We start from the raw sequence: 55829 nt of genomic DNA on the forward strand, positions 1-55829 counted from the left end.
CGCTGTCGACCACCTGCGCGACCGACCGACGCGCCATCACGCGCACAGCGCCTTCGGGCAGGACGCCGTCCACAACGGTCTGGGCCTCTGGCGCGACGGCAGGGGCGCGCGCGTCGGCCTCAGGAGGCAGATCTGCGGTTCCGGCTTCACCGGCTAGCGCCGCAGGGGCCACGTCGCGGGCGAACCCGATCAGCCGGTCCCGCTCCAGCACGACGGCATAAAGCACCGCGGCCACGAGGCAGGCAGTCAGGATCGACATGATGCGCATTTTCTTGTCCCCCCGGCGTCAGGACAAAAGGTCCTGCGCCCGTCAAATTCTTTCTTCGCGGCGAAATCCAGCCACATTAACCTCTGGTCGCTTGAAAGACCCGACCTGAACCGTTCGGTTTAGGTTTAGGGTGCCGCATGGTCTGCTTCAAGCACACCCCCGGCATTTGCAGGGTAAAACGGCGGTTTTTCGTCAATTGAATGTGGTTTTCGCGAAGTTTTTTGGTCTACGCGAACATTCGCCTGTGCAGACTCGGCACGCAGGGACCGTTGTGCAGGGGTGCCATCGCGCCTTGGCACTGCGCGACGGGCCATGTAAGAGAGGGAAAACCGACCGGAGGGGGCCCGCTTGAGCGACGCTGACAGTTTCATCGACGAAGTGACAGAAGAGGTCAAACGCGACCGCCTGTTTGCCACACTGCGCAAATGGGGCTGGGTTGGCGTGGTGATCGTGCTCTTGATCGTCGGCGGCACCGCTTACCGCGAATGGCGCATCGCCTCGCAGGAGGCGCGGGCGCAGACCTTTGGCGACGGCATCCTGACCGCGCTGGAGGGCGAGGATGCCGCTGCGCGGATCGCGGCGCTGGCCGAGATCGACGCCCCGACAACTGGCGGACAGGCCGTTCTGGCGCTGCTAACAGCCGCCGAAGAGGCCGGTGACGATAACAACGCCGAGGCTGTGGCCCGCCTGCAGGCCGTGGCCGCCAACACCGAGATTCCGGCGATCTATCGCCAGATCGCCAGCTACAAGGCGCTGACCCGTGGCGCGGATGTTCTATCCTTGGACGACCGCCGCGCCGGTCTGGAGGCGTTGGCCGTTCCCGGTCGGCCGCTGCGGCTGTTGGCCGAGGAGCAACTGGCGCTGATCGACATTGAGACGGGCGAACGTGAGGCCGCTTTGACGCGCCTGCAAGCGCTGGCCGAGGACAGCGAAGCGACGCAGGGCTTGCGCCGCCGCGCCTCGCAATTGATTGTGGCACTGGGCGGGGACGCCCCCGCCAACTGAGCCCGCCGTCGGGCGGGGCTCTGGACGGGGAACGGACCCCGGCAGGTGACGAAAGGGGCATTTTGATGCTGCGCAAGACCTCTCTGCTGTTTCCGCTGGCCGCGCTGGCGCTGGCCAGTTGCGCCGAGCGTGAACCGATCCTGCCGGGAGACCGGCTTAACGTGCGTGATGTGCTCAGCGGCGACTACGCCGATGATGCGGTCGAGACCGCAGGCCCGCAGGCGCGCGGGTTTTCGTCCCCCGCCACCGTGAGCAATGCCGACTGGGCGCAAAGCCCGGTTTCGCCGCATGTGCGGGTCAGCAATCCAGCGCTGGGACAATCGCTGTCGCCGCTGTTTTCAGTGCCCATTGGCGCGGGGGACAGCCGCAAGACCCGGCTCAACGCCGACCCCATCGTGGCGGGCGGGCGTATCTTTACCATGGATGCGAACCATCAGGTGCGCGCGACCTCGACCGCAGGTCAGGCGCTGTGGAGCAAGGTGCTGATCCCGAAGCGCGACAAGGCCCCCGAAGGGCAGGGCGGCGGGCTGGCCTATGGCGACGGCAAGCTGTTTGTCTCGTCCGGCTTTGGCAAGCTGACCGCGCTGGACCCGGCCAGCGGCCAGATGCTCTGGGAGCAGGACCTGAACAACACCGCCACCGGCGCGCCCAGCTATCGTGACGGGCTGGTCTACGTGATTTCGGGCGACCGCACCGCCTGGGCAATCGAGGCAGGTGACGGTCGGGTGCGCTGGCAGTTCGACAGTGGCGAGAACTTCAACAACATTGCCGGTGCCCCGGCCCCTGCGATCAACGACAAATACGTGGTCTTTGCCTTTGGCTCTGGTGCCGTGTCGGGTGCATTCCGGCAGGGAGGCCTGCGGATCTGGAACGCCGAACTGCTGGGCCGTCGGAACGGGTTTACCATTGCGGGCATCAACGATGTGACCGGCGATCCGGTAATCTCCGGCGACCGGGTCTATGCTGGCAACCACGCGGGTCGCTCTGTCGCGTTGTCGATCTACAACGGTGAGCGGCTGTGGACCGCCAAATACGGCGCGCTTGGTCCGATGTGGCCAGCTGGCGATTCGGTGTTCTTTGTCACTGACCTGAATGAACTGGTCCGGCTGGACAGCGACACCGGGCAGGAAATCTGGAAGCGCGAACTGCCGGGCTATGAGCCCAAGCGCAACCCGAACCGTCGCCGCGACGGGTCCTTTGCCAACCACGGGCCGGTGCTGGCGGGCGGGCGGCTGATCGTGGCCAGCACAGACGGCAAGATCCGCGCCTTCAACCCGGCGGACGGTGCCTTGCTACAGGAAATCGCCATCCCCGGCGGCGCCACGACGCGCCCTGTTGTGGCGGGCGGCGTGCTGTATGTCGTCTCGCGCAAGGGTGTGCTGCACGCCTTTCGGTGATCCACCCGTGATCCACCTTTAATCCAAAGGTGCGCGCCTTCGGCGCGCGCTTTTTGTCTCGACCGGCGGCCTTGCGGCCTTGGTCTCAGGCTGGGGGCCCTGCCCCCGTCGCCAACGGCGCCTCCCCCGGGGTATTTGGCCAGAGAAGAAGCCTGATAAGCACTGATCGGCGGAAATAGGACCTCTTTCACTGGGGTGGAAAATGCGTTATGGCGCGCTCTTGATCTTCGGAGCCGCTCCATGTCCTTCTCTCTTGCCATCGTCGGCCGCCCCAATGTGGGCAAGTCGACCCTGTTCAACCGTCTTGTGGGGCGGCGTCTTGCGCTGGTCGATGACCAGCCCGGTGTGACCCGAGACCTGCGCGAGGGCGAGGCACGGCTGGTGGATCTGCGGTTCACCGTGATCGACACTGCCGGACTGGAGAATGAGACCGACGATTCTCTGCCCGCGCGGATGCGGCGTTTGACAGAGCGCGCGGTGGAGGCGGCGGATGTCTGTCTGTTCATGATCGACGCGCGGGCGGGTATCCTGCCCGATGATCAGGTGTTTGCCGAGATCCTGCGCAAGCGGGCGAAACACGTGATCCTTGCCGCGAACAAGGCCGAGGGCGCGGCGGCGGATGCGGGTGTGATCGAGGCCTATGCGTTGGGTCTGGGGGAGCCGGTCCGGCTGTCGGCCGAACATGGCGAGGGGATGCACGACCTGTACTCCATGCTGGTGCCACTGGCGGACGCCTATGAGGAACGCGCCCAAGAGGAAGCGCCCGAGGTCGAGGTCACGCTGAGCGAGGAAGAGGCCGAGGCTGGCGAGACCGAGCTGCGCAAGCCGACCGCAGACAAGCCGTTGCAAATTGCCGTCGTGGGTCGGCCCAATGCGGGCAAGTCGACGCTGGTGAACGCGCTGCTCGGCGAGGACCGGCTGCTGACCGGGCCGGAGGCGGGGATCACCCGCGACGCGATTTCCGTCCAGATGGAGTGGAGCGGCGTGCCGGTGCGGATCTTTGACACCGCCGGGATGCGGCGTCGGGCGAAGGTGCAGGAAAAGCTGGAAAAGCTGTCGGTCTCCGACGGCATCCGCGCGGTGAAGTTCGCCGAAGTGGTGGTGGTCCTGTTGGACGCGGCGATTCCGTTTGAAACCCAGGACCTCAAGATCGCCGATCTGGCCGAGCGTGAGGGGCGCGCTGTGGTGGTGGCGGTCAACAAGTGGGACATCGAGGACGAGAAGCAGGACAAGCTGCGCTGGCTGCGCGAGCAGTTCGAGCATGTGCTGCCGCAGTTGCGGGGCGCGCCCTTGGTGACGGTCTCGGCGCGGACGGGCAAGGGGCTGGACAAATTGCAGGCGGCGGTGATGAAGGCCTATGAGGTCTGGAACCGCCGCGTGCCCACGGCGCAGCTGAATCGCTGGCTTGAGGGGATGGTGCAGAGGCATCCGCCCCCCGCGCCACAGGGCCGCCGGATCAAGCTGCGCTACATGACGCAGGTCAAGACGCGGCCGCCGGGGTTTGTGGTGATGTGTTCGCATCCTGACAAGCTGCCCGAGAGTTATTCGCGCTACCTTGTGAATGCCTTGCGTGAGGACTTTGACATGCCGGGCACGCCGATCCGGCTGACCATGCGCGGGCAGGGGGACAAGAACCCCTACAAGGGCCGGAAAAAGCGGAATGCGGGCGCTTTGAAAAAGCACCTGGGCAAGCTGCAGGCCAAGAAGGATTGAGGGGGGCGGTTGTGGCTGTCCACGTGTGGACAGCCTGACGGCTATTAGAAATCAATGGCTTACAGAGGCGTTTTGACACTCTGTTAACGATTGAGGGTCTGCGTGGGGTAGGCCTGTGGGTGCACCGTCGCGCATCTTGGCATACGATTCAGTGGGTTTTCTGACCCCTGTCAGAGGGGCGCGGGTCGCGTAATGTTGCCCTGAACGTCATGAATTTTTGATCCGGACCTTTATCGCGGCAATTGGCAAGGTCCGCTGTGTGGACAAAGCTGCTGTTCTGTCTCCGCCCCCCCGTGTCTGCTTTGTGCAAGGGCAGATCGTTCCGGCCCGCAATAAAGCCACAAACCTGCGAGGACCGCGGCTGCATAACGGCCCCCTGTGCATTGAAAACCGCGAAGATGTTCACTAATTTCACCATTCCGAACGGCGACATCTCATTGAGTAGGAGCAGGATAGTGAAAAAGTGGATTTTGATGTCCACGACTCTCTTTGTTTTTGGGATTGCAGGCGCCGTTGGCTACGCCATCTACAAGATCAAATATAGCCATCCCGGGCGCTTCTCGTCAGAAGTGAGTATGGAGGGGTTGAAGCGTACTGTCGAAGGCAACACGCTTACCTCTTATGAGCATCCATCAGCGCGCATCACTTTTCCACCAGAGTATGAATATTTGGGCGCCCAAAGATTTATTCTCTATGGCACGGTCGAAGCCGAACAATACCTATTTGCGTCGTCGCATCCGGACGGCTCAACGCGATCCCTAATCAACGTTCAATTCGAAGCGATACTGCCCGATATTGAAGGAAGTTACGATTACTCGGCAGCGCCGCGGGCAATACGCATAGGGCCTTTGGAATTTCATGTAGATGCCAATCCAGCCCGTCGGCATTGGCTGGTTCCCAACGGCTTACCGGGGACGGATTCAGAACGCTACTACAGCTTTGCGAGTGAACAAGGCTTTCCCGTACCCAAAGACTATATTTGGTCGCGATTTGCCTATGTGCCAAAGGACGCGCCCCGCCAAGAGATGTTAATACTGCACGTTGAAGATTTGACATCAATGGGACTGACAGCTCCGGCGTTGCGCCAAGGCGGCGCGGATGCTGAAGACTGGGAGGGGCTTCGGAACGCCCAATTGCTAAAGCTCGAACAGGGCATCACGATTGAGGCGCTGAAGTAGATCAGGTGACTCAGTGCGCAGACCTGATCGCAAACTGTAACTGCGGCTTGAGATACTGACCACTGGGGCGTTTATTTCGGTTCAAATACGGACATTCACTCAGGCTACAGCATAGGTGATTATTGTCTCTCACCCGGCCTTCGTTGCGAATTGACCGAAGGTCTGCTTTGCCGATGGTTCTGATTTCTGGCCAGTTTGCGAGGTGGGGGTCTACGTCTCCTGACGGTCAACTCAGCGGGGGGACACACTGGGCAAAACCGTCTCTCGTCAAAGCGGGACAGGGCCTCTTCGGTCCACAGAGAGCGGGACAGTGGCATCCACACCCTCAGCGCAGCGGGTCCAACCGTTCCAGCGCGTGGCCATCGGACCATGTGCCGTGCAGCGTGCCGTCGGGCATCACGACGTAGACCACCGGGGTGTCGTCCCCTTGCCAGTTGATGGTCAGAACGCGGCCCTCCAGCCTGCCTTGGCCGGTGTAGGTCTGGCCGGAAATCGTCCAGACGATCCGGTACAGGCCGCCGTCCTGTGTCATCTCCAGCGTGCCGTCATAGGCGGAACGATCAGGGTTGATGCCTTGGACGGTGTACCTGCCCGCGAGTCCGGCACTGGCTTTGTGGTGCAGGTTTTCCTGAGCGACCAACGGTGTGGCAAGCGGCGTGGCAAGCAGGCAGGCGGACAGCAGAAGGGCGCGCATGGCAAAGCCTTTCGTCAGGACGATACTCCCAGCCTAGGACCGCGCCCCTGCGCCTGTCCAGCGTGTTACCCTGTCCCGCGTTATTCGGTATCGGTGGCGCGCACGCCCAGAATGGCGATCATCGCCACCAGCGCCAGCAGCGTCACGGCGGCATTGAACGGCTGCCAGTTGGCGACCACCACGGCCACCAAGGCCCAGATCACCGTCATGCCGTATTCCGGCGCGCGGTGCAGGCGGTACTGGATCGTCACCGACAGTGCCAGACACAGCGCCAGCGACAGCAGCGCCGCCGGGGTGGGGGGCATCCAGCCATAGCCGCCGATCACCACGCCAAGCGACACACAGGAGGCAGCCGTCAGCCATCCGGCGTAGACGGCCACCGGCCCCTCTTGCAGCCAGCGGTCGGTATCGCCGACGCGGCTGAGTGCGACCAGCGCGCTGGCCAGCATGATCCAGATCAGCACCGTGGCCGCGATGGGTGACATTTGCGCCACCGGCAGCCAGATCGTGCCGACGGCAAGGCTGACAAACAGCGGCGCGCGCATCGGCTGCCAATCCGCATCATCGCCCCGCCGCAGCAGGCCGAAGCCCGCGCTGACGATCAGCCAGACATAGATCAGACCCCAGATCGCAAAGGCGTAGCCCGCAGGTTGCACCGGAGGATCCTCCAGCACCACGGGGAATTGCGTCGGCTCATACCCGTTGAAGCCGGGGGCGAGCCAGGGGGAGGCCGCAAAACTGACCGCCGCAAGCAGGCAGAGGAGGGCCCAGAGGCGGCTCATGCCAGCGTGCCCTCGGCGGTCAGGCGGGTGCGGCCGCGCAGGTAGGGGTGCAGCACCTCCGGCAGGTCGACAGAGCCATCCGCCTGCTGGCCGTTTTCCAGCACCGCGATCAGGCAGCGCCCGACGGCAAGGCCCGATCCGTTGAGCGTGTGGACAAATTCGGGCTTGCCGCCCTCGGTGGGTTTGAACCGCGCGTTCATGCGCCGGGCCTGAAAGTCACCACAGACCGAGACAGAGCTGATTTCGCGGTAGGTGTTCTGACCGGGTAGCCACACCTCGATGTCATGGGTGCGCTGCGCGCCGAATCCCATGTCGCCGGTGCACAGCACCACGGTCCGGTAGGGCAGGCCCAGCCGTTCAAGGATACCCTGCGCGCAGCCGGTCATGCGGTCATGTTCCGCAAGGCTGTTTTCGGGTTTGGTGATCGAGACCATCTCGACCTTTTCGAACTGGTGCTGGCGCAGCATCCCGGCGGTGTCGCGGCCTGCGCTGCCCGCCTCGGAGCGGAAGCATTGCGAATGGGCGACGTAGCGGCGGGGCAGATAGCCCTCATCGACGACCAATCCGTTGACGATATTGGTCAGCGTCACTTCGGAGGTGGGGATCAGCCACCAGCCGTTGGTGGTCTCATAGCTGTCCTCGCCGAATTTCGGCAGTTGACCGGTGCCATACATCATTTCCGGGCGCACAAGGACCGGGGTCCATGTCTCTGTCAGGCCGTTTTCCTCGATATGGGTGTCGAGCATGAACTGCGCCAGTGCGCGGTGGATGCGGGCCACGGCGCCGGAGAGCACGACAAAGCGCGCGCCAGAGAGTTTGGCGGCAACCTCGAAATCCATGCCCGGTTTCACGCCGTCGAGGTCGTAGTGCTCTTTGGGCGCGAACTCGAAGGTGCGGGGCGTGCCCCAGCGGTGGATCTCGACATTGTCATCTTCGTCTGCGCCGTCGGGCACATCCGGGTGCGGCAGGTTGGGCACGCCCATGAGCAGGTCGGTCAGTTCGCTGTCCAGCGTCTTGGCCTTGTCCTGCATCTGGGACACTTCGGCCTTTTTCTGGCCGACAAGGGCGCGCAGACGTTCAAATTCCGCCTCGTCGCCGCTGGCCTTGGCCTTTCCGACCTCTTTGGAGGCGCGGTTCTGGTCGGCCTGCGCCTCTTCGGCGGCGGTGATCGCGGCGCGGCGGGCGGTGTCGAGGTCCAGCACGGATGACGACATTGCCTCCACTCCACGGCGGGCCAGCGCCGCATCCCAGGCGGCGGGGTTTTCGCGGATGGCGCGGATGTCGTGCATGACAATCTCCAGTGGTCAGATGAGTCGGGGCGGTTATGCCCGATCTTGCCGCAGGACGGTAGAGGGGCGGGGGGCCTTTGGGCGCGCGCTCAACGGGTTGGCGCGAATTGTTGCCGCAGCCAGTCGTCTATTGGCACCACCAGCGCCTCTTCGTCGCGGGTGACGGCGACGATCACGGCGATGACGCGGCGGGCCGCGCCCGTCCCGGAAAGCACCGGGCCGCCGGATTGGCCCGGTTCGACCCGGCAACCGATGCGCCAGAGGCCGGAGGTTTCCGTGCCATAACACAGCGGCGTGACGGTCAGCCGGTGCGGGCGCGAGCGGCGATATCCCATCAGCGTCAGCGGGCCGGGCAGGGCGGCGGTGCCGATGGTCAGCGGCGCGGGGGCAAGCGCCTCTGTCAGGTCGATGACAGCGATGTCATGGCGCAGGTCGAAGGTGCCTTCGGAATAGGCAAGCGGGTGCACATGCACCGCCTTGATCCGGGACGCGCCGCTGTGGTCCGTACCGTCCCAGCCCGCGACAAAGACCATATCGGTGATGCGTTTGAGATAGCCGTCCTCTGGCCGGGTGACGCAATGGGCCGCGGTCAGCGCGCGGTCCGGGGCGATCAGGGTGGCGGTACACATCTCGGCGGTGCGGTAGCTGGCGGTGTTGAGCCGCCCGATGGCGGGCTCATCCTCGGCCATCGCGGTTCGGGGCAGGCCGCAACACAACAGCAGCGCAAGGCCGGTCAGGCCGATGTTCCACACCGCTGACAAGCTGTCCCGCAGGGCCGAGAAGACTGGCCGCATGTGTCCCTCCGATCCGGTTGACCGGGGCGTCAGACCCGGCCTTTGCCCCTTGTGATACCCAAGCGGGGTGGACCTGTATATTTCCCGCAGGCGACCGCGACAAAGTCACCTTTACGTCAGAGCGGCGCAGCGTACCGGCCTACCTTGCATCTGACCTGCGCCGCGCATAGGTTCCGGCCAACTTTCGCGGGGGGTGCCCCGTCGCAAATCAACAGGAGCATCCCAAATGGACGCAAGCGCAATCGGCCAGTTTCTTCCGCTCATCCTGATCTTCGCGATCATGTATTTTCTGCTGATCCGTCCGCAGCAAAAGAAGATGAAACAGCACCAGAACATGGTCAATGCCGTGCGCCGGGGCGATCAGGTCGTCACTCAGGGCGGATTGATCGGCAAGGTCGCCAAGGTCAAGGACGACAAGGAAATCGAGGTTGAGATCGCCGAAGGCGTCAAGGTCCGCGTGGTCAAGCAGACCATCGCTCAGGTCCTGTCGAAGACCGAACCGGCAGAAAGCTGATACCAGATGCTGCAGGTCGATCTCTGGAAACGCGTGCTGATCTGGATGACCGTTGCGGTTGGCCTGATCCTTGCCACGCCAAACGTCTTTTACAACCGGGTCGAGGTCCGCAACGACGCTGTAAAGGCGATTGATGCGGGGTTCGACACGACCGAAAACCGGGATGCGGCGGCCACATGGCCGTCGTTCCTGCCTTCTGGGCTGGTGAATCTGGGGCTGGACCTGCGCGGCGGCGCGCATCTGCTGGCCGAGGTTCAGGTCGAGGAAGTCTACGAGGCCCGCATGGAGGCGCTTTGGCCCGAGGTGCGTGATGTGTTGCGCGATGCGCGCGACACCGTGGGCACCATTCGCCTGCAGCCGTCGCCCACCAAAGGCGAATTGCGGGTCAAGATCTCGGAACCGGGCGGCATGGACCGGGCGATGGAACTGGTGCGCGGCCTTGCGCAGCCGGTGGTGTCGTTGACCGGCGCCGGATCGACCGACATTGTTGTGCGCGGGGAGGACGACGTGGTTGTCGTTTCGCTGTCCGAGGCTGAACAGCAGGCCATGGACAACCGCACCATGCAGCAAAGCCTTGAGATCATCCGCCGCCGCATCGACGAGGTCGGCACGCGGGAACCGACGATCCAGCGGCAGGGCTTTGACCGTATCCTGATTCAGGTGCCGGGCATCGGCTCGGCGGCGGAACTCAAGGCGATCATTGGCACCACCGCGCAGTTGACCTTTCAGCCGGTCATCAGCCGCACCACCGATGCAAGCGAGCGCCCCGGTGCGGGCAATGAACTGGTCCCCGCGCTGGACGACGAAGGCGTGTTCTACATCCTCGAACAGGCCCCCGTTGTCACAGGTGAGGAACTGACCAACGCGCAACCCGCCTTTGACCAGAACGGCCGCCCGGCGGTGAACTTCAGCTTCAACCCGTCAGGTGCGCGCAAGTTCGGTGACTATACCGCCAGCAATATCGGCTCTCCCTTTGCCATCGTGCTGGACAACGAGGTGATCAGCGCCCCCGTCATCCAGAGCCATATTCCGGGCGGATCGGGCATCATCACCGGCAATTTCACGGTCGAGGAATCGACTCATCTGGCGGTTTTGCTGCGCGCCGGTGCGCTGCCTGCCAAGATGGTGTTCCTTGAAGAGCGCACAATCGGCCCGGAACTGGGACAGGACAGCATCGACGCGGGCAAGATCGCGACGGCGGTGGCCTTTGTCGCGGTGCTGGTGTTCATGGCGCTGAGCTATGGCTTGTTCGGGGTCTTTGCCAATATCGCGCTGATCCTCAACATCGCGCTGATCTTTGGCCTGTTGTCGCTGATCGGGGCCACGCTGACATTGCCGGGCATCGCGGGGATCGTGTTGACCGTGGGTATGGCGGTGGATGCCAACGTGCTGGTGTTCGAGCGTATCCGCGAGGAACTGCGCACCGCCAAGGGGCCGGCGCGGGCGATCGAACTGGGCTATGAAAAGGCGCTGTCTGCGATCATCGACGCCAACATCACCACCTTTATCACGGCGGTGATCCTTTATGTCATGGGCTCCGGTCCGGTGCGCGGCTTTGCCATCACGCTGGGCTTTGGCATCCTGACCTCTGTCTTTACGGCGATCTTTGTCACGCGGCTCTTGATCATCATCTGGTTCGAACGCCGCCGTCCGAAAACCATCGAAGTATAAAGGGGGCTCGTCCTGACATGCGCCTGAAACTGGTTCCCGAACAGACAAAGTTCGATTTCTTCTCTCGCCCGGTCCTGTGGCTGGGCATTTCGGCGGTCTTGATCGCCCTTGCGCTGGCAAGCTTTGGCCTGCGCGGTCTGAACTACGGCATCGATTTTCGCGGCGGCACCACGATCCGGACAGAAACCTCTGTTCAGGTGGATGTCGGCCAGTATCGCGATGCGCTGGCGGCGCTGGAACTGGGTGACGTCGTGATCTCGGAGGTTTTTGACCCCAATTTCCGCGACGACCAGAACGTCGCCATGATCCGCATCGGCGCGCAGGACGGAGAAGAGGCGGTCAGCACCGAAGTGATCGAACAGGCGCGGTTGGCGCTGGCCGAGGTGGCCCCGGACATCAAGTTCGTCTCGGTCGAATCGGTTGGTCCCAAGGTGTCGGGTGAGTTGATCCGCACGGCGGCCATTGCGGTGATGCTGGCCATCGGGGCAGTGCTGATCTACGTCTGGCTGCGGTTCGAGTGGCAGTTTGCCGTGGGGGCCGTGGCGGCGCTGGTGCATGACGTGGTGCTGACCATCGGTATCTTCTCCGAGCTGCAGATCCGGTTCGATCTGGCAATCATCGCGGCTTTGCTGACCATCGTGGGCTATTCGCTGAACGATACGGTGGTGGTCTTTGACCGGGTGCGTGAGAACCTGATCAAGTTCAAGTCGCTGACATTGAAAGACGTGCTGAACCTGTCGATCAACGAAACGCTGAGCCGGACCTTCATGACCTCTGTCACGACCCTGTTGGCGCTGATTGCGCTGTTTGTGCTGGGCGGCGACGTGATCCGCGGCTTTGTCTTTGCGATGATCTGGGGTGTGATCGTCGGCACCTATTCGTCGATCTTCGTGGCCTCGACGATCCTGATGCGTCTGGGTGTGAAGCGCGACTGGTCCAAGCCGGTGGACACCACCGGCAACCAGTTCGGCGATATTGATGCCTGACCTGTTCGGCCTGGCCCCGGTGGGGCTGGGCTGGCTGATCGCCGCAGGGTTTCTGGGCGGTCTGGTGCGCGGCTTTTCCGGCTTTGGCACGGCGATGGTGTTTCTGCCGGTCGCTGCGCCCATCCTTGGCCCGTTCGGGGCAATTCTTGCCCTGACCGTCATGGATATCTTTGGACCGCTGCCGAACCTGCGGCGGGCCTGGACACAAGTGGACAAACCCGATCTATGGCGTCTGTTGGCGGGTTGTGCGTTGGCGCTGCCGGTGGGCCTGTGGGTGTTGACGCGGGTGGAACCAGAGGTCTTTCGGTATGCCGTCAGCCTTGTGTCGCTGGGGATGCTGGCGGTGCTGTTGCTGGGGATGCGGTATCGCGGTGCAGTGTCGCGCGCCATGGTGGCAGTCATCGGCGCGGCGGCGGGGCTGTTGGGCGGTCTGGCGGGGCTGCCCGGTCCGGTGGTGATCCTGTTCTACATGTCGCGGGTGCTGCCGGTGGCGGTGATCCGGGCGACGATCCTGTTGTTCCTGTTCTTCTTCGACCTGCTCATTGTCGGTTTCATGACCGGGATGGGCCGGGTCACTTTGGCGGGCGCGGCTTTGGGGGTGTTCTTGGCTGTGCCCAATGTGGTGGGCAACTGGCTGGGCGGGCATCTGTTCCGGCCTGACCGCGAGCGGCTGTACCGCGCGGCGGCTTATCTCCTGATCGCGCTGGCGGCCTTGTCTGGCCTGCCGGTTTGGGGGTAGGAGAGGATCATGCGACTGAATGAGATCACCTATACCGATGCCGTGCCGGTGGATGGCTATGGACCGGGATTTTTCCGCGTGGGCGGGACGGTCCATCAGGGTCCGCTGCTGATCTGGGACCGGGGCCGCGCCGATTGGGGCGGGCTGGACGATGTCGAGACGCTGCTGAGCATGGTGGGTTTGGTGGACGTGCTGTTCATCGGCACCGGGGCCGAGACGGCGCATGTGCCGGCAGGTCTGCGCGCGCAGCTTGAGGAGGCGGGGTTGGGCGTCGAGGCGATGAATTCGCCCTCCGCCTGCCGCACTTACAACGTCTTGCTCAGCGAAGGGCGGCGGGTTGCGGTAGCGGCACTGCCGGTCTGAACCGTTCGGGCAGAGGCGATTTTTCGTCGAAAAATCGTTTTGCCGGGGGCGTGGCGTCGCGGAGGCCGCTATCGGGACTTCGTCGTTTGGGTCGGTCAGAGCTTCGGGATCATCCCCGGCTTTTGGTCGCAAACACAGTGGCATAGGGCCAGCGCATCCTGATCTTTCCACCCTCTCGAAGCGCTTCGGCACCGCTCTTCAAGTCATTGAGGATGGCCTCTTTCGCATCCGGTTCCTGCGCGTCCAACAGCATCGGCGCGCGCACGATCCCCTTGTAAAGCAGATCAATCAGGTCGGTGCCGGTGTCGCCGATCCAGATCGACATGTTCTTTTGAAAGACCACGGTCCCAAAGCCTGCTGCCCGCAGCGCCTGACGTGCTTCAGGTTCTTGCGCAAAGCGGAAAGGCGGTGGCGCGGGGGGCAGATCGACATCGACGGTGCCATGCGCGTTGACCGCCGTCATGAGCATCCCCATCAGATCCCAGCCTTCGGCAGGAGGACGCCAAGCGGTGTAGGCATAAAGGCCTCCGGGCCGCAGGACACGCGCCGCCTCTGCCAGCGCCCGGTCCGGATCGCCAAGATGCCACAACCCAAAGGCACATGTGGCCAGATCGAACCTGGCATCTTCGAAGCTCAGCGCCTCGGCATCGGCCACGGCAAAGTGTGCGGACGGCACGCGCGTCTTGGCGATGTCGACCATCGGCTTGGCAAAGTCGACGCCGGTCACATCCGCCCCGTTCTGCGCGGCGGCCATTGCCAGATCTCCGGTGCCACAGCAGATATCCAGCAAGCTCTGACCGGTCATCTCACCCAGTCCTGCCAGCACGGGGCCAATGGCCTGCCGGGTCACAGAGGCGAAATGGTCGTCGTAAAACCGGGCCTTCTCGGTCCAGCCGCGAAGTTCCATGTCCTTGAAGCTGTCCATAGTCTTGCCTCGCAGAGCGTTGCCTCTGCGCAAGCATAAGGAAGAAACCGACCACATCCACAGCTTTTACCGTCAGGCGACAGTGACAGGCCGGAACTTTGCGGTGTGGCCTGCGCAGGAGGGCATCGCGTCGCGGCACCTGCTTGGGTCTTTTGCGGCGCGCGGGGCTGGGTTAAGCCGGGTGTCATGGAACTGACGGTTGCAGATCTGACGGTGGCGCGCGGCAGTGTGCCTGTTCTGGACGGGGTGAGCTTTGCTCTGCCCCCCGGTCGGGCGCTGGTGCTGCGTGGGCCGAACGGTGCGGGCAAGACCACGCTGTTGCGCACCGTCGCCGGGTTGCAGCCCGCGATGGCGGGAGAGGTTACCGGCGCGGGCGAACGGATTGCCTACGCGGGTCATGCCGACGGGTTGAAGACCATGCTGAGCGTGGCGGAGAACCTGCATTTCTGGGCGCGGGTCTTTGGCACATCGGGCATCGACGGGGCGCTGGCGGCCTTCAACCTTGTGGCGCTACAGGACCGGCTGGCCGGGACACTGTCGGCGGGGCAAAAGCGGCGGCTGGGTCTGGCGCGGTTGATGGTCACCGGGCGGCCGGTCTGGGTGCTGGATGAGCCGACCGTCTCGCTGGACACCGAGTCCGTGGCGCTGTTCGCCGGGGCCGTCCGCACGCATCTGGGGCAGGGGGGATCGGCGCTGATGGCGACGCATATCGACCTGTCCATCCCCGAGGCGGATGTGTTCGATGTGACGCCCTATCGCGCCACGCCGCGCGCCGCCGTTCAGGACGAGGCGTTCCTGTGATCGCGCTGCTGACACGCGATCTGCGGCTGGCGGTGCGGGCCGGGGGTGGCTTTGGCCTTGGGCTGGCGTTTTTCCTGATCGTTACCGTGCTGGTGCCGTTTGCCGTTGGTCCGCAAACCGGCCTGCTGACGCAGATTGCGCCCGGTGTGCTATGGATCGGCGCGCTGCTGGCCTGCCTGCTGTCGCTGGACCGTATCTTTGCGCTGGACTGGGAGGATGGATCGCTGGATCTGCTGGCCACAGCGCCGCTGCCGATGGAGGGGATTGTCAGCGTCAAGGCGCTGGCCCACTGGATCACCACGGGCCTGCCTCTGGTGCTGGCCGCGCCGCTGTTGGGGGTGTTGCTGAACCTTGCCGGGCCGGGCTATTTGTGGCTGTTTGTCAGTCTTGCCCTTGGCACGCCCGCGCTGTCGGTGATCGGCACCTTTGGCGCGGCGCTGACCGTGGGGCTGAAACGCGGCGGGTTGCTGATGTCGCTGCTGGTCCTGCCGCTGTATGTGCCGACGCTGATATTCGGTGCCGAGGTGGCGCGGCGCGGGGCTGAGGGGCTGGCGGTGGAAACGCCGCTCTTGATGCTGGCGGGGATCAGTTTCGGGGTCACCGCGTTGTTGCCGTTTGCCAGTGCGGCTGTCCTACGGATCAACCTGCGGTGAGCGCGCGGTGGTGACGTATTGCACCCAAGCGATATTTGCGCTGTAACCCCGGAAAAGGGAGGCCAGAGGCCATGTCGATCTGGGAATACGCCAATCCGGTCAAGTTCATCCGCACGGCGGATGTGCTGTTGCCTTGGGTCACATGGGCGGCGGCCATTTGTCTGGTCGTCGGTCTGGTCTGGGGATTCTTCTTTACGCCCGAGGATTACCGGCAAGGGTCCACGGTCAAGATCATCTATCTGCACGTCCCGGCGGCCATGATGGCGATCAATGCGTGGATGATGATGCTGATCGCCTCGCTGATCTGGATCGTGCGCCGCCATCATGTCAGCGCATTGGCCGCCCGCGCCGCAGCCCCCATCGGGGCGGTGATGACGGTGATCGGCCTTGTGACCGGGGCGATCTGGGGCCAGCCCATGTGGGGCACGTGGTGGGCCTGGGACCCGCGCCTGACCGTCTTTCTGATCCTGTTCCTGTTCTACCTTGGGTACATGGCCCTGTGGGAGGCGATCGAGGACGATGACACCGCCGCTGACCTGACCTCTATCCTGTGCCTTGTGGGATCGGTCTTTGCGGTGCTCAGCCGCTATGCGGTGCAGTTCTGGAACCAGGGCCTGCATCAGGGATCGTCGGTGCTGCGGGCGGGGGCGGTGACCGGTGCAGATACCGGCGAAAAGGTCAGCAACGTCTATTTCATGCCGCTGATGATATCCGGCATCGGGTTTGTTCTGCTGTTTGTGGCGCTGGTGCTGCTGCGCACCCAGACCGAAATCCGCGCCCGCCGGGCGCGCGCGCTACTGGCACGGGAGCGGATGGCATGATGCCCGAACTGGGAAAATACGCGGTCACGGTGCTGGCGTCTTATGGCGTGTCATTGCTGCTGCTGCTGCTTTTGGTGGTGGCCAGCGTCCGCCGGTCGCGCAAGGTCCGGGCGGATCTGCAACGCATCGAGGAGCGACAGAAGAATGGCTAGGCTTTCCCCGCTGATGATTGCCCCTCCGCTGATTTTTGCCGGAATCGGGCTGATGTTCTATCTGGGGCTGGGACGTGAGGGCAAGGATGACCTCGAGTCCATGTTCGAGGGCAAACCGGCCCCGGCGATGACCGATGTGGCCCTGACCGGCTATGACGCCATCACGCCAGAAATGCTGGCCTCTGGTGAGGTGACACTGGTCAACTTTTGGGCCAGCTGGTGCCCGCCGTGCCGCGTCGAACACCCCGTATTGTTGCAGATGCAAAAGGACGGGCTGCGCATCGTCGGCGTCAACTTCAAGGACCAAGAGGGCAACGCGACCAAATACCTGACCGAGGACGGCAACCCCTTTATGGCGGTGGCCTTTGATCCGGCGGGGCGCACAGCCATCGACTGGGGTGTGACCGCCCCGCCAGAGACCTTTATCCTTGATGGCGACGGCACGGTGGTTTTCAAGTTCGTGGGGCCGCTGGTGGGGTCAGACTATGAACAGCGTTTCGTGCCCAAGCTGAACGCGGCGCTGGGGCGCTAAAAAGATTTCCCTGAGAGACTTCTTTGGGACGCGGTAAACTCGGCCTTGCGTGCGAGTCGAAGCGTTTTCGTCAGAAGATTTTTCAGGGAGGGGTATATGATCCCACGATTTACCGGACTGATCGTTGCACTGGCCGTTTCCGGGACTGTGGCCCAAGCCGAGCCGAGCCTTGACCGCGGTCGTTACCTTGTCGAGGGGCCTGCGGGCTGCGGCAACTGCCATACGCCGTTTGGGCCGCAGGGCCCGATGATGGAGAAGGCGCTGGCCGGGCGGTTGGTCGACAAGAACCCCGCCTTTACCGCCATTTCCGCCAACATCACACCCGCGGGGGCGGTGAGCGGCTGGAGCGATGCGGAACTGGCAAAGGCGATCCGCGAAGGGCTGCGCCCGGACGGATCCATCATCGGACCGCCGATGCCGTTTGCCATGTATCGCGGATTGTCGGATGACGACGTGATGAGCATGGTGATGTATCTGCGCACCGTGCCCGCGGTCGAAAACGATCCGGGTAAGAGCACCTACAACATCCCGCTGCCGCCCGCCTATGGCCCGCCCATCGACAGCGTGCCGCACCCGGAGGAGGGCGTGAGCGTCGCCTATGGTGCTTATCTTGCCGGGCCGGTGGCCCATTGCATGGAATGCCATACCCCGATGGGCGAAATGGGACCGATGCTGGACACCCGGCTGGGCGCGGGCGGGTTCGAGTTTCACGGGCCGTGGGGCACCTCTGTCGCGGCGAACCTGACTTCGCACGAGGATGGGATAAAGGACTATTCGGATGCCGAACTGCGCGACATGATCACCAAGGGGATGCGTCCGGAGGCAGAGCCTATGATGCCGCCCATGCCCTATGGCTATCTGGCGCAGATGACCGCGGATAATCTGTCAGCGGTGATCCTGTACCTGCGCAGCCTGCCGCCGTTGCCTGACGAGGGCTGACAGGAGGCTGACACAGCGCCAAGAGGTCTGCGATCACTTCTCGCAGGCCGCGACCGTTGCGGTGGGGGCTGCGCAATTGTGGTTGCCCGTGTCCTGCCCGGCATACGCGCCGATCACGGCCAGCATCAACAGCACGGCGGCCTGTATCAGTGTAATGGTTTTCATGGTTCTGCCTCATCCGTCTTTATGCCCAAGAGATGGGATCATAAGATTGATTTACAGGGGGAAATCGGTGCCGCGCAGGTCAGGAATACCCGCAATGAGAAGGATTTGCGCGGAATCCGGCAGTGTTGCCCGCGAAATTGGCGGATCACTGCCAGCCGCCGTGCATCCCGATCACTTCTCCGCTAAGAAAACCGGCTTTTTCCGTCACGAGAAAGGCGGCCAGATGGGCGACGTCCTGCGGCGTGCCGAACCGTGGGGGCGTCTGTTACATCGGCGTTGAAGATCTGCGCGCCGGTGTCGGCGGCGAGGCGTTCGGCCCCCTGCCGGTCCTTGCGGTAGGTCGGCGCTGCGCGGCCAATTCGCGGGCACTGGCGGCACCGATGCCGTTGGAGCAGCCGGTGATCAGGGGCAGGGACATTAATCAGCAGACCCCGCCCGGGCGGGGTCTGCAAGGCGGCCTCACTGGGGCCGGGTTGCGCGCGCTTGTCTGCTGACGGCGCGCGTTACGCGGTCAGGTCCAGATCGACCTCCGGCATGATGTTCAGGCGGTCCCGGATCGTCTGGGGCAGATGCCGGGCGCTGGAAATACGCGGGCGGGCCATTTCCGGGATGATCCGCTCTGCCCCGTAGAGATCGACATAGTCCTGATGATTGTCGAATGCGCGGCGGTCGCGGTAGTCGATGAAGGTCTCCGACGGCGCGCCGTTGGCGAGGATGATCTCATGGCCTTCGGTTTCCACGTGGTAGACCGTGACGCGATCCTCAAGCTCTGCCAGCGGCACAAAGCTGATGGTGGTGCCGTTGACCAGCGCGGAGGCATTGATCACGACCCCGTCGAGGATCATGCCGTGGTCGGCGGTCACGGTCAGGTCGCTGTGGGGCAGGCCGTTGCCCAAGGCACCGGCGCGGATGCGCACAGGCTGCGCCTTGCTGCTTGAGAAAGTCCTGTGAATGATCTGCCGGCCGGTCCATCTGACCGGCACCACCCGGCCATCAGCGGTCAGGATCGGCTGACCGATCTGGAGGTCCTCGACGGCACATGAACCGTCCGGAGTGGTGATGGCGGTTCCGGCCAGAAAACAGGCAGGTTCAAAGACCAGAGGTTGAGACGTGTTGAACTGGTTCCAGTTTTCGATGTCGTTCAACAGGACCCCATCTGCGCCGAAGAAGTCATAGTTGTCGTCGAAGAGGATCAGGAACTCGGACTCGGCCGGGAAGATTGGATCAGCCCCGAAAATGAACCCGGTCTGGTTGCCGGTGGACGCAAAAAACTGGTTTGTTCCGTAGTAATAGGCGCTGGCAGTGTAGACGTCGAACCCCGAGCCGCCGGGGTCCGGGCCCTGGTTCACCGGGGTCAGACCCGCGGAGATCCATTCCGGCGGGGGAATCGTGTCGAGTTGCATCAGTGTGATCTCGTCCCCGGGCTGGATCGAACCGTCGTCGATCAGGGCAGTTATCTCGACGTCGAGATTGGTGGGGTCGGCAGTGGCTGGAGAGTTCTTGGGGCCGATGCCGACTTGCGACTCAAAATGGAACGTTGTCGGCATGTTTTCCTGTCCCTCAATAAATAGCTTTATGCCGACCCACACTCCCAAAGGTTAACGATAAGTCAAGCATCTTGCCGAAATGCAGGATTGGCACAGCGCAACCGATCAACCAAAAAAAGGCGCCGAAACGCCCTTTCTACGCGAGTTCAACCGGCTCATTCCGGCGCGATCGACTCTTTCGCCAGAGGGCCAAGAACGTGAAGTTGCACGTCACCGCATTCGGTGCAGTCCACCGCATTCGCGGTCTTGATCCGGTCAGGCAAGGCGTGCCAAGTCGGGGGCAACGGAGGCATCGACAGGCTCCAAACAGTCCCGGATCTGCTGCGGCAGCATGCGCCGGGACGAAATCCGAGGGCGCGCCATCTCGGGGATGATCCGCTCGACCCCGTAGAGGTCAAGGTATTCGTTAAAATTGTCAAAGGCGCGGCGGTCGCGGTAGTCGATGAATGTCTCCGACGGCGCGCCATTGGCGAGGATGACGTCATGCGCCTCCGTTTCGACGTGGTAGACGGTAAAACTGTCCTCAAGCTCTGCCAGTGGCGCAAAATCGATGGTGGTGCCGTTGATCAGCGCGGAGGCATTGATCACATGGCCGTCAAGGATCATGCCGTGATCGGCGGTCACGGTCAGGTCGCTGTAAGGCAGGCCGTCGCCCAAGGCACCGGCCCGGATGCGGACAAGCTGTTTGCCGGGACCGGAAAACAGGCTGCGCAGGGTCTGGCGGCCGATCCATCTGACAGGTACGGGTCTGGCCGCAGCGGTCAGGACGGTGTCCCCGATGGTCAGGGTCTCGACAGGGATGTCTCCGGTGGGTGTCGCGATCAACGTTCCGGCGGCAAAGCAGTAGGTATAGCTTGGGTCGCTGGATGCGTTTACAACGCCCGGTCCAAGTGTCGGGTTGTTTGACGCGACATAGGCGGAGGACCCGTCGAACAGCACCGGGTCGCCGTCAACGGTCAGGCCGACCAGTTCATAGGGGCCGCTGGCCAAACCGCTGGATACCGTCCAGGTGACATTGTCGCCCACGGCCGTGGAGGTGTCGTTGACGCCATCGGCACCATCGCTGACGGTAGAGGAGATGGCATTGGGGCCTTGCAATTGATAGTTACCCGATCCGTCGACTCCGCCGACGACAAAGATATGGGTAAAGCTTTCGGACATCTGGAAACTCCGCGTGGGACAATGGCGACATAGAGATATGGAGCGCAGGTTAGCGACGGCGCAACACCGGAGCCAGCAGTTTGTCAGAGAGGCCGCGACAAAGAAAAGGGCCGCTGTCCCAAAGGAACAGCGGCCCAAAATCCGGTTTAGAGTCCGGTGGTATTTCGTCGATTATTCGGCTGCGATCACCGATTGACCCGCCAGATTGCGCAGCACGTAATGCAGCACGCCGCCGTGTTCGATATATTCCACCTCTATGGCGGTATCGATCCGGCACTTCAGCGTGATCTCCTTGGTGGAGCCATCCGCCATTGTGATGGTGCAAGGCACCTCTTGCAGCGGTTGCACGGTGTCCAGACCTGCGATCGAGACCGTTTCATCGCCGGTCAGGCCCAGCGATTTGCGGGTGTCGCCGCCGGTGAACTCGAACGGGATGACGCCCATGCCGACAAGGTTCGACCGGTGGATACGCTCAAACGATTCCGCGATGACCGCCTTGACGCCCAGCAGCGCCGTGCCCTTGGCCGCCCAGTCGCGCGAAGAGCCCGCGCCGTACTGTTCGCCGCCAAAGATCACCAGCGGGGTGCCAGCGTCCTTGTAGGCCATCGCCGCGTCGTAGATCGAGGTCTGGTTGCCATCGGGGCCTTTGGAATAGCCGCCCTCGACGCCGTCCAGCATCTCGTTCTTGATGCGGATGTTGGCAAAGGTGCCGCGCATCATGACCTCGTGGTTGCCGCGACGCGAGCCGTAAGAGTTGAACTCGCGCTGAGGCACCTGGCGTTCGGTCAGGTACTTGCCCGCCGGGGTGGTGTCCTTGAACGACCCGGCCGGAGAGATGTGGTCGGTGGTGATCATGTCGCCCAGCAGGGCCAGAACGCGCGCGCCCTCGATATTGGTGATCTCACCTTTCTCCTTGCCCATGCCTTGGAAGTAGGGCGGGTTCTGGATGTAGGTCGAAGTCGACGGCCAGTCATAGGTTTCCTGTTGCGGAACCTCGACGCCCTGCCATTTTTCGTCGCCTTTGAAGACGTCGGCATATTTGGACTGGAACGCCTCACGGGTGACGGTTTCCTGCACCAGATCGGCCACTTCCTTCGTGGTCGGCCAGATGTCTTTCAGGTAGACGTCGTTGCCGTCCTTGTCCTTGCCAAGGCTGTCCTTGGTGATGTCGACGTTCATGTCGCCGACCAGCGCATAGGCCACGACCAGCGGCGGCGAGGCGAGGTAGTTGGCGCGCACATCAGGCGAAATACGGCCTTCGAAGTTGCGGTTACCGGACAGGACCGAGGTGCCGATCAGGTCATTTTCGTTGATGCACTTCGAGATTTCCTCTGCCAGCGGGCCAGAGTTGCCGATGCAGGTTGTGCAACCGTAGCCAACAAGGTTGAAGCCCACCGCATCCAGATCCTTTTGCAGATCCGCCGCCTCAAGATACGCAGAAACGACCTGCGATCCCGGTGCCAGCGAGGTCTTGACCCAGGGCTTGCGTGTCAGGCCAAGGGCCGCGGCCTTGCGGGCCACCAGGCCTGCGCCGATCATGACGTAGGGGTTCGACGTGTTGGTGCAGGAGGTGATTGAGGCGATCACGATAGAACCGTCGTGCAGCTGATAGCCGTGCTCATCCGTCTTGACGAAGCCGCGCTTGTGGTGGCCTTCGTCACCGGGGATGTCCACCGGCTCGGGCGCGCCGCCTTCACCTTCCCAACGCACTTCTTCCTTGGGGGTGGCGTCTTTGCCGGCGCGGATGCCCTTGACGTATTCGCCAAAGGTTTTGGCCGCCGCGTCCAGCGCGATGTAGTCCTGCGGACGCTTGGGGCCGGAGATGGCCGGGACGATGGTGCCCATGTCCAGTTCCAGCGTGCTGGTGTAGACCGGATCGTAATCCGCGTCGCGCCAGAAGCCGTTTTCCTTGGCATAGGCCTCGACCAGCGCGATGCGATCCTTGTCGCGGCCGGTGTTGGTCAGGTAACGCAGGGTTTCGTTGTCGATCGGGAAGAAACCACACGTCGCGCCGTATTCCGGTGCCATGTTGGCGATGGTCGCACGGTCCGCCAGCGGCAGGCTGTCCAGCCCTTCGCCGTAGAATTCCACGAACTTGGACACAACGCCGTGGGCGCGCAGCATTTCAACAACCTTCAGCACAAGGTCGGTGCCGGTGGTGCCTTCGACCATCTTGCCGGTCAGCTTGAAGCCGACAACCTCGGGGATCAGCATGGAGATCGGCTGACCCAGCATGGCGGCTTCGGCCTCGATCCCGCCAACACCCCAGCCCAGAACGGCGGCGCCGTTGACCATGGTGGTGTGGCTGTCGGTGCCGACCAGCGTATCGGGGTAGGCAACCATGTCGCCGTTCTGGTCAGTGTCGGTCCAGACGGTCTGGGACAGGTATTCCAGGTTCACCTGGTGGCAGATGCCGGTGCCGGGGGGCACAACGCGAAAGTTATTGAACGCGGTCTGGCCCCACTTGAGGAAGGTATAGCGCTCCATGTTGCGCTCATACTCGCGGTCCACGTTCATCTGGAAGGCGCGCGGGTTGCCGAATTCGTCGATCATGACCGAGTGGTCGATCACAAGGTCGACGGGGTTCAGCGGGTTGATCTTTTGCGCGTCGCCACCCAGTGCCTTGATGCCGTCGCGCATCGCGGCAAGGTCGACCACGGCGGGAACGCCGGTGAAGTCCTGCATCAGCACGCGGGCCGGACGGTAGGCCAGTTCACGATCGCCTTTGCCGCCGTTCTTGGCCCAGTCGGAAAACGCCTTGATGTCATCGACGGTGACGGTCTTGCCGTCCTCGAAGCGCAGCATGTTTTCCAGCACCACCTTCAGCGCGGCGGGCAGTTTGGAAAACTCGCCCAGACCTGCGGCCTCTGCGGCGGGGATCGAGTAATAGGCGACGGTCTGGCCGCCGGCCTCTAGCGTCTTGCGCGTCTTGGCGCTGTCATGGCCTACGGTGATGGTCATGGGAAATGCCTCCGATGGGGTGACGAAAAGGGTTGCTTGCGCCCCTCATGCCGAAACCCGGCGAGTCTATCAAGGGGGGTGCGTCGTTTTTGTATACCGTCGCACACAATTAAGCGGACAAAGCTCAGGATATGGCCCGTTGCGCTTCGAAATAACGCACCATCCCTGCGTAAACACTATCCGAAGTCACAAGGCTGTCGATCAATTCTTGGCCCAACGCACGGACTGCGGCGCTGGCCCCGGCATCTTCGACCACTGAAACGGCAAGGCGGTAGTTTTCCCACTGGTTATAGCGCTGCCGTTTCAGATCGGGGCGGTTCAAGCCAAAGATCCGTTCGCTGGCCGCCACGATGTCGGCGGCCCCGGGCACATCGGGACGGGGGATCAGCAGGACCTCTTCGATCCCCTCGAAGACCTCCCACGCAAAGACCTGCTCGGGGTCGTCGATATAGGGGTTGGGGATCAGCGGTGCCTCGGCCCGGTGCGCGGCCTCAAAGCCCGACACCGCCAACGAGTCCAGCGGGTCAGGGGCAAAGCGGAGCGCCAGAGCGGCCAGTTCATCCGGGGTTTCCGCGCCTGTCAGAACCGGGCCGGGCATCTGCGGGCCGGAAATGGCAAAATCCGCGCCCTTGTAGCGCTGATTGCAGATCGCGCAGGAGGCCAGATAGTTGTCATAGACATAGGCCAGCCACCAATAGACCTTTTTCGGGCGGTAGTGTTCGACATCGCCGTAATAGGTCGTCGTGACCTGCGTTTCGCAATAGGCGCATTTGCCTTGGCTTTCGCGCAAAAGCTGGTCCTTGCTGTCCTTCCATTTCGACGGGATCTTGGGTTTGACGGGCGCGCCCGCGGCCACCTGTTCACGCACCTCCCCCAGCAGGGTCAGCAAGCGGTTCAGGGGTTCGTCCCCGCGAAAATCCTGATGGATCGCCTCGGCCCGCCGGTCCCGCGCCAGCCGGATCATTCCGACGTCTCCCCCTTGGCGGCCAGCACGCTGCGCAGCAACTCTTGCTGGCGCGGGGACAGTTGCGCCGTTTCGACCGGATCGTCAGGGACCGACCCGACCTTGCTGGCGATGCGCTGCATTTCGGCGGCGTCCTCGACGCTGCGCTCTGGTTGCCGCGCAAGACTGCGATAGCGGTCTTTTTCTTGTTCCAGTTCCATCGACTCGTCGCTGACATGGCCAAAAGCCTCTGTCACGATCAACTGGTTCAACAAGAAGGTGCCGGGATCGCCGCTGAACTGCTCAATCTCGGGTGCCCCCCCTTCGCGGCGAATGCAGTAATGCAGCGCGCCTTCGGGGGCCTGTTGGGCGGTGACAACGGAATGGGTGGTCACGACAAGCTGCATATGCGGCAGTTGCTGGTCCAGAAAGGCCAACAGGCGGCGTTGCCATTTCGGATGCAGGTGCAGGTCGACCTCATCAATCACCAGCAAACCGCGCGCGTGCAGCGGTTGCTGGTAGTCGTCGAAAATCAGCGTGATCTGGTATAGCAGGTCGCCGATCCACGCCGCGACGTTCTGATAGCCGTCCGACAGTTGATCCAGTGGCACCAGCCCGTCCGGCGTCTGGAACATCAGCGTCTCGGCCTGCTTGTCGATATGGGCAAAGCTGAGATCGGGCAGAAAGTCATCCAGCACCCGGCGCACCACCTCTATCCGTTCCCCGTCCGAGGCGTAGTCCAGCCGCATCGCCCATTGTTCCAGCGGGTTCAACTGGGCGTTGCGGTCAAAGAGCGAGGCCATGGAGCGCGCGCGGGGATGTCGGAACCGACCATCACTGTCGAACCGCCCGCCCGAGGCAAGGCGACGGGACGAGCCATAGGCAAAGATCGGATAATTGCGGGTGGTATGGGCCAGCGCCTCGTTCAGCCGCCGCAACGTCTTTTGCGAGCGCGCGATAAAGGCGGTCGGCCCTTCGCCGCGATGAAACTCCAGCGAAATCTTGCGCGCGTCGTCGTGTTTGGTTGAAATCACAACTTCGATCCGGCCCGTCTCGGCACCTTTGCGAATCCAGCTATCGCTGTCGCCGACCAGTTCGATTACCGCGTCCGATCCGCCCATCACCGCGCCGATGGCCTTCAGCACGGTGGATTTGCCAGACCCGTTCTCCCCCAGCAGGACCGTCCATTTGCGGTTGTCCGCGCCTTCGATGTCAAAATCGATCTCGACGTCCACGAAACAGCGGATGTCCGTCAACCTCAGGTGTCGCAGGTACATGGCGGAAGGGCCCTTTCGACTGCCAGTGGCCACAGCTTGCGGCAGGACGGAACGTTAGGCAAGGCGCGCGCTTTGTGTCACGTTATCTCCCAAAACCTTGATTGGTGTTCAGGAACACGCTTGGATAGACCGGGGTTGGGGATAACGGACAAGGGCACGGATTTCATGCACAGAGTTGCGGGATACATGGCGGCGGGATGGATCGCGCTGGCCGGGGCGGTTGCCGCTCAGGGCAACCCTGTGGTGGTCGAGCTGTTTACCTCGCAGGGGTGTTCGTCCTGTCCGCCCGCCGACGATATCCTTGCCGAGTTGAGCGACCGTGAAGATGTGATCCCACTGGCCCTGCACGTGGATTATTGGGACTACATCGGCTGGAAAGACGAATTTGCCCAGCACGCCTTTACCGCACGGCAAAAGGCCTATGCCCGCACCGGCGGCTGGAAGATGATCTATACGCCGCAGATGGTGGTCAACGGGGTCGACGATGTGGTCGGCTCGCGCCCGATGAAGCTGAACAAGCTGATCCGCAAACACGCCGCGATGCCCTCACACGTGGCGCTGACCCTGACCCGGGATGGAGAGTACATCGTGATCCGGGCCGAGGCGCAAAGCGGGCTGCGGCCCTGCGACATCCATGTGGTGCGCTATACACCGCAGGAGCAGGTGCAGATTGTCCGCGGAGAAAACGCTGGCCGGACGCTGACCTATTCCAACATCGCGCGCAGCTGGGATGTTGTGGCGCGCTGGGACGGGCGCAGCGTCTATGAGGGCAAGGTCAAGGTTGGGGCCGGAGCGCCTGTGGTCGTGCTGGTGCAGGACCCGTCCGACGGTCACATCGTGGCGGCGGCGCGCTTGCGCTGACGTTTCTTCTGGCGCTTGGGTTTCCAGCGCCGGTGCGTCCACATCCATTGACCGGGGTCCGCTTCGATCCGCGCCTCTAGCCGGCGGGTGGCCTCACGCATCATGTCCAGCGGCGTACCATGTGCAATCGGTTCCTCGACGATGCAGTCAAAGCCATAGCCGTCGGCGCGGCGGATGCCGAAATAGGGGATCAGCAGGGCGTTGGTCTTGAGCGCGATTTCGGCGGGGGACAGGGTCGTCGGCGCGGGTTGCCCCAGAAAGTCGATGGCGGGGCCAGAGCTTTCGAACACGTCAAAGGCCATGGCGGCGATGCCCCCGTCGCGGATATGTTTGAGCAGGTCCATCAGGCCGCGCCGTCCCTGAACAAAGACCGGGTCGGCCACGTCACGGTAATTCTGGATATAGCGCGCGTTCGAATAGGGGTTCGACAGCGGGCGCAGAAAGCCGCCCACCGGAATGCCCCGCGCCACCAGCGCGCAGCGTGCGCAGACCGGATTGCCATAATGCCCCGACAGCAAGAGCACCGGATGCCCCTCGGCGCGGGCGGCCTCCAGCGCGGACAGGCCGGGACCGGAGACCGGATAGGCCGCGCCCCGGCGCAGCATTTCCTGAGGATCGTAATTCTCGATCAGGGCCCGGCCGAGGTTGTCTATTGCGGCCTCGGCGATGGCGCGTTTCCTTTCGGCAGTGGTGCCGGGCCAGACATGGTCGATATTGGCCTCGGCCCGGGCGTACCATCCCAAGGGTGGCGCAATAAGGCGACGCACGGCCCAGCCGACCAGTGCAAGCCTGCTGCGCACTGGAAGCAGGTTTACCGTCCCGATGAACCCGCGCAGCGCGAGGTCGGACAGACGGTCGCGCCATCCGCCGTGTTTTGGCGCGTCTTTCTTCTTGGCGTTCTTGCCCATCTGTCGTCCCGAAACCAAGCCTGTCTCGTACCTAGGCGGCGAGGCCGCGGGCGGCAAGAGGGCGCACCCCGCAAGCCCGACCGGTGGTCACGGCGGGCGCAGCGGCGCTTGAGGCCTATTCGTCGTCGGGATTGCGCAGTTCGATCTCCCCCACGGTGACAAGATCGCGGATCGCGCTGACAACCGCCGACATGGCGGCCTCACCGTTCTTGGCCTTCACCTCTCCCAAGGCAGAGGCCTCTTCGCGGATATTCTCACCCAGCCGTTTGGACATGTTGGCATAGAGGAACTCGACAGCTTTCTTTTCCTCATCCGACCCTGCAGAGGCTGCCGCCATTGCGGTGGCAAGCGCGTCCGGCGGCACGTCGCGGGTGATCTTGGGCACGTCGATGGCGTTCAGCCGTTCCGGGATATTGGCGAAGGTAAAGATCGCCTTGCGCACGGCCTCGGCGAAGTCCGCGTCTTCCTGTTCGAGGTTCTGCAACAATTCTTCGCGCACCGCTGTATTAGAATAATTCAGGATGGCCCCCAGCCGTTCGTCCGGGCGCGCCTTGAAGGCCTTGAGCGGTTCGGCGTCGATCTGCGCGGCAAGGCTGATCCCGATCCGGTCCACCGCGTCGGGGGTGACGCCGGTGGTCATCGACACCGCGTAGGAAATCCGCCGCGCCTTGTCACCGGGCAGTTTGGCCAGCACCTGCGCGGCCTTGCCGACGTCGATCTTGGACAGCATGACGGCAGCGATTTCCGTGCTTTCCGAGGTCACCAGCGCGCGCAGCCGGTCCACATCCAGCGCGTTGATCCGCTGCCACGGATCGCCGGTCTGGCGCACCCCGGCCTCCTTGCGCAGGCGGTGCGCGGTGTGGGCGTTGATCTTGCCGTCAAGCGCGTTCAGCGCGCCAGCCATGTCACCGGGAAACGCAAGGCCAACCGATTCGAGTTCGTTCGAGAACTCCTCAACCACGGTGTTCAGCGTTTCGCGGTCCACATAGCGCATGTTGCCCAGCAGCATCGTCAGTTCGGCCTGATATTCATCGGGCAGGGCGGACAATGGCACATCGGCCCCTTCGTTCAGCAGGAACTGTACGATAATGGCGGCCTTGGCCTTGCGGCTGAGCGGCGGTTTGCCGGGGCGGACGGCGGCAGGGGCGGGCAGGGCGGCAAGGGCTGACATCCGATAATTCTCGACCATATTGTTGGCTACGAAGGACAGAGGTAGCGTGACAAGGTTTCCGAGCCGTTAAGCCCACTGGTCAGAAAGTCCGGGCGAAACGATTGCAATTGCACATAAATTTCAAACCGCGATTCATCTCCGGTTAGGGTTCGCAACGCAGGTTGACCCGAGGTGATGGACGGTGAGGAAAGATTATGCATTCGGTGACGCAGGGCGATAATGGGGAGAAGGCGGTTTCGACGTGCCTTGTGATCGACGACGATACGTTTGACCGCCACATGATCAAACGTTGCGTCGGACGAGAGCGGCCCGACATGCGTCTATATGAGTGTTCCACCCTGTCCGAGGCGCGAAATTTCCTGGAACAGGCCAGCGCCGATCTGATCCTGATCGACAATCGGCTGCCGGACGGTCTTGGGGCCGATTACGCTCAGGAATTGCGCAATGACAGCCGAATGGCGGACGCGGTGATTTGCGTGGTGACGGGCGATGATCTGCGCAGCCTCGATTCCGACATCGCCGCGCTGTCAAAGGACCGGCTGTCGACGCGGACAATCTGGGACATGGTCAGCGGGTTTCTTGCAGAGCGTGAAATCCTGAGATCGTCCGAAAAGGCGCAATTGGTGGCGGAATTTGGCGACCAGATGGGCGAAAACCTTGCTCCGGGCATGGCGCGGATGCTGCGGACCTTGCGCATGTCCCGCGCACGGGTGGCCCGCCGCGATCCACAAAAGGCAATCGACGAACTTGATAAGCTTGAGGAAATGCTCATTGCGATGTCAGAGGTTGTCTGCGGCGGTGTTCAGCAGCGCCGCCCCACCCCAGAGGCGTAGGGACGATCCCAGACCCCTTCAAACGAAAACGGGCCGCCGCGACGGCCGCCCGTTTCAAGGGGTCTCTCGTTTTCCGACCTTCATAGTGTTAAGGCGCGCGGCAATTCAGCCGGACATGACCACGCACGTCTTGGTCGTGGCGTCATAGGTGGTGCCGTCGGCACAGGTCATTACCTGTTCGGCGTGGTCTGAGCATGCAGCAATCGCGAGTGCCGGGGACAGGGCCAATGCGGCTGCGGCGATCAGGGTCTTCAGCATCATCTTCTTGGTCCTCCTGTTGCGAATACCCCAAAAGGTAGCATGGCGGCGGGAAGGAACCAAAACAAAGTTGCGCAAAGCAGGCTGTGCCGGTCAGAAAGCAAATGGCCCGCCTGATTGGCGGGCCATTGCTGTCAGTCGCCAAAAACGCGGGCAAAGATCGTATCTACGTGCTTGGTGTGATAGCCAAGGTCGAATTTCTCGTTGATCTCTTCCTCGGACAGGGCGGCGCGCACTTCATCGTCGGCCAGCAATTCCTCGCGGAAATCCGTGCGGTGATCCCAGACCTTCATCGCGTTGCGCTGGACCAGACGATAGGCGTCCTCACGGCTGACACCGGCCTGCGTCAGCGCCAGAAGCACCCGCTGGGACATCACCAGACCGGGGAATTTGTTCATGTTGTCCAGCATGTTCTGCGGATAGACCAGCAGCTTGTCGATGACACCCGTCAGGCGCGACAGGGCAAAATCCAGCGTGATGGTGGTGTCGGGGCCGATGTTACGCTCAACCGATGAGTGCGAGATGTCGCGCTCATGCCAGAGCGTCACGTTCTCCATCGCCGGGACCACGGCCATGCGCACAAGGCGGGCAAGGCCGGTCAGGTTCTCGGTCAGCACCGGGTTCTTCTTGTGCGGCATGGCGGAAGAGCCCTTTTGCCCCATGGAGAAGAATTCCGCCGCTTCTAGCACCTCGGTCCGCTGCATGTGACGGATTTCGGTGGCGATGTTTTCAACCGAAGAGGCGATCACACCCAAAGTGGCAAAGAATGCGGCGTGACGGTCGCGCGGGATGACCTGCGTGCTGATCGGTTCCGGCACCAGACCCAGCTTGTCACAGACATGCTCCTCGACCGCCGGGTCGATGTTGGCGAAGGTGCCGACCGCGCCGGAAATCGCACCCGTGGCGATTTCAGAGCGGGCATCGCGCATCCGGCTGAGGTTGCGGTCCATCTCGGCGTAGAAGCGGGCAAAGGTCAGGCCCATGGTGGTCGGTTCGGCGTGGATGCCGTGCGACCGGCCGATGCGCACCGTGTCCTTGTGTTCCAGTGCGCGCCTTTTCAGCGCGGCAAGAAGGCCCTGCAAATCCGCAATCAGGATGTCCGCCGCGCGTACCAGTTGCACGTTGAAACAGGTGTCCAGCACATCCGAGGAGGTCATGCCCTGATGCACAAACCGCGCCTCGTCGTTGCCGATGATCTCTGCCAGATGGGTCAGGAAGGCGATGACATCGTGTTTGGTCACCGCCTCGATCTCGTCGATGCGGGCGACGTCGAACTGAACATCCTTGGCTTTCCAGACCGCTTCGGCGTTTGCCTTGGGGATCACTCCCAGCTCTGCCTGCGCGTCGCAGGCATGGGCCTCGATCTCGTACCAGATGCGGAACTTGGTTTCGGGGCTCCAGATGGCCACCATTTCGGGGCGGGAGTAACGGGGGATCATGGCGCAAACCCTTTCGTGCATTGTCTCTGGCAAAGTGCTGCCTTTACGATGGCTGTACATGTCCTGCAAGGAGCACGCGATGAGACGGATTGCCCTGATCCGGACGCTTTTGACCTGTGCCGGGGCGATGCTGCGGTTCGGTATCGTCCGGTGAGCCTGAGAACGCTGACGGATTTCCTGGGCGCCTGGCGGGTGGAGCGGTCCATCCGACAGGACGACGGCAGCGAAGGCCGGTTCGAGGGCACCGCAGAGTGGCGACCAGAGGACGGCGGCGCGCTATATCGCGAAACCGGTCAGGTCTGGCTGGGCGGGCAAGGGCCGTTTCTGGCAGAGCGCAAAAATCGCTGGGCGACGGACCTGCGGGTCTTTTTTGAGGACGGGCGCTTTTTTCATCAGGTCCCGCCACAGGGCGGCGAGGTTGCCCACTGGTGTCCGCCCGACCAGTATGACGGTCTGTATGATTTCGCGCGCTGGCCGGTCTGGCAGGTGACGTGGCGCGTGGATGGGCCACGCAAGGCTTATGTCAGTTCCACCACCTATACTCGGGCAGGGGCGTAATGGTCCTGATTCGGACATGCCGCCGCCCGACGGGCGAAACGGTATGCCGTGGTATCCACATAAGGCTTTGAAAATGCGTGTCTTTTCATCTTTACTTTGCACCCGCAGCATTCCATATAGCACCATCTGACCGGAGCCGCGCCATGCCCCCCATCCAGGATCACCCGCTGCGTTACAAGCTGGCCAATGAGCTGCACGCGCGTCCTTTTCCATCGCTGACGGCCCCGTGCCGGGCGATTTATCTTGCGATCAAACAGCCACGGGATGCGGCGTCGCGCGATCGCAGTCTGGATCTGGCACATCTGATCGACCTGCTTGACCGCCACGACACCCCTCATCCGCAGCCCGGCGCGACCCATTATCAGGGCCAGATCGGGCAACACATGCTCAAGTGGGAGCAGCACACCGAATTTGTGACATACACGGTCTTTATGCCGGGGCTGGGGGAGCGGCCCTTCGATCCGGCGGATTTTGATGTCTTTCCACTGGATTGGCTGGACAACGCGCCGGGGGTTCGCGTGACCTCGGCCATGATCCGGATCGAGGAACGACCCCACGACGATCAGGAAATCAGTCGCAACCTGAACAACTGGATGGTCCCTGAAAGCATCGCGGTCAGCGAAGTGATCGACCGTGACGCGGTGATCGCCGGAGATTTCCGCATTGATCCCGCCGGGCATCAACGGTTCGCGGCCTTTGTCTGTCAGGGAATCGGGCAGCGCCGGGTGGGGCGGATCGTGCAGCGTCTGTGCGAGATTGAGACATACAAGGCGATGTCGATGCTGGGGTTCACCCGCGTGCGCGAAATTTCGCCCCGGATGGGTGAGATCGACGCCGAACTGACGCGCCTCATGCAGATCATGACAGAGGACGGCGGGCAAGAAGAAGCAACGCTGAAATCGCTGCTGAGTGTTTCGGCGGAGCTGGAAAGCCTATCGGCGCGCACCTCATTTCGGCTGGGCGCGACGGGGGCCTATGAGGCCATCGTGGGGCAGAGGATCGAGGTGCTGCGCGAGGAGCGCTTTCAGGGGCGGCAGACGTTTTCGGAATTCATGATGCGGCGCTACGATCCGGCCATGCGCACGGTCAAAAGCGCGGAACGCAGGCTGGAAAGCATGACCCACCGGGCGACCCGCGCCGCCGATCTGTTGCGCACAAGGGTAGAGGTGGGGCGCTCGGCGCAGAACCAGCAACTGCTGGAAAGCATGAACAAACGCGCCGAATTGCAGCTGCAACTGCAAAAAACGGTCGAGGGGCTGTCCGTCGTCGCGATCAGTTATTACGCGGTCTCGCTGGCGGGGTATTTGCTGTATCCGGTCGGTGAGATGCTGGGGATCAGCAAAGGGATGCTGACGGCCCTCGTGACCCTGCCCGTCGTGGCGGTGGTCTACTTGATGATCCGGCGCATCCGCCACCATGCCGAGGGCGAGGCCAGCGGGCCCGACTTGTGAGCGGCTCCTTCTGATCACGTAAACCTGCCTGATCCCACGAAAAAAAGGGCACCGCCAGCGCCGGGAGTGGTGGCGCGGGCAATGCCCTTTCTCCTCCCTCCTCCCCGGAGGTCGTCAGCCGAGGGTTACTCGGCCGGGTGCAAGGCGGCGCGTGGGGCGCCCGACAGCACGATATTTGTCAGAAGCGCACCGGCGACGATGGCCGCCAGAGCCAGCAGCGCGGCGATGGACAGGGTCGGCACGCCGGACAGGCCCGCGCCCACTGTGCAGCCGCCCGCCAGAACCCCGCCGACACCCATCAGCGATGCGCCTGCTAGGTAGCGACCTGTTTCGGACGGCGACGAAAAGCTCTGCCACTGGAACCGGCCCGCAGCCAGTGCCGAGACGAAGGCACCCGCCAGAACGCCTCCGACCAGTCCGACACCAAAGCCCGCCGGGATCGAGGTCGAGGCGACGGTCCAGAACAGCGTGTCTGACCATGTCGAGGTGAAGGCTAGGCTTTCCATCGCGATCGGGTCGAAATCGTCATACAGGATGAACCCGGTTCCGACCCAGCCCAGCGGCACCAGCAGACCGATCAGCGCGGCCCCGGCCAGCGCCTGCCAGCGGTTGCCCGAGCGCAGCGCATAGGCCAGCGCCGCAGCGGCCAGCAGCGCGGTCCACAGCGTCGCACCGCCGGGCAGGGCGGCAAGGCTGGTGGTCTCGCCCAGCGGCACGGTCACTTCGGCCAGCGTGGTGCGGATCGGGGCAAGGATACCCTTGAGCGTGGCATGGGCAACAACGGCAAAGACCGCCAGAACGGTCAGCGCCCGCAGGTTGCCGGATGCTGTCAGCACCGTCAGGCGCGAGACGCAGCCACGGGTCAGCACCATGCCCGCGCCAAACAGTGCGCCACCGATCACGATGGCCGCCACCGGCAGGTCTGTGGCCAGAAAGCGGTGGTCGCCAAAGCTGATCCAGTCCATCGCCGCAGCGGCCTGCGTACCCAGAAGGGCAAAGCCGAGCGCAGTCAGCCAGACGCCAAGCGCCGCGCGACGGTCTTCACCGACAAGGCCCCGGCGCAGGCAGAACCGCGTGCGCTCGGCCAGCAGGCCAAAGACAGCCCCAAGGATCAGCGCAAACCAGACCACCACCTGCGGCGCGGTCAGGTCTTCAAAACCCAGCGATTCAAACATGTCAGCCTCCGGAAACAGGAATTTTGTTCCAAATGAGGGCGGTGGAGGTACTTGGCAAGCACATAACCTATGGTGCCTTGTTTGGATACCGGAACAGTTTCCCAGTTGTGACGTCCCGGCTGGAATGTATTGACCGACCGGATCGCAGGAGTGCGGGTCAGTGTTCGGCGCAGAACCAACTGGGACGCGGGGTTATCCTTTTTTCGCAAAGCAGTGGTTTCAGCCGTCGCAGCCATGAAAAAGGGCGGCCCAGCATGGCCGCCCTTTAAAGGATCGTGTCCGTTAGAGGCGCGACTCAGCGGCCCCGGATGCGCGGATCCAGTGCATCGCGCAACCCGTCGCCCACGTAGTTCACCGACAAGACGGTCAGCGAGATGGCGATGCCGGGCAACAGCACACGTTCGGGGAATTCCTCCATCCGCACCACGGCGTCGGCCAGCATCTTGCCCCATGTGGGAAAGTCCGACGGAAAGCCGACCCCGAGGAACGACAGCGCCGATTCCGTGATGATCGCCGTCGCCAGACCAAGTGCGGCAGAGACCATGATCGGTGACAGCACGTTTGGCAGCAGGTGGCGGCGTATGATCTTGAACGGGGTGGTGCCGATGGACCGGGCCGCCAGCACGAACTCGCGCTCCTTGATGGCCAGAATGTCGCCGCGCACGATCCGCGCGGTCGGCATCCAAGAGGTGATGGCGATCATCGTCACGATCAGGATGAACATGCCGCCCTCGGGTCCAAAGTTTGCCCGCAGGGGTTGTCGGAACAGTGTCACCGCCAACAGGACCAGCGGCAGGATGGGCAGTGACAGGAACAGGTCGGTGGTCCGCATCAGGAAACCGTCCAGTCGCTTGAAGAAACCAGCCGCCACACCGACGGCCGTGCCGATCACAAGGCTCAGGATCATCGCCGCCCAGCCGACCGCCATCGAGGCGCGCCCGCCGGCGATCATCTGCGCCAGCTGGTCGCGGCCAAGTTGGTCAGAGCCGAAGGGTTTGAGCCAGCCGGTCTTGGCACCGGAATCCCAAAGCGCGACATAGATCGGGCGAAAGTCCTTGTTGCGGATGTCGATCTTTTGCGGATCGACCTGATAGATCCAGGGGCCGACCAGCACGGCCAGCGTGATAAAGGTCAGGAACCCAAGGCCGAACATCGCGCCCTTGTGTTTGCTGAACTGGTCCCAGACGTCCTTGCCACGCGACCTTGGCGGTTTGGACGGTTCCTTGTCCTGTAGCGCCTCGATGGCCTGCAAAGGCATGTCCTTGGTGACGATCACATCGTTTTGCGGGCTGTCAGTCATAGCGGATCCTCGGGTCGAGCAGGCCGTAGAGGACGTCAGCGATCAGGTTGAAGAGAACGATCAGCACGGCAAAGATGAAGGTCAATGTCATGACCATGGGCAGGTCATTGGCGCTGAGCGCGGTGATCAGAAGCTGGCCGATGCCGTTCACCTTGAACACGTTCTCGGTGATGATGGCGCCGCCAAAGATCGACGGTATCCCCAGCGCGATCACGGTGACGACCGGGATCATCGAGTTGCGGACAACGTGGACGTTGACGACAATCGCCTCGGACAGGCCCTTGGCACGGGCGGTGCGCACATAGTCCTGATTGAGGTTGTCCAGCGTCGAGGCGCGCATGTAGCGCGACAGTTGCGCCGTGATCTGCAACGCCAGCACCAGTACCGGCATGATCATCTGGCCAAGCTGTACCTTGAAGCTGGCCCAGTCGGTCACTCGCAGCGTGGTGTCGTAGATTGACGGAAACCAGCCAAGCTGGACAGAAAAGATCACGATCAGCAGCGGCCCGGTGAAGAAGGGCGGGATCGAAAACCCGATCATGGTCACAAAGGTGCCGGCCTGATCAAAGACCGAATATTGCCGGTAGGCAGAGTAGATGCCGACGGGCAGGGCGATCAGGATGGCGACGATATAGGCCGTGCCCACAACCCAAAGCGTCTGCGGAATGCGCTGGATGATGATGTCCATCACCGGCGACCGGGTCTGCCACGAGATCACCCGTTGCACGCCCTCTGTCATGTTGGTGCCAAAGAGCCAGTCGAGAAAAACTCGCGGCTCGACCCAGAAAACCTGAACCAGCCATTTCCAGTATTGCACAAGGGGCGGTTCGCCCAGTCCAAGGGCCTCCCGCATCTTCTGTTTGACCTCATCGGGGACGGTCAACGGAACGTTCGCCATCGGATCTCCGGGGGCGAGTTGCAGAAGCATGAAGATGACAAAGCTGATGAATAGAAGCGTCGGGATCGTTAGGATCAGACGTCGCGTCGCGAATGAGAGCATCGGCGCCTCAGTTTATTGCGGCACAGGGCCGGGGGGGCAGGCCGGGATCATACCCGGCCTGCGGGCGGGGCGCAGTGTGCGCCCCGGTTCACGGGATCAGTCCATCCGATACCAGTCGGCCACGTTCCACAGTTCGCTGTCCCAGACGTTCAGCTTGACGCCGCCAAGGCTGTTGGCGTGTGCCGAAAGACGGCCACGGTGGACCAGCGGGATCATCGAACCACGCTCGAACGCCATGCGCGACAGTTCCTTGCCGATGCGCGAACGCTCGGCCATGTCGGCGGTTTCGGACAGTTGCTTGTGCAGGGCGTCGAATTCCTCGTCGCAGAAGCGGCTGATGTTCTCACCCTGCCACTGGGTCGCGGGACGCGGTGCCTTGTCGCACAGCCCGTTGCCCAGATAGGCCTGCGGGTCGGTGCCGTTGAAGGTGTTGGCGTACATCTCGACGTCGGCATAGAACTTCTGGAAGGTGTCGGGCGAACCCGCGTCACCGCCAAAGAAGACCGAGGCGTCGATCGAGCGCAGCTCGACTTCCATGCCGATTTGCTCCCACCAGTCCTTGATCAGCGCCTGAAAGTCCTGACGGACGGCGTTGACAGAAGTCTGGTAGACAATCGACAGCGGCACGCCGTCCTTTTCGCGGATGCCGTCACCGTCGGTGTCGACGATGCCTGCGGCGTCCAGCATGGCCTTGGCGCCGTCGAGGTCCTGCACGTCGCAGCCTTCGATTTCCACGGCAAAGGCGGCAGGTGCGGGCACCCAGGAGCAGGATACGCGACCGGCCTGACCATAGCCGATCTCAACCAGCAGCGGGCGGTCGATGGCCATCGACATCGCCTTGTAGACGGCGGGGTCGGACAGGAACGGGTGCGGGCGGATCACCGAACGCTCATCCGGGCCAAGCGCCGGATCGGGGTTGGTGTTGTTCAGCATGATGCGTTCCAGCAGCGGGCCAAAGCCTGCGACCGGCACGCCCTTGCCGCCTTCTTCCATCTTGGCGATGACGTCGGGGGCCAGTTGCAGGTTCCATGCGTAGTCGAATTCGCCGGTTTCCATCACGGCCGTACCCGCAGCCGCAGCCGAACCGCCACCTTTGAAGGTCACGCTGGCAAAGGCGGGTTTCGCCGGATCACGGTAGTTGTCGTTGGCGACCATGGTGATCACGTCGTTCGGCTTGAACTCGGTGACAACAAACGGGCCGGTGCCGATCGGGTTGAAGTTCTGCTCGGTGCAGGTCGATGCCGCGGCGCCCATGCAGCTTTCGAACTGGGCTTTCTGCAGGATCGGGCTCTCACCGCCGACGAAGGGGCCGTAGGGGTTGGGAGTCGGCGCGTCGAATGTGACGATGATGGTGGTCTCATCCGGTGTCTCGACCGAGGTCACGCCCTCGAACTTGGTCAGCTGCGCGCAGCCGCCTTCGGGGTGTGTGCAGTATTCATAGGTGAAATTCACATCCGCCGAGGTAAAGGCAGAACCATCCGACCACTTCAGGCCGGGGGTGAGCTTCCACGTGATCTGGGTCAGGTCCTCGGACACGCCGCCGTTTGCGACGGTCGGGATCTCTTCGACCAGCCAGGGCACCAGCTCTCCGTTTTCGTTGTAGCGCGCCAGCGGCTCGATGATCATCGAGGCCGATTCCACGTCCTTGGTGCCGCCCGAGAGGAAGGGGTTCAGGATCGAAGGGGCTTGCCAATAGAGAATCTTGACGTCGCCGTCCGATCCTCGTTCGGCAAATGCAGCAGGGGCCAGCGCCATTGCGGCAGCGGCCCCAAGCAATAGAGACTTGAGTTTCATAATGTCACTCCATGTTGGACGGGACCGGATGTCTCCTCCGGTCCCTTTGTTTGTGGTGAGATAATCGGCACGCCGTAGCGACCAATGCAACCGCAGATCTGGCAACGATACGCCGGAAACCCCACTCCGTCCCCATCGAAAGCAGAAGATGCACAAAATGCAAGCTTTGCCTAACGTAAAAGCACAGTGGGTCTTTACAGGGCGCGCGCCCAACCCATAGCCTCGACAATCAGAAGCTGGGGAGCGCGAAAAATGCTGGATACGGCACCGGACACAGCCACCAAGGAACCCATCGCCCGGATCGAGAAACTGCGGGTCGAGTTCCAGACCAAGGACGGCCCGGTGGTGGGCGTCGAGGACGTCAGTTTCGACATTGGCCCCGGTGAGACGGTCTGCGTGGTTGGCGAATCCGGGTCCGGAAAATCGGTGTCCTCGCTGGCGCTGATGCGGTTGGTGGAATACGGCGGCGGCGACATCGCGGGCGGCAAGCTGATGTTCGACCGCAAGGAGGGCGGGTCGGTCGATCTGCGCACCATGGACCAGCGCAAGATGCGCGATATTCGCGGCAATGAGATCGGCATGATCTTTCAGGAGCCGATGACCGCGCTGAACCCGGTGTTCACCGTCGGCAAGCAGTTGACAGAGGGCCTGCGCGTGCATCGCGGCATGTCCCGCAAACAGGCCGACGCGCGCGCCATCGAATTGCTGCGCGAGGTGCGCATCCCAGAACCCGAACGCCGGTTGACCCAGTATCCGCACGAACTGTCCGGCGGGATGCGGCAGCGGGTGGTGATTGCCATGGCGATGGCCTGCAAGCCGCGCATGTTGATCGCGGATGAACCCACCACCGCGCTTGACGTGACCATTCAGGCCGAGATCCTGGCCCTGATGGACCGTCTCAAGCGGGAAACCGGCACGGCGGTGATGTTCATCACCCACGACATGGCCGTGGTCGCCCAGATGGCGGACCGGGTCGTGGTCATGTTCCGTGGCAACAAGGTCGAGGAAGGCACCGTCGAGGAGATCTTCGAGAACCCGCAGCATCCCTATACCAAGGCGTTGCTGGCGGCTGTCCCCAAACTGGGCGAGATGACCGGCACCGATCTGCCCGAACCGATGAAGCTGGTCGGCCACGACAACCAACAGGTCAAGCCGATCCCAGGCACAAATGAGCGCTTGCTGACGGTCAAGGGTCTGACCACGCGCTTTCCCGTCAAGGGTGGTTTCTTTCGCCGCACGGTGGCCAACGTCCACGCGGTCGAGGATGTGTCTTTCACCCTGAATAAGGGGCAGACGCTCAGCCTTGTTGGTGAGTCCGGCTGCGGAAAGTCCACCGCTGGCCGGTCCATCCTGCGACTGGTCGAACCCCTCAAAGGCACTATCGATCTTGACGGCAAGGACATCATGGGCCTGTCGCCCAGCGGTCTGCGCGAGGCGCGGCGCGACATGCAAATGATCTTTCAGGATCCCTTTGCCTCGCTGAATCCGCAGATCCAGCTGGCCGATCAGGTGGCGGAACCGATCCATAACTACAGGATCGAAAGCGGCAGCGCGGTCATGGATCACGTTGCGGGCCTGTTTGACCGGGTGGAACTGCCGCGCAGTTTCATGCGCCGCTATCCGCACGAGTTGTCCGGCGGCCAGCGTCAGCGGATCGCCATTGCCCGTGCGCTGGCGCTGCGGCCCCGGTTGATCGTCGCGGATGAGGCGGTCAGCGCGCTGGACGTGTCGGTGCAGGCGCAGGTGATCAACCTGATGATGGAATTGCAGGCCGACATGGGGCTGGGGTATCTGTTCATCAGTCACGACATGGCGGTGGTCGAACGGGTCAGCCACAACGTCGGCGTGATGTATCTGGGCCGGATCGTCGAACTCGGCCCCCGCCGCGCCGTGTTCGAGGACCCGCGCCATCCCTATACGCAGGCCCTGATGAAGGCGGTGCCCATCGCCGACCCGCGTCGCCGCAAGTCGGAAAAGGACCTGAACTTCAAACCGATCCCGTCTCCGATCCACCCGGTGGACTACGAGGCAGCGCCTTCGGTCTACGAAGAGGTCAGCCCCGGCCATATGGTGCTGACCACCGACAGCGGATACTGATGGGGGTAAGTCGTGGCTGGTGGAGTGCTGATGTACCGCTTCGACGGTCCGCCGCCGGCAACTCCTGATGATCCCTGCCTTGACGATAGCCCTTATCTGACAGGACTGGTGCCCGAAAACCCCAGCCTGCCGTTTGGTCCGGTGGCAGAGACCCGAGCGGTCTTTGAGCGCCATGTGCCCGGTATTCGTTGGAACGATCGGGGCAACGGTTTTGCCCGGCAGGGCGGATTTCAGATGCATGTCCTGATGCCGTCACGCGACCACGGCTATATCAGTCTTGCGCTGGACGATTACGGCACGGCAGCCCGGTATCTGCGCGCCATCGAGGCAGAGCGCCCGGATTGGTACACCTCATGGTTCGACGGGCAATGGCTGCGCCAGACCCCTGCTCCGGAGGAGTGAGCCATGCGCGCGCTGCTGGGCATCCTGACGGGTTTTCTGATCGGCTGCGGGCAGCCCCCGACAGCGCCGGAACGGTCGCCGGACGCCCTGCGGGTCGCCAGCCACAACGTGCATTTCATCCGGTTGAACCGGCAGCGCGGCGCGTGGTCCGTGACCGATTGGGAGGCCCGCAAACACGCGCTGGACGCGGTGTTCAAAGAGGCCAACGCCGATCTCATGGCCTTTCAGGAGATGGTGAGCATTGGCCCCGATGCCGACCGCAGCGTGAACCTTGCCCGGGACTGGCTGCTCGCGCGCAATCCCGGCTACGCGGTAGCGGCAAGCGGCGATTGGCGCAACTTTCCCACGCGGCAGCCGATCTTTTACCGCACCGACAGGCTGCGGCTGGTGGATCAGGGGTGGTTCCTGCATGAGCCGCCCGACGTCGTCGCGCAAGAGCGCAAGGCGCGTGGTTTCTGGCTGTATTACTCGTCATGGGCGGATTTCGAGGACTGGCGCGGGCGGTCGCTGCGGGTCTACAACGTCCATTTTCATTTCCACAGAGCGGCGCGGCGGCGACACGCGGCGCGGACGGTTCTGGCGCATGTGGCACCTGTATTGAAACAGGGCGTGCCGGTGCTGGTCCTGGGCGACATGAATGCCTTGTCGCGTTGGCGCACCGTGAACATCCTGCGGGCGGGCGGCCTGTCCACGGTCGAGCCGGGGGCCGCCAGTTTTCACTTTGACCGTGGGTTGCACCTGTTCGGACCAATTGACCGGTTCGCCCATACCGACGGTCTGACCCTGTCTGCGCGTCCGTGGGCCATCCGTGGCAAGCGGGCGGGTGACTGGGCCTCGGATCACTACCCGGTGGTTGCGGACCTGTCGCTTCCGTGACAGGCATAGGCCGTTCGCCCACAACACAAAGAGGTTCCCTTTGGCCGAGGTGCTGTCCCCCCGCGCGCTGCTGGAAAAACTGGTGGGGTTTCCCACCGTCAGCCGCGATACCAACCTGCCGCTGATCGACTGGGTGCAGGACTATCTGTCCAGCCACGGCATTGACGCGCAGCGGCACGTCAAACCCGACGATCCGCAAAAGGCGGCGCTGTTTGCCCATGTCGGACCGGATGCGGGGGGCGGCGTGATCCTGTCGGGGCACACCGACGTGGTGCCGGTGGACGGGCAGGACTGGCACTTTGAGCCCTTCGCCGTCACCGAACAGGACGGCAGGCTGTACGGGCGCGGCACCACCGACATGAAGGGTTTTGACGCGTTGGCGATCTGGGCGCTGGTCGAGGCAAAGCGGCGCGGCGTGACCCGCCCCTTGCAGATCGCGCTGTCCTACGATGAGGAGATCGGCTGCACCGGCGCGCCGCCGCTGATCGAGGCGATGCAGGTTTTGCCGCGTGCGAGCGATGTGATCGTGGGGGAACCCACGATGATGAAGGCGGTCACCGGCCACAAGGGCGGGGTGAACTACTGGGTGCATGTGCATGGCTTTGAGGTGCATAGCTCGCTGCTGCACACCGGCGTCAGCGCGATCATGTGGGCGGCCAAGATGATTGACTGGGCCAACCAGCTGAATGCCGATCTGCAAGCGGGCGATCCTGTGGGCATGGCGGGGCTGTTCGATCCGCCCTACACCAATGTCCATGTCGGCATGATCCACGGCGGCACCGCGCATAACATCAGCGCCAAGGACTGCGAGTTCGGGCTTGGCTATCGCGTCGTGCCGGGAGAAACGCTGGACCAGTGGCGCCGCCTGACCGAGGAAAAGTGCGCGTCGCTGAGTGCCGAGATGCAGCAAGTCCGCCCCGATACCGGTTTTGAGCTGATCGAGAAATTCGAACTGCCACCCTTTGCCCCGGAAGAGGACAACACCGCCGAGGCGCTGGTGCGCGCACTGACCGGCGACAACTCGGAGAATTTTGTCAGCTACGGCACCGAGGCGAGCCATTTCCAGCAGGCGGGATACAAGGCGGTGGTCTGCGGACCCGGCAGCATCAACGTGGCGCATCAGCCGGATGAATACATCACCTTGGCGCAGTTCCAGGCGGGGCAGGCGTTCATGGAACATCTGCTGGAGCGTCTGGCCTGAGGCGGGGGACGGGCGCGCTGACCGGCCGTTGTTTGTAATTGAAGACAGAAGTCCGGTATCCGTGTCGCGCTGAGATCGCGCCGAAGCTTTGGACGGATCAGCGAGGCGCGTCTGGCGGTGGTAACAAGTCCTCACTCGGCAGACTGCTTTGCATTCGCCTGCCGGGCGAGGGACGGCGTGATCGGCGGATCCCTGCAGATCGACTCGACGCGATAGACAACGCGCTGATCTTCCCCTCTCGGGACATTGCTTCGCTATGCCCTGCCGGGCAGTGAATGAAGGCGATCATCGCTTTAGTGGGCGGTCGCGCTCCTCAGTGGTCACACCGTCGCGCATGCCGCTGTCTTTCTCCGCCTTCTTAACCTATTCGCGCAGAGTCTGCGGAATACAGCCAATTTTGGGGGCAATGGCCGCGATTGCGCCCGCCTGCGTCTCATAGGAGCCTTGATGCTCAAGACCATCCTAGCCGCACATGCGCGGACCTGAGGCGAGTAGCGATTTGCCATTTCGCTTTTCGTCAGAACCATCATCCTTTCTCAAGTTGATGGTCTCCGACAGACTCGGGGCGGTTCAAACAGCGTGGCCTGAACGGCATCATGACCGCTATTGCCGAGTGCGCGCCCTACGCGACGTTCAAAGCAAAAACGGAGGCGCTGCAGGGGCAAGTCGATGCCCTCACAGCACGGATCGCAGAAAAACAGGCCAAGATGGCCACCCAGGCATCGGTGATGGAAGACCCCGGCGAAGCCTATGATCGTGCCGTTCAGCAGATGGAGGACTTACTGTCCGAGGCAGAGCACGTCGATGAGGCAAGCACATATCTCTCGATGCTGATCAAACGGATCACGCTGATCGAAAACGCGCGCGCACGGCATGGCGTTGAGATCCGCATGAACTTCGCAAATGCCGCGCTGCTGCCAGCACAAGTGGCGTCACAATATCAGATGAACAACGGACGGACGATTACAAATCGAAAAACCGCAGTGCAGTCCTAAGTGGAAAAATCATTCTGAATCAGTGGGATTTAATAAACAGACGACGTTCCATTTTCGACGTAAGATTTTGAAACTGCTATCAAATCCGGACGGAGGCGACGGGTTTCCTGACTGGACGTGATGCTATTTCCCACGGCCTCTTCGTTTCCCTTTGCGATCTCCTTCTGCCTCTTGGGTCCAAGACTCAAGATATTGATATTCTGTTTCAACTTCCTTCGCGGTTTCGTGCGCGTTTATCCGATTCCTCCCAAAGGTTCGTCTCATCTCCAACTGGAAGGGGCGCTGGCAGCCGCCCTTTCAGGCAATGGCGCAAGCGTCCGATGGGGCGCGCATCGTTGATGATGCCGCCGGGGTTTGCCACGTATAGCCGGACAAGGGCCAGCAGGTTGTCCAGATCGTGTTCCGCCTGCACGTCCGCAAAGAGATAAGACATCTTTCCGGGGCAGGTCAGACTGACGGCGACCGGCGAGCCACAGGTCAGCATGCAGCGTGCGTCGCGGACCTTCACGCCGGACAAGCCTGCCTCGTTGGCGAGGGCTGCGCGCAGTCTTACGCCAAGAGCGGCCCCTGAGGGCGCGTGGTCCGTCCTGCAGCAGGTCCGGCATATGTGAATTTCGTGCAGGTTCCGGGTCATGTGTTCAGCGATCATTTCGGGCAGGCAGTATCATCCCGGAGTATCCTGAGCGCGGCGCAAAAGGGTCAAGTCGAAATCTTCTGTGGACCTGAAAGCCGAGGCATCGTGACCCGCAAAAAAGGGCGATTCTGGCGCCACGAACGCGATTTCGCGCCAAAACATGCAGATGTCCCGAACTTTTTTCGTTTGCGCCCTTGAAAGGCACGAAAGGCGACCCGACAAGGGTAAAAGCTACTTGAAAGCAATCGCTTACGTATGTGATTAAATTTTAGGCACCCACCGCCAAAGCGGGTCGATTTCGGGTTGATTTCCGCGTCCCAAAGCGTGTGTCCCAAAAAAAATCTTGTTGGATGAAAAAGTGCGTGCCACCATTTGATCGTGGACCAGAGACGATCCGGTCCGGAAATAAGCGCATTCAGCGCACGGCAATGTGGCCTCCACGATCCTAAGGATCATGGGGGCTTTTTTTGTGCTCAGCACGGAGGAGCGACGATGAAGTTGCAACAATTTCTAGGTGGTCTCGAAAACGTGGGCCCCGTCAGTACCGAAAAGAAGGTCTTTGTCGAAGAGTGGGAAAAACAGCTGTTCGGTGTCCACATGTGCATGATGGGGACGGGTATCTGGGCCTGGCCACATCTGCGGGTGAAAGCCGAAGGGATGAACCCGCTCGATTACTTCAAGTACCGCTATTACATCAAATGGCTGGGCGGCATGACCGCCTTTCTGATCGAGCGGAACTACATCAACGAGGCTGAGCTCGAAGAGCTGACGCAGTACTACCTCGACAATCCGGAATCCCCGCTGCCGGAAAAGGGCAACCCGGCCGTCACCGACCAAGTGGTCGACTACATGTTCACCGGCGACAATCCCTATCGCGACGTGGCGCTGAACCCGGTGTTCAAAGTGGGCCAGCAGGTGCGCGTGCTGGATCCGGCCTCTGCGGTGCACACCCGGTTGATCGGTTATCTGCGCAACAAGGTCGGCGTGGTCGAAGAGGTCTACCCTCAGGCGATCCTCTACACTGACAGCGTTCCGACCGACAGCATCAGCACGCCCCAGCCGATCTACCGGGTCAAGTTCATGACCCGCGACATCTGGCCCGAGCGGCCCGACACCGACGACACGCTCTACAGCGAAGTCTTTGAAACCTATCTGGAAGCGGCCTGAACCGCGGCTCAAGGCCCGCATGTCCGGTGCCCCAGCGCCGACCATGCCCCCGAGAAACCAAGGAAACGAACATGTCTGACAAAGACCACGACCACCACCACCACCTGCGCGAGACCGAGTCCTATTACGCGGCGCGCACAAAGGCCCTGGAATCCCTGTTCCGGGAAAAGAACCTGATCGGCCAGGACACGGTCGATCGCGTGATCAACTTCTTCGACACCGAAATGGGCCCATTCAACGGCGCCAAGGTTGTCGCAAAGGCCTGGACTGATCCGGCGTTCAAGGCGCGGCTGCTGGCCGACTGCAACGCCGCGATCGCCGAACTGGGCATCCGCGACGGCATCGAGGGTGAGAACCTCAAAGCGGTCGAGTCCACGGCTTCGGTGCATCACATCGTGACCTGCACGCTGTGTTCCTGCTGGCCCTGGCCGCTGCTGGGTCTGCCGCCATACTGGTTCAAAGACCCGGCTTTCCGGGCGCGCATTGTCCGCGAGCCGCGTGAAGTGCTCAAGGAGTTCGACGTCGACCTCGCCCCAGGAACGAAGATCGAGATCTGGGACAGTAGCGCGCAGATCCGCTTTTTCGTCATCCCCGCCCGCCCGGAAGGCACCGAAGGGTGGAGCGAGGAAAAGCTGGCCGACCTGATCTCGACCGAGGCGATGCAGGGCCTCGACCTTGTGACCGTCAACTGACTGCCAAGCCATCAATCGAAACCAAGAATATGGATGTAAAAACAATGCAGAATGGAACCATCACCGTTCAGGACAACAGGGTCGCCGGGGTTTCCGAACGGCTGAAATCCTCTCTCGTCCTCTTCACGTTGGGTGCTGTCTTTGTCTTTGGTGTGGGGCTGTCCAACACCTCGATGGCGCATAACGCGGCACACGACACACGTCATGCCATCGGCTTTCCCTGCCACTGAGCGGGGGCACAAGGTCTGACCGCCAAAGTGGTGGTCAGACTAACGGCAGATCTGTCTTGAACAGGTCAAAGTGCCTGCCCGGACAGTAAGGGCGCACCGCGAACCTGCGGAAAACGAACAACAGACACCCGGGGCGCGAGCTGCGCATGGGAAACAAGGAGGACAACATGTCCAAGATCACGTCACTTGCCATCAGTGTTTCGGTTTGCGGATTTGTCGCTGTCTGGTTCTTCCTCACGATGGGGACCATCCTGATCTGGGCGGCCTTTGTGGCATGGGCCTGTTTCTATGCCCTTGGCGGCGATGCGGCGGCCTTTCGGACCACGATCATTTCCAACGCGTTCGGGGTTTTTGTCGCCTCGACAACCGCACTGATCATCGTTGCGGTCCCGATGGCCGAGGTTATCGGCGGTGCGGTCTGGGCGGCGCTGGTCGTGGCGGTCAGCATCGCGCTTTACATCCTCGCCGCGAACATCCCGGCGTTGACGTCCATTCCCGGCACGACCTTCGGCTATGCGGCGACCTTTGCCTTTCTGCTGCAAACGCCGGACCGGTTCACGGTCGAGGCGCTTTGGTCGCTGTCCTTCAACAGCTCTTACGTGGTGCTGCCGGTGTCGATGATGCTGGGCGCCTGTTTCGCTCTGGCCTCGGCCAAGGGATCCGACCTGCTGGCGCGACCGGCAGAGGTGGCCGGCTGAGGCCGGGACCGATTGATCCAACGTTGCGGTACCGAGTGAGAACAACAAAGGCGATTGCAGATGCACAGACCTGAAAACACCCAAGCGACTTTGATCAAGTCGAAAGAGAAGATCAGCATCGGCATCGTCTTTTCGACCAGCGGCCCCTATGCTGGCATCGCGCAGGAACTGCAGAACGGCGCGTTGCTGGCCCTGTCCGAGGTCAACGCGGACCCGCAGTTCGACTTTCAGCTGGACCCGGTGATCCTGGATCCCGGCGGTGATCTCGAAGCCTATCAATCCATCTGCCGCGAGATGCTGAAACAGGGCGGATTGAAGCACGTGGTTGGCTGCTATACCTCGTCCAGCCGCAAGGAAGTCATCCCGGTCTTCGAAAAGTATGATGGCTTGCTTTGGTATCCCTCGCATTACGAAGGCTTCGAACACTGCAACAACGTGATCTACACCGGGGCTTCGCCGAACCAGCACATGGTGCCGCTGATGTCCCATATGCTGCAGCATTTCGGCAACCGGGCCTATTGCGTCGGCTCCGACTATATCTGGGGTTGGGAAAGCAACCGGATCATGCGCGAATGCGTAACGGAGCACGGTGCCAGGGATTTCTGGGAGCGTTATGTGCCGGTGGGGTCGGTTGAGGTCGACAAGATCATCGACGAGATCGTGCAGAGCAGGCCTTCGTACATTTTCAGCTCGCTGATCGGGGTGTCCTCTGAAAGCTTCATGCGCGCCATGCAGGCTGCGCGGCAGGCCAACCCTGAATTGACGAGCGATGTGATGCCGGTGTGCAGCCACACTCTGTCAGAACCGGAACTTGCCCGACTGGCCCCGGATGCGGCCGCGGGACATATCGCGTCGAGTGTCTACTTTCAGTCCACGCCGGGCGAGTGCAACGCGCGTTTCATCGCTGGATACAAGGCGCGGTACGGGGCGGATACGGTCACTTCGGCGGACTCCGAGGCCGCATACAACACCACCCATCTTCTTGCGCGGGCCTTTCAGAAGGCCGGCACGCAAGAACTGGATGCGGTCAAATCTGCGCTCTATAAGGTCCGTTTCAATGCCCCGCAGGGCCAGATCTGGATCGATCCGGGCAATAACCATTGCTTCCTGACCCCGGCGCTGGCCGTGTCGAATGCCTCTGGGCAGTTCGACATCTTTCATACTTATGACGCCCCGATGCGGCCCGATCCCTATCTTGTGGATTTCGATGTCGATGGCTTGACCAGCGCGCCGGAACCCGGAGAAAGGGCGGCGCTATGAAAAGGCGCGCACTTCCCAATTTCCGCAAGGTGCGGGCGTTGATCGTGCACCCGCCGGGCGACAATACCGCCGTTCTGACGGCGCAGCTTGGGCGGTTGGGACTCCGGACAGCGCTCCAGTGGCCAGCAGACAACCTTTCGCCCGACGGCCACGATGTCATCTTTTTCGACGCAGACCGCGGCTATGACCAGCAATTCGCCTGGGAGCCGGGACATGCGCCGATCCCCCTGATTGCCCTGATGGGCAGCGAGGCACCGGGCCGTATCGAATGGACGCTGGGGCAGATGCCCTCTGCCTATCTTGTCAAACCCTTGCAGCCCAACGGCATCTTTTCGGCCCTCGCCATCGCATTCCACGATTTCGAAGTCCGGACCAAGCTGTTGCGCAAGGTCGAAGACCTGAACGCGCGCCTGCGCGCCCGTCCGTCGGTCTTGGCGGCGATCACGCTGGTCCAGACATGCATGACGATCGACGGTCAGGCAGCCTATGACCTTCTGCGCTCAGAGGCCATGCGCCTGCAGGTGTCCATCGAGTTCCTGTGTGAACAGATCGAAGCGACGGGATCGCTGACCCCGCTGAAGACGCTGGCGGAAAACAGGGCCAACGCACTTTCATCAAACAATGGGCCGGACGCACGGACGCCGACCAAGAAAACCGGAGGGTATTAGAGTGGATTGGATGAATAATTCCTGGATGGCGACCAAGGGTGTCGCCCAGGGTGTTGCCGGGGAAACCCATCGGCTGACCGCCGAGGTGCAGGGAACATATCACTACACTTACGGCCCTTTTGCGAAACCCGTGTTGCACATCCAGCCGGGGGATATCGTGGTGGCCGATACGCATGACGCGTTTGAAGGTCAGTTGGATTCAACTTCGGCCAGCCCGTCAGAGCGGCTGAACGTTCCTTTCCTCAATCCTCAGTGTGGCCCGATCCACGTGGCGGGCGCCGAAAAGGGCGACGTCATTGCCGTGCGCATCCATTCGATCCTGCCACGCGGTCCGCAACCGGCGGGCACCTCTGCACTGATCCCCGAATTTGGCGGATTGGTGGGCACCGCCAACACCGCGATGCTGAACGATCCGCTGCCCGAAAAGGTCATGAAGATGAACGTGACCGAAGAGGGCATTCAGTTCAACGACCGGATAACCCTGCCTTACGAACCCTTTATCGGCACACTGGGCGTCAGTCCGGAAATCGAGGCGGTGTCTTCGCTGCAGCCGGATTACTGGGGGGCCAACATGGATGTGCCAGACGTGGCACCGGGGGCGATCGTCTATTTCCCGGTGCTGGCCGAAGGGGGGTATGTCTATCTGGGCGATTGCCACGCCACCCAAGGCGATGGCGAGCTTTGCGGCACGGCAGTCGAAATACCCGCCACGGTGACAATCCAGATCGACCTGATCAAGCAAAGCCCGATTGCTTGGCCGCGGTTGGAAAACGAAAACTTCATCATGACGCTGGGCTCTGCGCGTCCGCTCGAGGATGCCGCAAGGATCGCCTATCGCGAATTGATCCACTGGATGGTCGCCGACTACGGCTGGGACATTTACGAGGCGTATTTCTTTCTGACCCAGGCCGGAAAGCTGCGTGTCGGCAATATCGTCGACCCGAAATACACCATCGGCGCTTCGGTGCTGAAAACCTATCTGGCCTGAGCCTTTGACGACATCGAATGGAGAACGCACATGAACAGGGTTTTGGGAGCCTTGATACTGGGGGTCGCGTTAGGCGGCGTTGGTTATGGCTTGGCAAGCGAAAGCTTTGTGCCGCAGAGCGCGCCACATAGCGGCGGCGGGGGAGTGGCTCATGACCATACCCATGCAGACCACGCGATGATCGATCTGCCTGCAGACGGGGCGCCCACGATCCGCATCTCTGTTCAGCCCGATCCCGGTGCCGGATGGAACCTGCATGCCGAGACCACGCACTTTGCCTTTGCGCCTGCCCACAGCGGCACATCCCATGTCGCGGGGGAAGGGCACGCGCATATCTATGTAAACGGCCACAAGCTTGGGCGGCTATACGGCAACTGGTTCCATCTGGCCGAGCTTCCGACCGGGCAGGTCGAACTGAAAGTCGGGCTGTATTCCAATGATCACAAGACGCTGTCGGTGGCGGGCACCCCCATCGCCGACAAGATCACCCTGAACGTCCTGCCCTAGGGGCCGGGGACACATCAAAATGGTGGCCGCCGGATTTCGGACCTGCGGTCAGTCATCAACCAAGGAAACAAGGAGTAACAGCAATGCGTACAGAAACCATCACCGGCATGGAAGATCGTTTTGTCAAAGGACTGGAGGGCAGCAAGGCCGCTCCGCCGAAACGCTGTGACCGGCTGCAATTCGATGAACCCTGGCAAAGCCGCGCCTTCGGCATCGTCTTGGCGTTTTCCGAGGAAAAGGTCATCGACTACGAGGATTTCCGCAAGAACCTGATCAAGTGCATCGGCGACTGGGAGCGCGAACACGACCTGAAGGACGCGTCTTGGGTCTATTACGAGCAGTGGCTCGCGGCGCTGGAGCGGCTGGCCGTCGAAAAGGGCTTGGTCACGAAGGATGAAATCGATCAGCGCACGGCCGAAATCACCGATGGTGAGCGCGAGTATTCGTTCTTCGCCAATTACGCCTGACCGCCGGAGAGCGCGGCGAACCGCTCGCCTGAAAGGCGACAGAGAGACGCCTGAAAGGCGACAGAGAGAAAGGAACATCAAATGGTCAAGAAGCTTGTCAGCGTCGCGCTGCTCGCCGGACTCCTGAGCGGGATCGGGGCGACAGTTTTTCAGACGATCTACGTGCTGCCGCTGATCCATGAGGCGGAATCATTCGAGGTTGCGGAACCTGTCGCCGTCGCGGCGGCCCTCCATGACGGTCACGACCACGGTCATGATCATGGGCATGCACATGGGGGGGAAGAGGCATGGGCACCCGAGGACGGGATCCAAAGAACCGTTGCGACTGCCGGGGTCAACCTGTTCGCAGGCATGGGTTTTGCCCTGCTTTTGGTGGCGGCGATCCACGTGCGGGGCGGCGGAGTCAATGCGCGTTCCGGCCTGATCTGGGGCGGTGCCGGATTCGTTTCCTTCAGCCTTGCACCTTTCTTTGGCCTGCCACCTGAACTGCCGGGCATGACCGCCGCCACACTGGAAAGCCGACAGCTATGGTGGGTAGCCACGGTTGCTCTGACTGCAGGCGGGCTGTGGGTGATGACCAGTCGCTCGGGCATTCTTTCCACGCCGATGAAACTGGCATTCGGACTGTTGCTGATCGTCGCGCCGCACGCCTATGGCTCGCCCCAGCTTGCGGAAGGCGCAACTTTGGCCTCTGCGGTTCCGGCGCACCTGTCGGCTGAATTCGCCGTTGCCGCGCTGGCACATGGGTTGATCTTCTGGCTCCTGATCGGGGTGGCGGCGGGTTGGCTCTGCCAACGCCTGAACATTGCCGAGGGCGGACGCTTTGCAGGGCCCGTGCCAAATCAAGGATAGCCTGCCTTCTTGCCAGCCCACCGGGTACACTTCCCCTGTCGTGACAGTGAACGCGATTTGCCACCGATCGGACTGCTGTTCGGCAAGGGACCTGGACAACAAGATTTCCGCCGTGTTCTTCGCGGCGGAAAGACGTGAAAACGGATATGCGGTTCGGAAGAGGTGGATCTCACCTATGTGTGCCGCCAATGTCTGTCGCCTGACGACTGCCTCTTCGTGCGGATCGGAAAAGGCAAGCTGCGCGCTTGCCGATTGCAAGATCTACGGCCCAGTCGCGGCAGGTGCTTTACAGAACAGTCAGTTCGGATGCCAAGCATTTGCGGCTGGCCGTTGGTTTGCGTGCCTTTTCGATACGCGTATCTGGTCTGTACCTTGCTTCCACAGTCGGCCACCAGCGTGAAGCAATGGTACGGTGGCGCCACGCGCACCTTGCAAAAGTCAGGGGGCGCTCTAAGAACGTTTTTATATGCTATTTGGAAAGCTCGGTCTCGTCCGGCCGTTAAACTCAGCGACCGGAACACCTGACGTTCCTTTAAGCCAGTTCGCTTTCCGGGAATGCAAGTGTATGGCGCGGAGCCGATTTCCGGACGCGTCCCCAAAAAGATGACGTTCTTTCAAAAGGCTGTGGCAAATGGACAGAGTTTCAATGCGTCGACAGACGCCTGCAACAAAAGGAACCGCACCGGAGGTCTACAGCATCCAAAAAACGCACATGACGGCTGAGTAGGGGGCGCTGCCCCCTCGGCCTTTGGCCTCACCCCCGGAGGTATTTTGACCAAGAAGAAGCTGCAAGTCTGCGCGCAGCGCATACGAGGAAGTGCCATGTCATTCCCGTTCCGCGACGAAGGTCCTGTCGCGTTTGCCGCGCCCTTGCCCGAGGCTGCGGATCTTGTTGTCATTGGCGGCGGGGTTATCGGGGTCAGCACGGCGCTGTTTGCGGCACGGCGCGGGCTGTCGGTTGTGCTGTTGGAAAAGGGGCGGATTGCGGCGGAGCAAAGCTCGCGCAATTGGGGCTGGATCCGGGTGCAGGGCCGCGATCTGGACGAGATCCCCATCGCGCTGGAGGCGCAGGATCTGTGGCGGGATCTGGATGTGACCTGTCAGGGGCGGCTGGGGACGCGGACCACGGGCGTGACCTATCTGGCGCGGACCGACGCCGAGATGGCGGCGTTTGAGGGTTGGCTGGCAGAGGCACGCCCCTTGGGCGTGTCCAGCGAGATGCTGGACCGGACCGCGATGTTGCGGCATCTGGGCTATCCCCGCGCCGCATGGCAAGGCGCGCTGCATACGCCGACCGACATGGTGGGAGAGCCGTGGCAGGCGGTGCCGGAACTGTCGCGGCTGGCGCGCGCCGAGGGGGCCACCATCATCGAGCGCTGCGCGGCGCGGGGGTTGGACCGGCAGGCGGGGCGCGTCAGCGGTGTGATCACCGAGGCCGGGCGGATCAGGACCAGTGCCGTGGTGCTGGCGGGCGGGGCGTGGTCGTCGCTTTTCTTGCGTCGTCACGGTGTGGATATCCCGCAGCTTTCGGTGCGCTCGACAGCATTGGCGACGCAACCGTTGCCCCGCGTGGTCGATACAGCGGCGGTCGATGACCGGCTTGCCTTTCGCCCGCGCGCCGACGGTGGCTATACGTTGGCGCCCTCTGCCTTTGCCGAACTGTACCTTGGGCCCGATGCGTTGCGGCACCTGCGGCACTATCTGCCGCTGGCTGTGTCGGGAGAATTCGACGTGCATCTGCGCCGACCGCAACCAGCGGACTGGCCCGATGCGTTTTCGACGCCGCGTCACTGGAGCGGTGCGGAACAAAGCCCGTTTGAGAGGATGCGCATTCTTGATCCCGGGCCGAATGCAGCGAAGCTGGCCAAAATTCCGCAGCGGTTCGGCGCGCAATATCCCGACCTGGGTCGGATCGAGGTGCAGGCCGGGTGGGGTGGCATGATTGATGTGTTGCCGGATGTGGTGCCGGTGGTGGACCGGGTGCGGGATTTGCCCGGTCTGACGGTCTGCACCGGTATGTGTGGGCATGGCTTTGGCGCTGGCCCGGGCTTTGGCCGGGTGGCACTGGATCTGGCCACCAGCCAAGACCCCGGTCACGATCTGAGCCGCTTTCGCATAGGCCGCTTTTCTGACGGCAGCGCGCTGCGCCCGGGGCCAAACTTGTGAAATCCGCCACCGCCGTCTTGAACCCGCCGGTGTGAGGCGTATTCTCCGGCGCAGCGCGACCGACTGCCGGGGCGGCGCTGCCCCCTGACCCTGCTCGCCTGATGTTTTCCGCATGGTCCGTCTCAACCGATCCGGGGGAGCGGCCTGCGGTCCAGACCTGAAACCGGAAAAGGAAACCCCATGCCCGTCAAGAACCGCTTCGCCGAATTGCAGGATGAAATCACCGCATGGCGCCGCGACCTGCACGAAAACCCGGAAATCCTGTTCGAGACGCATCGCACCTCTGCGATGGTGGCGGAAAAGCTGAAGGATTTCGGCTGCGACGAGGTGGTGACCGGCATCGGCCGTACTGGCGTCGTGGGTGTGATCAAGGGGCGTGCCAATGGCTCTGGCAAGGTGATCGGGCTGCGCGCTGACATGGACGCGCTGCCGATCCATGAACAGACCGGGCTGGACTATGCCTCGAAAACGGATGGGGCGATGCATGCCTGTGGTCACGATGGTCACACGGCCATGCTGCTGGGCGCGACCAAGTACCTGTCCGAGACACGCAATTTCGACGGCACGGTTGTAGTGATCTTTCAGCCCGCCGAAGAAGGCGGCGGCGGCGGCAAGGAGATGTGCGACGACGGCATGATGGACCGCTGGGGCATTCAGGAAGTCTACGGGATGCACAACTGGCCCGGTCGCCCTGTCGGGAGCTTTGCGATCCGTGAAGGGGCCTTTTTTGCCGCCACCGACCAGTTCGAGATTGCCCTCGAAGGGCTGGGCGGCCACGCGGCCAAGCCGCATGAGACGGTGGATACCACGGTGATGGCGTCCACTCTCGTGCTGGCATTGCAGACCATCGCCTCGCGCAACGCGGACCCGGTGGATCAGGTGGTGGTTTCTGTCACCAGTTTTGAAACCTC

At 62.4% G+C, this 55829-nt stretch carries 56 protein-coding genes and 2 pseudogenes (2 of these 58 only partly in view); 36 read left to right on the forward strand and 22 right to left on the reverse strand.

The genetic code is table 11. The features are described from left to right. Positions 1-43, reverse strand: a pseudogene (locus tag VOI21_RS24220) (efflux RND transporter periplasmic adaptor subunit); its annotated part reaches 170 nt to the left of the window's first position; the annotation flags it as partial. A 573-nt stretch (positions 44-616) separates the two neighbouring features. On the opposite strand from VOI21_RS24220, the gene VOI21_RS10830 reads away from it, so the two are divergent. From VOI21_RS10830 to VOI21_RS10845, 4 genes are all read left to right on the forward strand, one after another. Continuing rightward, positions 617-1273 carry a hypothetical protein gene (locus VOI21_RS10830; protein ID WP_323769884.1) on the forward strand — a complete coding sequence of 219 codons (657 nt, stop codon included), beginning with the start codon at positions 617-619 and terminating at the stop codon, positions 1271-1273. Positions 1274-1338: 65 nt separating this feature from the next. After that, on the forward strand, positions 1339-2670 hold the full coding sequence (locus VOI21_RS10835) for a PQQ-like beta-propeller repeat protein (RefSeq protein WP_323769885.1): 1332 nt from the start codon (positions 1339-1341) through the stop codon (positions 2668-2670). A 240-nt stretch (positions 2671-2910) separates the two neighbouring features. Further along, positions 2911-4383, forward strand: a complete 1473-nt coding sequence (gene der, locus VOI21_RS10840) for a ribosome biogenesis GTPase Der (protein ID WP_323769886.1) — start codon at positions 2911-2913, stop codon at positions 4381-4383. A 455-nt stretch (positions 4384-4838) separates the two neighbouring features. Then, positions 4839-5561 (forward strand): hypothetical protein, encoded by a 723-nt coding sequence (locus VOI21_RS10845; RefSeq protein WP_323769887.1) that lies wholly within the window; start codon positions 4839-4841, stop codon positions 5559-5561. A gap of 325 nt (positions 5562-5886) precedes the next feature. On the opposite strand, the gene VOI21_RS10850 is transcribed toward VOI21_RS10845, so the two are convergent. The 4 genes from VOI21_RS10850 to VOI21_RS10865 all read right to left on the reverse strand — a co-directional run bounded on the left by VOI21_RS10850 (position 5887) and on the right by VOI21_RS10865 (position 9120). Continuing rightward, a complete protein-coding gene (locus VOI21_RS10850; protein WP_323769888.1) occupies positions 5887-6255 on the reverse strand; it encodes a hypothetical protein in 369 nt (122 codons plus the stop codon). A gap of 80 nt (positions 6256-6335) precedes the next feature. After that, a complete protein-coding gene (locus tag VOI21_RS10855; RefSeq protein ID WP_323769889.1) occupies positions 6336-7037 on the reverse strand; it encodes a hypothetical protein in 702 nt (233 codons plus the stop codon). Beyond that, positions 7034-8326, reverse strand: a complete 1293-nt coding sequence (gene serS, locus VOI21_RS10860; protein WP_323769890.1) for a serine--tRNA ligase — start codon at positions 8324-8326, stop codon at positions 7034-7036. The genes VOI21_RS10855 and serS overlap by 4 nt, the downstream gene beginning before the upstream one ends. Before the next feature lie 89 nt (positions 8327-8415). Continuing rightward, the gene (locus VOI21_RS10865) at positions 8416-9120 is read right to left on the reverse strand and encodes a trypsin-like serine peptidase (RefSeq protein ID WP_323769891.1); all 705 of its coding nucleotides are present in this window, start codon (positions 9118-9120) and stop codon (positions 8416-8418) included. Positions 9121-9346: 226 nt separating this feature from the next. Between VOI21_RS10865 and yajC the strand changes: the two genes are divergently transcribed. From yajC to VOI21_RS10890, 5 genes are read left to right on the forward strand one after another with little or no spacing between them, the layout of a single operon-like run. Further along, on the forward strand, positions 9347-9634 hold the full coding sequence (gene yajC / locus VOI21_RS10870) for a preprotein translocase subunit YajC (protein WP_323769892.1): 288 nt from the start codon (positions 9347-9349) through the stop codon (positions 9632-9634). Between the two features lie 6 nt (positions 9635-9640). After that, a complete protein-coding gene (secD, locus tag VOI21_RS10875) occupies positions 9641-11305 on the forward strand; it encodes a protein translocase subunit SecD (RefSeq protein ID WP_323769893.1) in 1665 nt (554 codons plus the stop codon). Between the two features lie 17 nt (positions 11306-11322). Further along, on the forward strand, positions 11323-12291 hold the full coding sequence (gene secF / locus VOI21_RS10880) for a protein translocase subunit SecF (RefSeq protein WP_323769894.1): 969 nt from the start codon (positions 11323-11325) through the stop codon (positions 12289-12291). Continuing rightward, positions 12284-13030 carry a sulfite exporter TauE/SafE family protein gene (locus tag VOI21_RS10885; RefSeq protein WP_323769895.1) on the forward strand — a complete coding sequence of 249 codons (747 nt, stop codon included), beginning with the start codon at positions 12284-12286 and terminating at the stop codon, positions 13028-13030. The genes secF and VOI21_RS10885 overlap by 8 nt, the downstream gene beginning before the upstream one ends. 9 nt (positions 13031-13039) lie before the next feature. Beyond that, positions 13040-13393 carry an Mth938-like domain-containing protein gene (locus tag VOI21_RS10890; protein ID WP_323769896.1) on the forward strand — a complete coding sequence of 118 codons (354 nt, stop codon included), beginning with the start codon at positions 13040-13042 and terminating at the stop codon, positions 13391-13393. Between the two features lie 109 nt (positions 13394-13502). On the opposite strand, the gene VOI21_RS10895 is transcribed toward VOI21_RS10890, so the two are convergent. After that, a complete protein-coding gene (locus VOI21_RS10895) occupies positions 13503-14318 on the reverse strand; it encodes a class I SAM-dependent methyltransferase (protein ID WP_323769897.1) in 816 nt (271 codons plus the stop codon). Positions 14319-14504: 186 nt separating this feature from the next. Between VOI21_RS10895 and ccmA the strand changes: the two genes are divergently transcribed. The 6 genes from ccmA (at position 14505) to VOI21_RS10925 (ending at position 18216) form a co-directional block, all read left to right on the forward strand. After that, positions 14505-15119 (forward strand): heme ABC exporter ATP-binding protein CcmA, encoded by a 615-nt coding sequence (ccmA, locus tag VOI21_RS10900; RefSeq protein ID WP_323769898.1) that lies wholly within the window; start codon positions 14505-14507, stop codon positions 15117-15119. Next, the gene (ccmB, locus tag VOI21_RS10905; RefSeq protein ID WP_323769899.1) at positions 15116-15772 is read left to right on the forward strand and encodes a heme exporter protein CcmB; all 657 of its coding nucleotides are present in this window, start codon (positions 15116-15118) and stop codon (positions 15770-15772) included. Before ccmA ends, ccmB begins: the two co-directional genes overlap by 4 nt. 71 nt (positions 15773-15843) lie before the next feature. After that, positions 15844-16593 (forward strand): heme ABC transporter permease CcmC, encoded by a 750-nt coding sequence (ccmC, locus tag VOI21_RS10910; protein ID WP_323769900.1) that lies wholly within the window; start codon positions 15844-15846, stop codon positions 16591-16593. Continuing rightward, positions 16590-16745, forward strand: coding sequence for a heme exporter protein CcmD (gene ccmD / locus VOI21_RS10915; RefSeq protein ID WP_323769901.1), 156 nt, complete (start codon positions 16590-16592; stop codon positions 16743-16745). The genes ccmC and ccmD overlap by 4 nt, the downstream gene beginning before the upstream one ends. Continuing rightward, positions 16738-17277: a DsbE family thiol:disulfide interchange protein gene (locus VOI21_RS10920; protein ID WP_323769902.1), complete on the forward strand. Its 540-nt coding sequence runs from the start codon at positions 16738-16740 to the stop codon at positions 17275-17277. The genes ccmD and VOI21_RS10920 overlap by 8 nt, the downstream gene beginning before the upstream one ends. A 96-nt stretch (positions 17278-17373) precedes the next feature. Next, entirely contained in the window at positions 17374-18216 is an 843-nt protein-coding gene (locus VOI21_RS10925) for a c-type cytochrome (RefSeq protein ID WP_323769903.1), read from the forward strand. A 33-nt stretch (positions 18217-18249) separates the two neighbouring features. On the opposite strand, the gene VOI21_RS10930 is transcribed toward VOI21_RS10925, so the two are convergent. The 6 genes from VOI21_RS10930 to VOI21_RS10955 all read right to left on the reverse strand — a co-directional run bounded on the left by VOI21_RS10930 (position 18250) and on the right by VOI21_RS10955 (position 26270). Continuing rightward, complete coding sequence (locus VOI21_RS10930; protein ID WP_323769904.1) at positions 18250-18381, reverse strand: hypothetical protein; 132 nt, start codon at positions 18379-18381, stop codon at positions 18250-18252. A 503-nt stretch (positions 18382-18884) separates the two neighbouring features. Further along, positions 18885-19928: a Hint domain-containing protein gene (locus tag VOI21_RS10935; RefSeq protein ID WP_323769905.1), complete on the reverse strand. Its 1044-nt coding sequence runs from the start codon at positions 19926-19928 to the stop codon at positions 18885-18887. A 255-nt stretch (positions 19929-20183) separates the two neighbouring features. Then, positions 20184-21089 carry a Hint domain-containing protein gene (locus VOI21_RS10940; protein WP_323769906.1) on the reverse strand — a complete coding sequence of 302 codons (906 nt, stop codon included), beginning with the start codon at positions 21087-21089 and terminating at the stop codon, positions 20184-20186. 171 nt (positions 21090-21260) lie between these two features. Then, positions 21261-24050 (reverse strand): aconitate hydratase AcnA, encoded by a 2790-nt coding sequence (acnA, locus tag VOI21_RS10945; protein ID WP_323769907.1) that lies wholly within the window; start codon positions 24048-24050, stop codon positions 21261-21263. A 124-nt stretch (positions 24051-24174) separates the two neighbouring features. Further along, a complete protein-coding gene (locus tag VOI21_RS10950; RefSeq protein WP_323769908.1) occupies positions 24175-25014 on the reverse strand; it encodes a hypothetical protein in 840 nt (279 codons plus the stop codon). Further along, positions 25011-26270, reverse strand: coding sequence for an AAA family ATPase (locus VOI21_RS10955; protein WP_323769909.1), 1260 nt, complete (start codon positions 26268-26270; stop codon positions 25011-25013). Before VOI21_RS10955 ends, VOI21_RS10950 begins: the two co-directional genes overlap by 4 nt. Positions 26271-26435: 165 nt before the next feature. Between VOI21_RS10955 and VOI21_RS10960 the strand changes: the two genes are divergently transcribed. Further along, on the forward strand, positions 26436-27131 hold the full coding sequence (locus tag VOI21_RS10960) for a DUF1223 domain-containing protein (protein ID WP_323769910.1): 696 nt from the start codon (positions 26436-26438) through the stop codon (positions 27129-27131). Here VOI21_RS10960 and VOI21_RS10965 read toward each other — a convergent pair. Then, complete coding sequence (locus VOI21_RS10965; protein WP_323769911.1) at positions 27101-28039, reverse strand: lysophospholipid acyltransferase family protein; 939 nt, start codon at positions 28037-28039, stop codon at positions 27101-27103. The two genes, VOI21_RS10960 and VOI21_RS10965, sit on opposite strands and share 31 nt — an antisense overlap. Before the next feature lie 115 nt (positions 28040-28154). Continuing rightward, positions 28155-29210 (reverse strand): flagellar motor switch protein FliG, encoded by a 1056-nt coding sequence (locus VOI21_RS10970; protein ID WP_323769912.1) that lies wholly within the window; start codon positions 29208-29210, stop codon positions 28155-28157. A 194-nt stretch (positions 29211-29404) separates the two neighbouring features. Between VOI21_RS10970 and VOI21_RS10975 the strand changes: the two genes are divergently transcribed. Then, the gene (locus VOI21_RS10975; protein ID WP_323769913.1) at positions 29405-30043 is read left to right on the forward strand and encodes a response regulator; all 639 of its coding nucleotides are present in this window, start codon (positions 29405-29407) and stop codon (positions 30041-30043) included. A 105-nt stretch (positions 30044-30148) separates the two neighbouring features. On the opposite strand, the gene VOI21_RS10980 is transcribed toward VOI21_RS10975, so the two are convergent. Beyond that, a complete protein-coding gene (locus VOI21_RS10980) occupies positions 30149-30304 on the reverse strand; it encodes a chitin-binding domain-containing protein (protein ID WP_323769914.1) in 156 nt (51 codons plus the stop codon). Between the two features lie 131 nt (positions 30305-30435). Further along, positions 30436-31740, reverse strand: coding sequence for an adenylosuccinate lyase (gene purB / locus VOI21_RS10985; protein ID WP_323769915.1), 1305 nt, complete (start codon positions 31738-31740; stop codon positions 30436-30438). Between the two features lie 48 nt (positions 31741-31788). Between purB and VOI21_RS10990 the strand changes: the two genes are divergently transcribed. Both VOI21_RS10990 and VOI21_RS10995 read left to right on the forward strand, forming a co-directional pair. Further along, positions 31789-32298 carry a DUF6314 family protein gene (locus tag VOI21_RS10990; RefSeq protein WP_323769916.1) on the forward strand — a complete coding sequence of 170 codons (510 nt, stop codon included), beginning with the start codon at positions 31789-31791 and terminating at the stop codon, positions 32296-32298. 143 nt (positions 32299-32441) lie between these two features. Next, complete coding sequence (locus VOI21_RS10995) at positions 32442-33749, forward strand: DUF3422 domain-containing protein (RefSeq protein WP_323769917.1); 1308 nt, start codon at positions 32442-32444, stop codon at positions 33747-33749. Between the two features lie 125 nt (positions 33750-33874). On the opposite strand, the gene VOI21_RS11000 is transcribed toward VOI21_RS10995, so the two are convergent. The 4 genes from VOI21_RS11000 to VOI21_RS11015 all read right to left on the reverse strand — a co-directional run bounded on the left by VOI21_RS11000 (position 33875) and on the right by VOI21_RS11015 (position 39018). Further along, the gene (locus tag VOI21_RS11000) at positions 33875-34924 is read right to left on the reverse strand and encodes a YeeE/YedE family protein (RefSeq protein ID WP_323769919.1); all 1050 of its coding nucleotides are present in this window, start codon (positions 34922-34924) and stop codon (positions 33875-33877) included. Positions 34925-35219: 295 nt separating this feature from the next. Further along, the gene (locus VOI21_RS11005) at positions 35220-36224 is read right to left on the reverse strand and encodes an ABC transporter permease (RefSeq protein WP_323769920.1); all 1005 of its coding nucleotides are present in this window, start codon (positions 36222-36224) and stop codon (positions 35220-35222) included. Next, complete coding sequence (locus tag VOI21_RS11010) at positions 36217-37224, reverse strand: ABC transporter permease (protein ID WP_323769921.1); 1008 nt, start codon at positions 37222-37224, stop codon at positions 36217-36219. The genes VOI21_RS11005 and VOI21_RS11010 overlap by 8 nt, the downstream gene beginning before the upstream one ends. 96 nt (positions 37225-37320) lie before the next feature. Beyond that, positions 37321-39018, reverse strand: coding sequence for a peptide ABC transporter substrate-binding protein (locus VOI21_RS11015; protein ID WP_323769922.1), 1698 nt, complete (start codon positions 39016-39018; stop codon positions 37321-37323). Positions 39019-39270: 252 nt separating this feature from the next. On the opposite strand from VOI21_RS11015, the gene VOI21_RS11020 reads away from it, so the two are divergent. Genes VOI21_RS11020 through argE form a run of 4 tightly spaced genes read left to right on the forward strand, consistent with a single transcriptional unit; the run spans position 39271 to position 43594 of the window. Next, positions 39271-41115 carry an ABC transporter ATP-binding protein gene (locus VOI21_RS11020; protein ID WP_323769923.1) on the forward strand — a complete coding sequence of 615 codons (1845 nt, stop codon included), beginning with the start codon at positions 39271-39273 and terminating at the stop codon, positions 41113-41115. A 30-nt stretch (positions 41116-41145) separates the two neighbouring features. After that, positions 41146-41517, forward strand: a complete 372-nt coding sequence (locus tag VOI21_RS11025; protein ID WP_323769924.1) for a hypothetical protein — start codon at positions 41146-41148, stop codon at positions 41515-41517. 3 nt (positions 41518-41520) lie between these two features. Continuing rightward, a complete protein-coding gene (locus VOI21_RS11030) occupies positions 41521-42393 on the forward strand; it encodes an endonuclease/exonuclease/phosphatase family protein (protein WP_323769925.1) in 873 nt (290 codons plus the stop codon). Between the two features lie 40 nt (positions 42394-42433). Beyond that, positions 42434-43594: an acetylornithine deacetylase gene (gene argE / locus VOI21_RS11035; RefSeq protein WP_323769926.1), complete on the forward strand. Its 1161-nt coding sequence runs from the start codon at positions 42434-42436 to the stop codon at positions 43592-43594. 57 nt (positions 43595-43651) lie between these two features. On the opposite strand, the pseudogene VOI21_RS11040 reads toward argE, so the two are convergent. Beyond that, positions 43652-44115 (reverse strand): annotated as a pseudogene (locus VOI21_RS11040) (IS3 family transposase); the annotation flags it as partial. 75 nt (positions 44116-44190) lie between these two features. Between VOI21_RS11040 and VOI21_RS11045 the strand changes: the two are divergent. Further along, on the forward strand, positions 44191-44589 hold the full coding sequence (locus VOI21_RS11045; RefSeq protein WP_323769927.1) for a hypothetical protein: 399 nt from the start codon (positions 44191-44193) through the stop codon (positions 44587-44589). Positions 44590-44794: 205 nt separating this feature from the next. On the opposite strand, the gene VOI21_RS11050 is transcribed toward VOI21_RS11045, so the two are convergent. Further along, positions 44795-45238, reverse strand: coding sequence for a DUF1636 family protein (locus VOI21_RS11050; RefSeq protein ID WP_323769928.1), 444 nt, complete (start codon positions 45236-45238; stop codon positions 44795-44797). Between the two features lie 477 nt (positions 45239-45715). On the opposite strand from VOI21_RS11050, the gene nthB reads away from it, so the two are divergent. The 12 genes from nthB to VOI21_RS11110 all read left to right on the forward strand — a co-directional run. Then, on the forward strand, positions 45716-46390 hold the full coding sequence (nthB, locus tag VOI21_RS11055; RefSeq protein ID WP_323769929.1) for a nitrile hydratase subunit beta: 675 nt from the start codon (positions 45716-45718) through the stop codon (positions 46388-46390). A 71-nt stretch (positions 46391-46461) separates the two neighbouring features. Then, positions 46462-47082 carry a nitrile hydratase subunit alpha gene (nthA, locus tag VOI21_RS11060; protein WP_323769930.1) on the forward strand — a complete coding sequence of 207 codons (621 nt, stop codon included), beginning with the start codon at positions 46462-46464 and terminating at the stop codon, positions 47080-47082. Positions 47083-47126: 44 nt separating this feature from the next. Next, positions 47127-47312, forward strand: coding sequence for a CbtB domain-containing protein (locus VOI21_RS11065; RefSeq protein ID WP_323769931.1), 186 nt, complete (start codon positions 47127-47129; stop codon positions 47310-47312). A 167-nt stretch (positions 47313-47479) separates the two neighbouring features. Beyond that, positions 47480-48010 (forward strand): DUF1097 domain-containing protein, encoded by a 531-nt coding sequence (locus tag VOI21_RS11070; protein ID WP_323769932.1) that lies wholly within the window; start codon positions 47480-47482, stop codon positions 48008-48010. A gap of 60 nt (positions 48011-48070) precedes the next feature. Next, positions 48071-49270, forward strand: a complete 1200-nt coding sequence (locus VOI21_RS11075; protein ID WP_323769933.1) for a transporter substrate-binding domain-containing protein — start codon at positions 48071-48073, stop codon at positions 49268-49270. Beyond that, the gene (locus tag VOI21_RS11080) at positions 49267-49938 is read left to right on the forward strand and encodes a transcriptional antiterminator (protein WP_323769934.1); all 672 of its coding nucleotides are present in this window, start codon (positions 49267-49269) and stop codon (positions 49936-49938) included. Before VOI21_RS11075 ends, VOI21_RS11080 begins: the two co-directional genes overlap by 4 nt. Before the next feature lie 10 nt (positions 49939-49948). Beyond that, on the forward strand, positions 49949-50926 hold the full coding sequence (locus VOI21_RS11085; protein ID WP_323769935.1) for an acetamidase/formamidase family protein: 978 nt from the start codon (positions 49949-49951) through the stop codon (positions 50924-50926). A 30-nt stretch (positions 50927-50956) separates the two neighbouring features. After that, positions 50957-51433, forward strand: coding sequence for a hypothetical protein (locus VOI21_RS11090; protein ID WP_323769936.1), 477 nt, complete (start codon positions 50957-50959; stop codon positions 51431-51433). A gap of 83 nt (positions 51434-51516) precedes the next feature. After that, the gene (locus VOI21_RS11095; RefSeq protein ID WP_323769937.1) at positions 51517-51900 is read left to right on the forward strand and encodes a nitrile hydratase accessory protein; all 384 of its coding nucleotides are present in this window, start codon (positions 51517-51519) and stop codon (positions 51898-51900) included. An 81-nt stretch (positions 51901-51981) separates the two neighbouring features. Next, positions 51982-52752, forward strand: a complete 771-nt coding sequence (locus VOI21_RS11100) for a CbtA family protein (RefSeq protein WP_323769938.1) — start codon at positions 51982-51984, stop codon at positions 52750-52752. Positions 52753-53574: 822 nt separating this feature from the next. Further along, the gene (locus VOI21_RS11105) at positions 53575-54918 is read left to right on the forward strand and encodes an FAD-dependent oxidoreductase (protein WP_323769939.1); all 1344 of its coding nucleotides are present in this window, start codon (positions 53575-53577) and stop codon (positions 54916-54918) included. A gap of 180 nt (positions 54919-55098) precedes the next feature. Beyond that, a protein-coding gene (locus VOI21_RS11110; RefSeq protein ID WP_323769940.1) for a M20 aminoacylase family protein crosses the window boundary here: on the forward strand, positions 55099-55829 show its 5' portion. Its footprint extends 436 nt past the window's final position; the window shows 731 of its 1167 coding nt (coding positions 1-731); it begins with the start codon at positions 55099-55101; its stop codon lies off the right edge, out of view.

The sequence above is a fragment of the Antarctobacter sp. genome, from assembly GCF_034670325.1.
Taxonomy (GTDB): Bacteria; Pseudomonadota; Alphaproteobacteria; order Rhodobacterales; family Rhodobacteraceae; genus Antarctobacter.

Bases quoted from the DNA above. Each gene is read 5' to 3' on its own strand.
- VOI21_RS10835 (WP_323769885.1), top strand. From the start codon at position 1,339: ATGCTGCGCAAGACCTCTCTGCTGTTTCCGCTGGCCGCGCTGGCGCTG.
- der (WP_323769886.1), top strand. From the start codon at position 2,911: ATGTCCTTCTCTCTTGCCATCGTCGGCCGCCCCAATGTGGGCAAGTCG.
- VOI21_RS10850 (WP_323769888.1), bottom strand. From the start codon at position 6,255: ATGCGCGCCCTTCTGCTGTCCGCCTGCCTGCTTGCCACGCCGCTTGCC.
- VOI21_RS10855 (WP_323769889.1), bottom strand. From the start codon at position 7,037: ATGAGCCGCCTCTGGGCCCTCCTCTGCCTGCTTGCGGCGGTCAGTTTT.
- serS (WP_323769890.1), bottom strand. From the start codon at position 8,326: ATGCACGACATCCGCGCCATCCGCGAAAACCCCGCCGCCTGGGATGCG.
- VOI21_RS10865 (WP_323769891.1), bottom strand. From the start codon at position 9,120: ATGCGGCCAGTCTTCTCGGCCCTGCGGGACAGCTTGTCAGCGGTGTGG.
- yajC (WP_323769892.1), top strand. From the start codon at position 9,347: ATGGACGCAAGCGCAATCGGCCAGTTTCTTCCGCTCATCCTGATCTTC.
- secD (WP_323769893.1), top strand. From the start codon at position 9,641: ATGCTGCAGGTCGATCTCTGGAAACGCGTGCTGATCTGGATGACCGTT.
- secF (WP_323769894.1), top strand. From the start codon at position 11,323: ATGCGCCTGAAACTGGTTCCCGAACAGACAAAGTTCGATTTCTTCTCT.
- VOI21_RS10885 (WP_323769895.1), top strand. From the start codon at position 12,284: ATGCCTGACCTGTTCGGCCTGGCCCCGGTGGGGCTGGGCTGGCTGATC.
- VOI21_RS10890 (WP_323769896.1), top strand. From the start codon at position 13,040: ATGCGACTGAATGAGATCACCTATACCGATGCCGTGCCGGTGGATGGC.
- VOI21_RS10895 (WP_323769897.1), bottom strand. From the start codon at position 14,318: ATGGACAGCTTCAAGGACATGGAACTTCGCGGCTGGACCGAGAAGGCC.
- ccmA (WP_323769898.1), top strand. From the start codon at position 14,505: ATGGAACTGACGGTTGCAGATCTGACGGTGGCGCGCGGCAGTGTGCCT.
- ccmC (WP_323769900.1), top strand. From the start codon at position 15,844: ATGTCGATCTGGGAATACGCCAATCCGGTCAAGTTCATCCGCACGGCG.
- ccmD (WP_323769901.1), top strand. From the start codon at position 16,590: ATGATGCCCGAACTGGGAAAATACGCGGTCACGGTGCTGGCGTCTTAT.
- VOI21_RS10920 (WP_323769902.1), top strand. From the start codon at position 16,738: ATGGCTAGGCTTTCCCCGCTGATGATTGCCCCTCCGCTGATTTTTGCC.
- VOI21_RS10925 (WP_323769903.1), top strand. From the start codon at position 17,374: ATGATCCCACGATTTACCGGACTGATCGTTGCACTGGCCGTTTCCGGG.
- VOI21_RS10930 (WP_323769904.1), bottom strand. From the start codon at position 18,381: ATGAAAACCATTACACTGATACAGGCCGCCGTGCTGTTGATGCTGGCC.
- VOI21_RS10935 (WP_323769905.1), bottom strand. From the start codon at position 19,928: ATGCCGACAACGTTCCATTTTGAGTCGCAAGTCGGCATCGGCCCCAAG.
- VOI21_RS10940 (WP_323769906.1), bottom strand. From the start codon at position 21,089: ATGTCCGAAAGCTTTACCCATATCTTTGTCGTCGGCGGAGTCGACGGA.
- acnA (WP_323769907.1), bottom strand. From the start codon at position 24,050: ATGACCATCACCGTAGGCCATGACAGCGCCAAGACGCGCAAGACGCTA.
- VOI21_RS10950 (WP_323769908.1), bottom strand. From the start codon at position 25,014: ATGATCCGGCTGGCGCGGGACCGGCGGGCCGAGGCGATCCATCAGGAT.
- VOI21_RS10955 (WP_323769909.1), bottom strand. From the start codon at position 26,270: ATGTACCTGCGACACCTGAGGTTGACGGACATCCGCTGTTTCGTGGAC.
- VOI21_RS10960 (WP_323769910.1), top strand. From the start codon at position 26,436: ATGCACAGAGTTGCGGGATACATGGCGGCGGGATGGATCGCGCTGGCC.
- VOI21_RS10965 (WP_323769911.1), bottom strand. From the start codon at position 28,039: ATGGGCAAGAACGCCAAGAAGAAAGACGCGCCAAAACACGGCGGATGG.
- VOI21_RS10970 (WP_323769912.1), bottom strand. From the start codon at position 29,210: ATGTCAGCCCTTGCCGCCCTGCCCGCCCCTGCCGCCGTCCGCCCCGGC.
- VOI21_RS10975 (WP_323769913.1), top strand. From the start codon at position 29,405: ATGCATTCGGTGACGCAGGGCGATAATGGGGAGAAGGCGGTTTCGACG.
- VOI21_RS10980 (WP_323769914.1), bottom strand. From the start codon at position 30,304: ATGATGCTGAAGACCCTGATCGCCGCAGCCGCATTGGCCCTGTCCCCG.
- purB (WP_323769915.1), bottom strand. From the start codon at position 31,740: ATGATCCCCCGTTACTCCCGCCCCGAAATGGTGGCCATCTGGAGCCCC.
- VOI21_RS10990 (WP_323769916.1), top strand. From the start codon at position 31,789: ATGGCTGTACATGTCCTGCAAGGAGCACGCGATGAGACGGATTGCCCT.
- VOI21_RS10995 (WP_323769917.1), top strand. From the start codon at position 32,442: ATGCCCCCCATCCAGGATCACCCGCTGCGTTACAAGCTGGCCAATGAG.
- VOI21_RS11000 (WP_323769919.1), bottom strand. From the start codon at position 34,924: ATGTTTGAATCGCTGGGTTTTGAAGACCTGACCGCGCCGCAGGTGGTG.
- VOI21_RS11005 (WP_323769920.1), bottom strand. From the start codon at position 36,224: ATGACTGACAGCCCGCAAAACGATGTGATCGTCACCAAGGACATGCCT.
- VOI21_RS11010 (WP_323769921.1), bottom strand. From the start codon at position 37,224: ATGCTCTCATTCGCGACGCGACGTCTGATCCTAACGATCCCGACGCTT.
- VOI21_RS11015 (WP_323769922.1), bottom strand. From the start codon at position 39,018: ATGAAACTCAAGTCTCTATTGCTTGGGGCCGCTGCCGCAATGGCGCTG.
- VOI21_RS11020 (WP_323769923.1), top strand. From the start codon at position 39,271: ATGCTGGATACGGCACCGGACACAGCCACCAAGGAACCCATCGCCCGG.
- VOI21_RS11025 (WP_323769924.1), top strand. From the start codon at position 41,146: ATGTACCGCTTCGACGGTCCGCCGCCGGCAACTCCTGATGATCCCTGC.
- VOI21_RS11030 (WP_323769925.1), top strand. From the start codon at position 41,521: ATGCGCGCGCTGCTGGGCATCCTGACGGGTTTTCTGATCGGCTGCGGG.
- VOI21_RS11045 (WP_323769927.1), top strand. From the start codon at position 44,191: ATGACCGCTATTGCCGAGTGCGCGCCCTACGCGACGTTCAAAGCAAAA.
- VOI21_RS11050 (WP_323769928.1), bottom strand. From the start codon at position 45,238: ATGATCGCTGAACACATGACCCGGAACCTGCACGAAATTCACATATGC.
- nthB (WP_323769929.1), top strand. From the start codon at position 45,716: ATGAAGTTGCAACAATTTCTAGGTGGTCTCGAAAACGTGGGCCCCGTC.
- nthA (WP_323769930.1), top strand. From the start codon at position 46,462: ATGTCTGACAAAGACCACGACCACCACCACCACCTGCGCGAGACCGAG.
- VOI21_RS11065 (WP_323769931.1), top strand. From the start codon at position 47,127: ATGCAGAATGGAACCATCACCGTTCAGGACAACAGGGTCGCCGGGGTT.
- VOI21_RS11070 (WP_323769932.1), top strand. From the start codon at position 47,480: ATGTCCAAGATCACGTCACTTGCCATCAGTGTTTCGGTTTGCGGATTT.
- VOI21_RS11075 (WP_323769933.1), top strand. From the start codon at position 48,071: ATGCACAGACCTGAAAACACCCAAGCGACTTTGATCAAGTCGAAAGAG.
- VOI21_RS11080 (WP_323769934.1), top strand. From the start codon at position 49,267: ATGAAAAGGCGCGCACTTCCCAATTTCCGCAAGGTGCGGGCGTTGATC.
- VOI21_RS11085 (WP_323769935.1), top strand. From the start codon at position 49,949: ATGAATAATTCCTGGATGGCGACCAAGGGTGTCGCCCAGGGTGTTGCC.
- VOI21_RS11090 (WP_323769936.1), top strand. From the start codon at position 50,957: ATGAACAGGGTTTTGGGAGCCTTGATACTGGGGGTCGCGTTAGGCGGC.
- VOI21_RS11095 (WP_323769937.1), top strand. From the start codon at position 51,517: ATGCGTACAGAAACCATCACCGGCATGGAAGATCGTTTTGTCAAAGGA.
- VOI21_RS11100 (WP_323769938.1), top strand. From the start codon at position 51,982: ATGGTCAAGAAGCTTGTCAGCGTCGCGCTGCTCGCCGGACTCCTGAGC.
- VOI21_RS11105 (WP_323769939.1), top strand. From the start codon at position 53,575: ATGTCATTCCCGTTCCGCGACGAAGGTCCTGTCGCGTTTGCCGCGCCC.